Here is a 57,499-nt window from a genome sequence, read left to right on the forward strand (position 1 = left end):
CGCGCGGCCCGGCGTCGCCGTCCACCACATCCGCCGCCGGGGCGGCCGTCCGCTCCCCGTCGCTCACATCCGCCGGCGCGGCCGTCCGCTCCCCGTCCCTCACGTCCGCCGGCGCGGCCGTCCGCTCCCCGTCCCTCACGTCCGCCGGCGCGGCCGTCCGCTCGCGCCGCGCCGCAGTGGACGCGGCCAGGAACGCCGACACCAGCAGGACGCTCAGGCTCCAGCCGAGCGTCCCGCCGCGCCACACCAGATCCTCGGTGCCCAGCAGGGCGTGGCCGACGGCGTTGCCGGCCAGACCGAGCGCCAGCCCGGCAACCGGTCGCGCTGCCGACGCGGCGACAGCGGCGAGCCAGACCAGGCCGGCGAGCAGTCCGGCGCAGGCCAGCCAGAGTTGGGCCGGGCCGCCCGGTTGCGCGGTGAGCGCCAGCCGGGCCGCCGCCAGCACACCCGCGGCGACGAGTCCGACCGGGCCGGCGCCGACGCGGCGTACGAGCGTGGGCGCGGCGAGGGCCAGCAGGAACCAGCCGAGCGCGAACGCGCCGAGCAGCTCGGCGGGCGTCTCGGCGGCCCGCCCGAACAGGGTGATGACCGACGGCAGCCAGACTCGCAGCACGTCCAGCAGAACCGCGATACCGAGCGCGAGCGTGAGGGTGGAGAGGTGACGGTGCCGCACGGGCGCCTCTTCTCGTGACCGACGGGGGTTTTCGGCACGGCGATTCTGCGGCGCGCGACGGCGGGTGGTCAACGCGTACCCGTGCGAAAGGGCGCCCACCGCGAACGGTGGGCGCCCTTTGCCGGGTCGTCCGGTCAGCGCCGGGTGGCGGCCTTCTTGGCCGGCGCCTTCTTCGCGGGGGCCTTCTTCGCCGCCGTCGTCTTCTTGGCCGTGGCGGACTTCGCCGCGGTCGTCTTCTTGGCGGCGGTGGTCTTCTTCGCCGCGGTGGTCTTCTTCGCCGCGGTGGACTTCGCCGCCGTGGTCTTCTTCGCCGCCGTGGTCTTGGTCGCGGCGGCCTTCTTCGCCGGCGCGGCCTTCTTGGTCGCGGTGGTCTTGGTGGCCTTCGCCGCCGTGGTCTTCTTCGCGGCGCCGGTGGTCTTCGCCGCCGTCGCCTTGGCGGCCCCGGTGGTCTTCTTCGCGGCGGCGGTGTCCTTCGGCACCTTGCCGCTGGCCACCATCTCCTTGAAGCCCGCGCCGGCCCGGAACGTCGGGACGGAGGTCTTCTTGACCTTCACCGCCTCGCCGGTTCGCGGATTGCGCGCTGTTCGGGCTCCCCGGACGCGCTTCTCGAACGCTCCGAAACCGGTGATCGCCACCTTCTCGCCCTTGGTGACCGCCGCCTGGACCTCAGCGAGAACCGCGTCGAGCGCGGCCGTCGCCGTCTTCCGGTCCCCCAGGCGAACGGCGAGCGCCTCGATGAGCTCGGCCTTGTTCACGACTTCCTCCCGATTGTGCAACTGACTCGACGCGAGCCATTCTGCGCGCACGGTATGCCCTGTGCTGCCTGGACACAAACATTCGGTGGAAAAAAGCCCTTGTGTCGCAACGGATTCGCCCCCACCGGATACACCGGTGGGGGCGAGAAGCCGTCTGCGGTCAGGCTACCGACGGCAGGAACGACGGCCGGGACGCCTCGAAGGCACTGATCTCGGCCTGGTGCCGGAGGGTGAGTCCAATGTCATCCAAGCCCTCCATCAACCGCCAGCGGCTGTGGTCGTCCAGCGGGAAGGCCCAGGTGGCGTCCCCGGCGCGGACCTGGCGGGCGGCGAGGTCGACAGTGATCGGAGTGCTCGGCTCCGATTCCACGAGGCCCCACAGTTCCTCGACGGCTTTCAATTCCAGCTCTACCGGAAGGAGTCCTTCCTTGAGCGCGTTGCCCCGGAAGATGTCGCCGAAGCGAGGCGAGATGACGGCCCGGAAGCCCCAGTCCCGCAGCGCCCAGACGGCATGCTCCCGGGAGGATCCGGTGCCGAACTCGGGACCGGCGATCAGAATCGACGCGCCCGAATGAGCCGGATCGTTGAGCACGAATGCCGGGTCCTCCCGCCACGCGCTGAACAGCCCGTCGGCGAAACCGGTCCGGGTCACCCGCTTGAGGTACACCGCCGGGATGATCTGGTCGGTGTCCACGTTGGATCGGCGCAGCGGCACGGCCGTGCCGGTGTGGGTGGTGAACTTGTCCATCTCTCGGCTGCCCTTCTACAGGTCGGCGGGAGCGGCCAGGCGGCCGACCACCGCGGTGGCGGCGGCGACCGGCGGGGACACCAGGTGCGTACGCCCGCCCCGGCCCTGCCGTCCCTCGAAGTTGCGGTTGGAGGTCGAGGCGGAGCGCTGGCCCGGCTTCAGGGTGTCCGGGTTCATGCCCAGGCACATCGAGCATCCGGCGAAGCGCCACTCGGCGCCGGCGTCGGTGAAGACCTTGTCCAGCCCCTCGATCTCGGCCGCCTCCCGGACCGCGGCGGAGCCGGGGACCACGAGCATGCGTACGCCCTCGGCGACCCGCCGCCCGCGCAGCACCTCGGCGGCGGCCCGCAGGTCCTCCAGGCGGCCGTTGGTGCAGGAGCCGACGAACACCACGTCCACCGCGAGGTCGCGCAGCGGCGTGCCCGGGGTGAGGTCCATGTACTCCAGGGCCCGCCGGGCGGCTACCTGCTCCGGCTCCGTGACGAAGTCCTCCGGGCTCGGCACGGCGGCGCCCAGCGGCACGCCCTGCCCGGGGTTGGTGCCCCAGGTGACGAACGGCGTGATCCGGCTCGCGTCCAGCGTGACCTCGGTGTCGAAGGTCGCGCCCTCGTCGGTGGGCAGCGTCCGCCAGTACTCCAGCGCCGCGTCCCAGTCGTCGCCCTGGGGAGCGTTGGGCCGCCCCTTCAGGTACGCGAACGTGGTCTCGTCCGGCGCGATCATGCCGGCCTTGGCGCCCCACTCGATGGACATGTTCGCGATCGTCATCCGCCCCTCCATCGAGAGGTCGCGGATCGCCTCGCCCCGGTACTCGACGATGTGTCCGCGCCCGCCGCCGGTGCCGACCTGCGCGATCAGCGCGAGCACCAGGTCCTTGGCGGTGACGCCGGGCGCCAGCTCGCCGACGACGTTCACGGCCATGGTCTTCGGGCGGGCCTGGGGCAGCGTCTGCGTGGCCAGGACGTGTTCGACCTCACTGGTGCCGATGCCGAACGCCAGCGCCCCGAACGCGCCGTGGGTGGCGGTGTGCGAGTCGCCGCAGACGATCGTCATGCCGGGCTGGGTGAGGCCCAGCTGCGGGCCGATGACGTGCACGATGCCCTGGTTCTCGTCGCCCAGCGGGTGCAGGCGGATGCCGAACTCGGCGCAGTTGCGGCGCAGCGTCTCGATCTGGGTGCGGGAGGTGGGGTCCGCGATCGTGAGCAGGTCGCCGCGCCGGGAGCGGAACGCCGGGTCGTCGTACCCGGTCGGGGTGTTGTGGTCCTCGGTCGCGATCGTCAGGTCGGTACGGCGGACCCCGCGCCCGGCCAGACGCAGCCCGTCGAACGCCTGCGGGCTGGTCACCTCGTGCAGCAGGTGCAGGTCGATGAAGAGCAGGTCCGGCTCGCCGTCGGCGGAGCGGACCACGTGTGCGTCCCAGACCTTCTCGGCCAGGGTCCTCGGTTGAGTGACTCCCACCATCTGGACATCCTAAATTCTGGGAGGTAAATTTCGGCTTGTGGGACACAGTATGAGCGGTGTCGGCGTTCTCGACAAGGCGGTGGTCATCCTGGCCGCCTGCGTCGACGGCGCCAGCCTGGCCGAACTCGTTGAACGCACCAAGCTGCCCCGGGCCACCGCGCACCGGCTGGCACAGGCGCTGGAGATCCACCGGATGCTCGTCCGGGACACCCAGGGGCGCTGGCGCCCGGGTCCACGCCTGGGCGAGTTGGCGAACGCGGCCCCGGACGTGCTGCTGACCGCCGCCGAGCCGCTGCTCGCCGCGCTACGGGACGCCACCGGCGAAAGCGCCCAGCTCTACCTGCGCCGCGCCGACGAGCGGATCTGCGTGGCCGCCGCCGAGCGCGCCAGCGGCCTGCGGGACACCGTCCCGGTCGGCTCGGTGCTGCCGATGACAGCCGGTTCGGCGGCGCAGATCCTGCTGGCCTGGGAGCCCCCGGAGGCGGTCATGCCGCTGCTCCCCCGCTCCAAGTTCACCGGCCGCACGCTGGCCGAGGTGCGGCGGCGTGGCTGGGCCCAGAGCGTCGCCGAGCGGGAGGCGGGTGTGGCGAGCGTCTCAGCGCCGATCCGCGACCGCACCGGCCGGGTGATCGCCGCGATCAGCATCTCCGGCCCGATCGAGCGCCTCGGCCGCCGCCCCGGCGAACGCCACGCCATGGCCGTCGTCCGGGCCGGCCAGCGCCTCTCCGGCCTCTAACCCCGGCTGCCCGGCTGCCCGGCTGCCCGGCTGCGAGATCTTGGTACGAAACGGCCCCTGGAGGGGCTGTTCAGTCCCTGGAGGGGCCGTTTCGTACCAAGATCTTCGCTTGCCCGGAACGGCGACACGCCCACCCCTCCCCCCGCCCCTGATCAAGGAGTTTGCGGCGTATCGGGGCGGCAAGGGTGACCCAAACTCCTTGATCACCGGGGGGAGGGCCGGGGCGGGGCCGGGGCGGGCGGGGGTGGGAATGCGGAACGGCCCGCCTCGCTCGACGCGAGACGGGCCGTTCGATGACGTAGCCCCGACCGGATTCGAACCGGCGCTACCGCCTTGAGAGGGCGGCGTCCTGGGCCGCTAGACGACGGGGCCAGGCACTTTTCGTGCTTCACCGCCCTGCCGGGCGGCGTGGCAGTAGTCTAGCGGCATCCGTCCGGCGTCACGCGGAGGGGGTCACCCCCTTGCGCACGGGGGCCGGACAGCAGAAAGCCCGCCCCGGACAACGGGACGGGCTGTCGGTGCTGTAGCCCCGACCGGATTCGAACCGGCGCTACCGCCTTGAGAGGGCGGCGTCCTGGGCCGCTAGACGACGGGGCCAGAACCTTCATTGCACTCCGCCAGCGGTGAGCTGCCGGAATCCAGCGTCCGAGGGTTCTTGCGAACCCTCGGTTGCGCTGGGGTACCAGGACTCGAACCTAGACTAACTGAACCAGAATCAGTCGGGCTGCCAATTACCCCATACCCCATTGGCCCCTTGCGGCGCCGGGAATGAACTTTACCCTCCCGGTGCCGACAGGCCAAATCCAACCCCTCGAACCCCATCTGACCAGCGGAAACGAGGCATCGGACCGAATCAGGCGACCGGGACGACAGGGTTGCTGAGCTCCCCGATCCCCTGGATCCGCACGGTGACCGTATCCCCCTCGGTGAGCGGGCTAACCCCCGCCGGCGTGCCGGTCAGGACCACGTCGCCGGGCAGCAGCGTCATCACGTGCGAGATGTACGACACCAGCCCCGGTACGTCGAACACCATGTTGTTGGTCCGGCCGATCTGGCGTACCTCCATCTCCTCCGGGTTGCGGCCCACCTCACAGCGGATCTCCAGATCGCTGACGTCGAGCCCGGTGGTGATCCACGGCCCGATCGGGCAGAACGAGTCGAAGCCCTTGGCGCGGGTCCACTGCCCGTCGGAACGCTGGAGGTCCCGCGCGGTGACGTCGTTGGCGCAGGTGTAGCCGAAGATGGCCCGTTCGGCGGCGGCCCGGTCGGCCCGGCGGGCGCCCGGGGCGCCGATCACCACGGCGAGTTCCGCCTCGTGCTCGACCTGCTTGGAGAAGATCGGCAGACGGATGGCGTCGCGTGGGCCGATCACCGAGGTGGACGGCTTGAGGAAGAGCAGCGGCTCCTTCGGCACCTCGCTGCCGTGTTCGGCGGCGTGTTCGGCGTAGTTGCGGCCGACACACACCACCTTGCTGGGCAGGATCGGCGACAGCAGCCTGACGTCGGAGAGCGCCCAGCGGGCGCCGGAGAACTGGATCTGTCCGAACGGGTGGCCCTCGATCTCGGCGATGGTCAGGCCCTGCGGCCCGGCCTCCGGCTCGCCCTCGACGACCCCGAACGACATTCCCTTGGCATGAGCGAAACGAGCGATACGCACCCGGCCAATCTATCCCCGCCCGGCCGCAGCCCGGCGGACACCGGCAGGCGGCGTGCCCGGCCGCCGCGCGGCCCACCCGCACCGGCAGCCGCCGGCCTCCACACGGCGACGTCGCGGCAGGGTACGCGCGATCGCGCCGGACGGGGCGGGAATGGCAGCTTCGTACCCGCCCGGCGGTCCCCGGCCCATAGCTTCGGGTCCGGAGGTTCGTTGGTATGCCTGCATCGAGACGACACCACAGGGCCCTGGCAGTGTTCGTGAACTGCCTCGGCGTCATCGCCGCCGTACCGGCGCTGTCCCCGGCGACGCCCCGCGCGGCCGCCGCCCCCGCCCATCCGGCCCCGCCCGCGGCGGTCATCCCCGGTGCCGCGGCCACCCCGATCCCGACCGGCGTGCCGGCGGTGCCCCCGGCGGTGCCGACCACCGGCCCGGCGCAGGTCCGGCCGACGATGCCCCCGGTAAGCGTGGCGGTGGGCGCGTCGGGTACCCCGGCGCCGGGGTACCGGATCGAGGTCCGCAACGCCGGCACGGCACCCGTCGACACGATGGTCCGGCAGGAGTTGCCGAACGGGTCGCGGGCCACCGCTGTGACCGGCGGTGGCCGGGCCAGCCGGCCCGCCGGGGCGAGCGCCGGTGAGGTGACCTGGCGGCTGCGGCTGCCGGCCAAGAGCACCACCACGGTGCACACCGCGCTGTCGGTTCCCGGCCAGGGCCGGTCGGTGACCGCGCCCACCTGCGTCTACGGCACGGACGGCACCCGCCCGTTCGACTGCGCCACGGCGACCTGGGTGGGGGCCGCGACGGCTCCGGCGGCCCAGATCACCGCCGCCCCGGCCTGGCGGCGGCCGCCCGTGCTGCTCGCCGCGTTCACCGCGCTGCTGGTGGTCACCGCCGGCGTGCTGTGGTGGGCCGTGCGGCGCCGCCGGCGCGCGGCGGCGGGAAGCGCCGCGCCCGGCGTCATGGTCCGCGGCGGGACGACACCTGCCGGGGGTACGCCCGGAGGCGGCGCGACACCCACCGGCGCCCCCGGAGGCGGTGCCCGCCACACCGGCGTCGTGCCCGGCCTCGGCATACCCGGCGAAAGCGGGCCGGGCCAGGCCGGATCGGCCCAAGGCGGACCGGGTCAAGGCATGCCGGGTCAGGGCGGACCGACCCAAGGCGGACCGACCCAAGGCATGCCGGGTCAGGGCATGCCGGGTCAGGGCATGCCGGGTCAGGGCGGACCGGGTCAGGGCGGACCGGGTCAGGGCATGCCGGCCCGAGGCGGTCCGGGTCGAGGGCCGGTCGAGCGGGGCACCGTCTATCCGCGGACGTCCGTACCGTCGCCCGCGAGCCGCCGTCGGAGGCCGCCGGTCTGGCTCGTGGTCGGCGTGGCCGCGGCCGTGCTCGCGGGTGTGGTCGGCGCGGCGGCCTGGTCGGCCACGCAGCGGGTGGCCGCGATGGACACCACCAAGCAGCCGACGAGCGGCGCGTGGGTGGGCACCAGCGTCACCGGCGCGCTGGGCCAGCCACTGCGCGAGAACGCGTTCGAGTTCACCGTCTACCGGCTGAGCTGCGGCGCCGACGTGCTGCCTCCGGCGCCCGGTGGCGGCCGGCCGTGCCTGGCCACGATCGGGGTGCGCAACCTCACGTCCGAGGACCAGACGTGGCACGGGCAGTTGCAGCGCGCGTACCTGCCGAGCGGGAACTGGGTGGCCGCCGACGAGGACGCGACCCGGGTGGCGAACCTGGGCCGGGACGTCTTCACCCAGCCGGTGGCAGCCGGGCGGCGGGTGCTGCTGCCGCTGGTGTTCACCATGCGTGGGGACGAGCCGCCGAAGCGGCTGGAGCTGCGCAGCGGCGTCTTCTCCGCGGGCGTGCGGGTGGACGTGACGTGATCCGGGCACGGGCGGCGGTCGTACCCTGGGGTGTGTGACCGCCGCCCTCGCCCCCGCACTCGACCGGGCCGACTGGCAGGCCCGCCGGCAGGCCCACGAGGCGCGGGTGGACGCCTGGCTGACGCCGCACCTGGCCCGCCGTCGCACCGGGGTGAAGCACCCGGTGGAGGACTTCCTGTTCACCTACTACTCGCACCGCCCGGCGCAGTTGCGCCGCTGGCACCCGGGTGCGGGCGTGGTGCTGCGCGACGCCGAACCGGCCGCCTTCGGCCCGGACTACACAGCGGGCGCCGCCGGGCTCACCCTGGACACCGACCGGGTACGCGCGCGCCGCGCCGAGTCGATCGCCTGGATCCGTACGCTGCTCGCGGCGACCGCCGCACGCCCGGCGCACTTCGGCTGTTTCGGCATGCACGAGTGGGCGATGGTCTACCGGCAGACTCAGGAGCAGGTGCGGCACAACGCCTGGCCGCTCCGGCTGAGCCCGGCGGCGACGGCGGCTGTGGTCTCCGAGCGCGGCGTGCGGTGCAGCCACTTCGACGCGTTCCGCTTCTTCACCGCGCCGGCCCGGCCGCTGAACGTGCTCCAGCCGACCCGGGAGGGTCAGCACGCGCTGGAGCAGCCGGGCTGTCTGCACGCCAACATGGATCTCTACAAGTGGGCCTACAAGCTGTCGCCGCTGGTCCCGTCGGAGCTGGTGGCTGACTGTTTCGCGCTGGCCCGGGAGATCCGGGCGCTGGACATGCGGGCCAGCCCGTACGACTTGGCCGATCTGGGCTACCCGCCGGTGCGGGTGGAGACGCCGGAGGGCCGGGCCGAGTACGCCGCCGCCCAGCGCGAATTCGCCGAGCGGGCCGCCGGGTTGCGGGCCCGGCTGCTGGCCGCGCTGGACCGCGCGACGCCGGCCGACCACCGCTGAGCGCGGGGCCGGCCGGCGCGGCCGGTCAGTTCGCGGCGCAGGTCACCGTCGGCGCCGGGTTCGGGGCGGCACCGTCGGCCAGGAACCCGAACGTGGTCTGGGCGGCCGGGGCCAGGGCGCCGTTCCAGCTCGCGTTCCGGGCGGTCACAGTGGTTCCGGTCTGCGTCACGTCGGCGCTCCACGCCTGGCTGATCCGCTGGCCGCCGGCGAGCGGGAAGCGCACGGTCCAGCCGGCGATCGGCGCGGTGCCGTCGTTGCGCACGGTCACCTCCCCCTGGAATCCGCCCGGCCACTGGCCGGCGAGGCGCCAGGTGGCGGTGCAGCCGCCGGGCGTCGACGTCGGGCCCACGGTGGGCGACGGGCTGAGGCTGAGGCTGACGGTCGGCAACGGCGTGGGGCTCGTTGTCGGGCCGGGCGTGGTGCGGCCGAGCGCGGCGACCAGCGCGGGGTACCACCTGTCGGACATCTTCTGGTCCCCGGCCGCGTTGGGGTGCACTCCGTCGTAGGTGTCGGTGGCGGTGCTGAACCCGGTCCACTGGTCGACGACCACGATCGGTGAGGCGGCTGTGGTCTTCCCGGCCGCCCAGCCGTCGATCAGCGCGTTGAGCGCCACGGTCCGCTGGCCGCACTCGGGGCAGCTCGCCGGGTTCATCGGGATAATCTTCGCGACCAGCACTGTCGTGGCCGGGTTGGCGGCGCGCATCTGGTCCACCAGTTTCGAGTACGCGGCCAGGATCGTGGCGGGCGCGATGTTGCTCCACACGTCGTTGGTGCCGAAGTGCATCAGCACGACGTCCGGGCGGGTGGCGGCCAGCCAGCCGGGCAGCAGGTTCTGGTTCGCCACGTTCGTCGCGAGGTAGCCGCCGTGGCCCTCGTTGTCGCCGTCGTAGGGCACGCCGCAGCCCTGCGGCCCGAGTGTGCCGACGAAGTCGACGTCGGTGTGGCCGGTGGACTGGAGGCGGTTCCAGAGCAGCGCCCGCCAGCAGCCGGGCGACCCGGTGATGGAGTCGCCGAGCGGCATGACGCGGATCGGGGTGGCGGCCGCGGCGGCCGGGGGCGGGGTGGCGGTGAGGGCGAGGCCGAGGGCGAGGACCGGTAGCAGCGCGGCGAGCGCGGTCAGCGCGGCGCGCAGGGGGTTTCGGGACATGCGGAAGGGACTCCTGTCACTGTGACGTGGTGGTCGGTGACGGCCCTGAAGCTCCCATACGCATTGAAGCGCTTCGACGCCTTCGGCTCAACCCTCCGGGTTGCCCCGGTGCTCGTTCCACTCCGGGGCGAGAATCGACATGACCGTGGCGTCCACCCAGTCGTCGCCGTCGCGCAGCACCTGCCGCAGCGTCCCCTCGGCGACGAAACCCACCTTCTCGTAGGCACGCCGGGCGCGCGGGTTGAACGCGAACACCTCCAGGCCGATGCGGTGCAGGCCGAGCTGTTCGAAGCCGTACCCGACGACGAGCCGGACCGCCTCGGTGCCGAGGCCGCGGTCGCGGCCGCCGGGCCCGATCAGCGTGCGGAAGTTGCAGCTGGCGTTGGCCCGGTCCCACTCGTTGAGCACCACCTCTCCGACGCAGGTGCCGCTCACCCGGTCCACCACCGCGAGGTCGAGCCGGTCGCCCTGGCTGTTGCGGGTGCCGTACCAGGCGCGCAGCCGGGACGGCTCGAACGTCTCGCCGGCCGGGCTGCCGGTCAGCCGGGCCACCTCCGGGTCGGCCAGGATCTCGGCGAGCGCCGGCAGGTCGTCGTCGTGGAACGGGCGCAGCACCACGCGCTCGCCGGTGAGCGTGGGCTTGACGGAGAAGTCGATCACGGAGCGGAATTCTCCGGGCGGCGTGCGCGACGGCTCAACCGGATTTCGGTCAGTCGCCGTCCACCCGGCGGTCGCGTTTGCGCTGGGACTGACGTTTCTTCTCGGCCAGGCGGCGTTCCTTGGCGCCGCGCGACGGGCGGGTCGGCCGGCGCGCCTTCGGCGGCGGGGCGACCGCGTCGCGCAGCAGCGCGGCCATCCGCTCGCGGGCCGCCTCCCGGTTGGCCAGTTGCGCGCGGTGTTCGCTGGCTGTCACCGTCAGCACACCGCCGACCAGGCGGCCGGCCAGCCGGGCCAGCGCCCGTTCCCGCAGCGCCTCCGGCACGCTCGGCGAGCCGCCCAGGTCGAAGCTCAGCTCCACCCGCGAGTCGGTGGTGTTGACTCCCTGCCCGCCGGGCCCGGATGACCGGGAGAACCGTTCCCGCAGTTCGGCTGCGGGCAGCACGAGCCGGTCGGTCACCCGCAGTCCGTCGTCCACGCCCCGAGGCTAGCGCCCGGCGCGGTGACTCGGGGTGGGGGTGGCGCTCGGCGTGGGACCGGCCCGCTCCTCGCCGCCGCCGGCCGCCGCGTACGCGGCCGCGCCGAAGAGCAGCAGGGCGATCACGGCGAGCTTGACTGCCACGCCCCGGATCGCCAGCCAGGCGTTGCGCCGGGCGGTGGGGACGGTGGTCCGGGCCGTCCGGTAGTCCGTCCAGCCACGCTTCGCACGCGCGTAGGACGCGCCGACTCCGGCGCCGATGATCAGGCCCACCAGGAGGAGGGCCGCGATGACAGCTTGCTCCACCTCCGCCAGTATCCATACTCAGCGTAATATTTCTATGCTCGGATGATTTCGCGCCGGATATCCGACACTTCGTACCGATCTTGCACTGCTTGTGCAGGTCAGCGCCCTGCGCGGGGCGGCGGGCCGCCCGCGCGGGCGGCTCAGCCACCCCGGCCGATGATGGTGTCGGCGGTCTGCTGGACCTGGTCGATCGGGATGGCGAAACCGATGCCGATCGAGCCGCTGCCGTCGATGGTCGCGATCGCCGTGTTCACGCCGACCACCTCACCGCGCGCGTTCACCAGCGGCCCACCGGAGTTGCCCGGGTTGATCGAGGCGTCGGTCTGCACCGCCGTGTGCCGGCCGTTGCCGATCCGCACCTGCCGGTCCAGGGCACTGACGATGCCCGCGGTGACGGTCCCGGCCAGCCCGAGCGGCGACCCGACCGCCAGCACCGGCTCCCCGACCCTCGTCGAGTTCGCCTTCGCGAGCGGCAACGGCGGCAGCCCGGCCGACGCGGGCACCTTCAGCACCGCGAGGTCGCTGCCCGGCTCCCGGCCCACCACCTCGGCCGGGAAGCGCCGCCCGTCCGAGGTCTCCACAGTCACCGCGCCGGCGCCGCCCCGGGCCAGGATGTGGTCGTTGGTGACGATGTGCTGCTCGTTGTCGATGGCGAACCCGGAGCCGGACGCGGACGCGCCGGAGCGGCCCCCCACCATCACCGAGACCACCCCGGGCACCGTCTTGCCGGCGGCGGTGACCAGTTCGGCCGGCACCGGCGCGGCGGACGCCGCCGCCGGTCCCGGCGCGCCCCGGTCGGCCGCCCAGGTGCCGGCCGCCGCGCCGGAGACGGTGGAGAGCGCCACCACCGCCGCCACGCTCAGCAACCGGTGCCGGAGGCTCCGCCGCCCGGCCTCCGGCCCGCCCCCGGGTACGTCCCGGTAGCCGCGCCCGTCCGGGTCCAGCTCCGGCGAGACGAACCACGGGCCGCGTGGCTCGCCGAGTCCGGTCTGCACTGCCATGCCTGGCTCCTCACGTGTCGTGCGGTAGTGGTGTGCGGGTCAGGGCAGCCGGGAGAACCACCGCAGCGAGCCGGCCGCGGCGCCCATCGCCAGGACCAGTCCGAGGCCGATGAAGCGGGCCGAGACGTCCTGCCGCTCGGTGCGGTAGCCCACCGAGGTGCCGATGTCCTCGTAGACGTCCTTCAGCTCGGCGCTGGTGGACGCCTCGTGGAAGCCGCCGCCTGTCGCCTCGGCGACCGCCCGCAGCGTCTGGCCGTCCACCGGCACCTGGATCGCCCGGCCTCCCCTGTCGACCGAGCCACCGGGCGTGCCGAAGGAGATGGTGTGCACCGGCACCTTCGCGGCGACCGCCTGGTCGGCGGCCTCCATCGGGTCCATGCCGGAGGTGTTCGCGCCGTCGGAGAGGATGATGATCCGGGCCGGCGGCGGGTCCTTGGCGGCGGTGGCGTCCAGGCTCTTGACCGCGCCGAGCGAGGTGCTGATCGCCTCGCCGATGGCGGTGCCCTGCACGCCGGTGATGCCCTCGGCCAGCCGCCCGATGCCGTCGTGCAGCGCCTCCCGGTCGGTGCTCGGCGGCACCAGCACCGCCGCGCTGCCGGCGAACGCGACGAGGCCGACGTTGAACTCGTCGGGCAGCCCGTCGACGAACCGCCGGCCCGCCTCCTTGGCCGCCGTCAACCGGTCCGGGTCCACGTCACCGGCGAGCATCGAGGTGGAGACGTCCACCGCGACCATCACCGTGGCCCGCTCCCGGGGCACCCGCACCTCCGCCTCGGGCCGGGCGAACCCGACCACGAGCAGCGCCAGCATGGCGAGGAACAGGCCCGCCGGGACGTGCCGCCGCCAGGCCGGGCGGCGCGGTGCGACCCGGTCGAGCAGGCGCAGGTTGGTGAAGCGCACCGCGTACCGGCTCTGCCGCCGTTGCAGCACCAGGTAGCCGGCGACCAGGGCGACGACGGCGAGCAACAGCCAGAGGCGGGCGGGTGACTGCCAGGTCATGCGACACCTCCGCGGGCCGCGGCCGGCACGGTGGCCAGCCGGCGCTGCTCGTGCACGTACCGGACGACGTCCGCGCACCAGTCCCGGTCGGTGCGCAGCGCCAGGTGGGTGGCGCCGGCCCGGCGCAGCGTGCGGCGTACCTGGTCGCGCTGCTCGGCGGCGGCGTGCGCGTACCGCTCGCGCAGGGCCGGGTCGCCGGTCCACACCTCGCGGTGCCGGCCGCTCTCCGGGTCGACCAGCGTGACCAGGCCGACGTCCGGCAGCTCCAGCTCACGCGGGTCGGTCACCTCGACCGCGAGCACCTGGTGCCGGACCGCGAGGCGGCGCAGCGCCGCGGCCCAGGGCGGCGGCGCGGCGTCCGGGTCGTCGGGCAGCTCGTCGAGGAAGTCGGAGACGATCACCACGAGCCCGCGCCGGGTGGCCACGCGCTGGAGGCCGTCCAGCCCGTCGACCAGGCCCGGCGCCGCGTCCGTCCGGCCCGCGCCGACCGCGCCGACGCCGTCGGAGTCCGGCAACTCGCCGGTACGCGGGGCGCCGAGCAGCGCGCGGAGCAGCCCGAGCAGATGGGTACGCCCGCTGCGGGCCGGGAACCGGCGCAGCCCGTCCGGGGTGAGCACCTGGGCGCCGAGCCGGTTGCCGACTCCGGCGGTGAGGAAGCCGATCGCCGCCACGGCGGCCACCGCGAGTTCCCGTTTGTCCAGCGTGGACGTCCCGTACTCCATGCTGGGGCTGGCGTCGACGAGCAGCCAGGTGGTCAGTTCCCGGTCCGCGTCGACCTCCCGTACGTGCGGAACCGTGGTCCGGGCGGTGACCGCCCAGTCCATCCGGCGTACCTCGTCCTCACCGGGCCGGTACTCGCGGCTGCCGGCCGCCTCGCTGCCGGGACCGGGCAGCAGGCCGCGATAACGGCCGTGCAGCAGGCCGTCGAGCCGCCGGGTCACAGTCAGCTCCAACCGGCGCAGCCGCTGGTCCGGGGCGAGATCGGCGAGCCCGGGTTCGGCCGCGCCGGTCATGCCGCCGCCAGGTCGGACACCGTCTCCGTGGGCCCGTTCACCAGCCGGGGCGGCGGCACCGCCTCGATCACCCGGCGCACCACGTCCTCGCCGGAGATCCCGTCGGCGATGGCGTCGAAGGAGAGCACGAGCCGGTGCGCCAGTACGTCCACAGCCAGTTCCCTGATGTCCTCGGGGAGCACGTAGTCCCGGCCGTGGATGAGCGCCTGGGCGCGGGCGGCGGCGACCAGGCCGAGCGTGGCCCGGGGGCTGGCCCCGTACGCCAGCAGGGGCACGACGTCGGCCAGGCCGAAGCGCTGCGGGTCGCGGGTGGCGAGGATGAGGCGGACCACGTACTCGGCGAGCGCGTGGTGGACGAAGACGTCGGTGGCGCGGCGCTGGAGGTCGCGCAGCCGGACCGGATCGAGCACGGTACGCGCGGTGGGTCGCGCGGTGCTCATCCGGTAGAGGATGGCCAGCTCGTCGGCGTCGCTCGGGTAGTCGACCACGACCTTCATCAGGAAGCGGTCGCGCTGTGCCTCGGGGAGCTGGTAGACGCCCTCGGACTCGATCGGGTTCTGGGTGGCCAGGACCAGGAACGGGTCCGGCACCGGCCAGCTCCGGCCGGCGATGGAGACCTGCCGCTCGGCCATCGCCTCGAGCAGCGCCGACTGCACCTTGGCCGGGGCCCTGTTGATCTCGTCGGCGAGCACCAGGTTCGCCATGATCGGCCCCAGCTCCACGTCGAACTGTTCGGTGGAGGCGCGGTAGATGCGCGTGCCGACGATGTCGGAGGGAACCAGGTCGGGGGTGAACTGGATGCGGGAGAACGTGCCACCGACCACTGTGGCGAGCGTCTGCGCCGCCAGCGTCTTCGCCACCCCCGGTACGCCCTCCAGCAGGCAGTGCCCGTCGGCGATCAGGGCGGTGAGCAGGCGGTCGACGAGCCGATCCTGCCCGACGATCACGCGTTTGACCTCGGCGAGGGTCTGTTCCAGCTCGACGCCGCTCGCGTCGGCATCGACCGGGCTGGGCACGCTGGCGCGGGTGTCCGAGATGTCCGTCACGGTGCTTGCTTCCCGTGCCGGACCGGCGACAAACGTCGGATTATCGGCCCCTGGGCGGTGGTCGCCGGGCCGGACCGGCAGCATCTCCCCAGCCGGGGCGCAACGGCACGAACCGGCGCGGCACCGGCCGGACCGGCACGGAACACACCGGCCCCCGCCGGAGCGGAGGCCGGTGCGGGGTGGGGCCTGTCAGTTGGCGATGACCAGGTGGAACGGCCGGTCCGCGGCACCGCCGGTGGAGTTGCGCGTCTGCACGAAGACCGCGTTCGGGGTCAGCGTGCGGGGCGCGACCGACACCTCACCGGCCGGCGGCACGTTCGCCGTGTCGTTGGTGCCGATGGTCGCCACGTACGCCTTGGCGGACACGTTGTAGTCCAGCAGCACCTGGTACTGCCCGGGGGACACCCCGGTGCCCGGGGCGAACCGGAACGCGGACACCACGTTGCCGGAGTGCTGCAGCAGCGTCCCGTTGGCCGCGACGACGGCCCAGGCGACCTGCCCGGCGGCGGGCGGGGCCAGGGTGGCCCGCATGGCGGTGCGGGCGGCCTGCCGCTCGACGGCGGTCACCGGCGGCTGCGCCGTGGCGTGCCGGACGCCGGGCTGCGGCTTCGCCTCCGGCTGGGCGGCCGCGGCGATCCCGCCACCGGCCAGGCTGAGCGACAGCGCGGCGAGCGCCACCACCGTCGCCTTTCGCTTGAAGAATGTGGCCATGAGTTCTCCCTTGGTAGGCCGTGGTGATACGGCGACTGCGCGCGTCGAATTGCGGATCATCGGGATTCCGCCGGGAGCGCACCGCTCGTGAGCTGGCCTTACTACAGAGAGTCGCGACATCTCAATCAGGTGGAACCTAGCACCGGAAAATGCGGGGGGTCAATAGCGTCATTGCGTGTCCGAGCCACGGGAAAGATGCTCAAAATTGCGAGGAACAATTCGCGAAATTGTTTCGGAGGGCGTCGCGCCGGCGTCGCCCCGGGTAGTCTGACCGCCATGATCACCATGTCGGGGCCGCCCCGGGGCGGACGCCCGGCCACTGCCGCGTGCTGGCTCGCTGTCGCGCCGGTCGCCGCGTGGGCGCTGATCCGCCTGACCGGGCTGGAACGCGGTCCGCTGGTCCAGGCGATCGCCTTCACGCCGTACGTGGCCGCCACGGCCCCGGTGGTGGCGCTGGCGGCGCTCGCCCTGCGGCGACGTGCCCCGGCGGCGGTAGCGGTGCTGGCCGCGCTGGCGCTGATCGGCGCGGTGGCGCCCCGCGCGATACCCGGCGACCGGCCCGCCGCAGACGGGCCGACGGTACGCCTGCTCACCGCCAACCTGCGCCTCGGCTCGGCCGATCCGGCCGCGCTGGTGGACCTGGTCCGCAGGCGGCGGGTGGACGTGCTCACGGTGCAGGAACTCACCCCGCCGCTGGCCGCCGAGCTGGACCGGCTCGGCCTGGCCACGCTGCTGCCGCACCGGTCGTCGAACCCGGAGGTCGGCTCGACCGGCTCGGGCGTCTACGCCCGCCACCCGCTGCGCGACGGCGGTCACCGCCGCAACCAGGGCTTCTTCTTCACCCAGGCGTACGCGACAGTGGCGGTGCCCGGTGCGCCGCCGCTTCGCGTGGAGTCCGCGCACCCGGCCGCGCCGTACGCCCTCGACGTGGTCCCGGACTGGTGGACCGACCAGCGCGCCCAGCCACCGGCCACCCCCGACGGCGGGCTGAGCGTGCTGGCCGGGGACTTCAACGCCACGCTCGACCACGCGGCGCTGCGGGACCTGATCACCACCGGCTACACCGACGCGGCGGACGCGGCCGGAGCCGGGTTCGGCGGCACCTGGGGCCCGTACGACGGCGACCCGATCCCGCCGATCACCATCGACCACGTACTGGTGGACCGGCGCGTCGCGGTGGTCGCCGCCGGCACCTTTCCGGTGCCGGGCAGTGACCACCGCGCGCTGCTGGCCGAGCTGCGCCTGCCGGCCGGCTGAGTCAGGCGGCCGTACCGCCCGCCACCCGGGACCGGTCCAGGCCGTAGGTGAGCGCGTCGACGAGCGCGTGCCAGCTCGCCTCCACCACGTTCGGGTGCACGCCGACTGTGGTCCAGTCCCGGCCGACGCCGGCGGTCTCCACGAGCACCCGGGTGACCGCGCCGGTGCCGTGGGTGCCCTCCAGGATGCGCACCTTGTAGTCGGCCAGCTCGAACTCGCGCAGCTCCGGGTAGTGCCGGGCCAGGCCGACGCGCAGCGCCTCGTCCAGCGCGTTCACCGGGCCGTTGCCCTCGGCGGTGGCGATCACCCGCTCGCCGCGTACCCGGATCTTCACCGTCGCCTCGGAGACCACCGCGCCGTCCTCGCGGTGCTCGACGATCACCCGGTACGACTCCAGCGCGAACGGCCGGGCCGGCGCGGCATCGGGCAGCTCGGAGCGGACCAGCAGCTCGAACGAGGCGTCGGCGGCCTCGAACGACCAGCCGTCGGCCTCCAGCTCCTTGACCCGCCGGGTGACCTGGGACAGGGCGTCCGGATGGCCGGCCAGGTCCAGACCGAGCTCGCGGCTCTTGAGCTCGATGCTGGCCCGGCCGGCCATCTCGGTCACCAGGATCCGCATGTCGTTGCCCACCACAGCGGGTTCCACGTGGTTGTAGAGCAACGGGTCGACCTTGATCGCGCTCGCGTGCAGCCCCGCCTTGTGAGCGAAGGCGGCGGCCCCGACGTAGGCCTGGTGGGTGTCGGGGGCGATGTTGGCGATCTCGGCGATGGCGTGCGAGACCCGCACCATCTGTTCCAGGCAGCCCTCCGGTAGGACGGGCATGCCCAGCTTGAGCTGGAGGTTGGCGACGATCGCGAAGATGTCGGCGTTGCCGGGGCGCTCGCCGTACCCGTTGGCGGTGCCCTGCACGTGCCGGACGCCCGCCTCGACTGCGGCGATCGTGTTGGCGACCGCGCAGGCGGTGTCGTTCTGCGCGTGCATGCCGAGCAGTTCCGGCGCGATCCCGGTCCGCGCCACCAGTCCCTCGATCACGGCGGTGACCTGCGACGGCAGCATGCCGCCGTTGGTGTCGCAGAGCACGAACCGCTCGGCGCCGGCGGCCAGCGCGGTCTCCGCCACCGCTGTGGTGTAGCCGGGATCGAACCGGAACCCGTCGAAGCAGTGCTCCCCGTCGACGAAGACGCGCCGCCCCTGCGCCACCAGGTGCGACACGGTGTCGCGGATCATGGCGAGGTTCTCCTCGGCGGTGGTGCGCAGGGCGCGCTCCACGTGCCGCAGGTCCGCCTTGGCGACCAGGGCGACGGCCGGGGTCTGCGCGTCGAGCAGGCCGCGCACCTGCGGGTCGTCCTCGACGGCGAGGCCGGCCTTGCGGGTGGCGCCGAAGGCGACCAGGATCGCGTGCCGCAGCGTCAGTTCGGTGCGGGCGCGGCGGAAAAACTCGGTGTCCTTCGGCACCGCGCCCGGCCAGCCGCCCTCGATGAAGCCGACTCCGAGGTCGTCCAGCAGGCGGGCGACCGCCAGCTTGTCGACCACCGAGTACGTGAGCCCTTCGCGCTGCGCGCCGTCACGCAGCGTCGTGTCGTACACCTGGAACGTCATCGGAGTCCTCTTCTCGTGCCCTGGGGAGCAAACAAAAAGACCCCCCGCGGGATGCGGGAGGTCTGCGCGCTCGGCGAGGGAGAGCCGGCGCGCTAGCTGCTAATGATCAGGACGAAGCTGGTCACGACACGTACTCTGCCACCCCACCCCGGTTTTTGGGAGGCCTAACCCATATTTCGGGACGACGACCCGGCCGGTGATCACCTTCACACACGGCGACGCCCGCCACGAGCACGAACCGGGCTCCGGAAGAATCTTGAACTGATCCAGTTACTGGCCCGGCGGTATCGCCGGGCCACGCTCAAGGAGGACCCGTGCTCACTGTCGGTGACCACTTCCCCGAGTACGAACTCACCGCCTGCGTGTCGCTCGACGCCGACAAGGCGTTCGAGACGATCAACCACAAGTCCCACGAGGGCCAGTGGCGAGTCGTGTTCTTCTGGCCGAAGGACTTCACCTTCGTCTGCCCGACCGAGATCGCCGAGTTCGGCCGCCTCAACGGCGAGTTCGCCGACCGCGACGCCCAGGTGCTCGGCGTCTCCGTCGACAACGAGTTCGTCCACTACGCCTGGCGCAAGGACCACCCGGACCTGCGCGAGCTGCCCTTCCCGATGCTCAGCGACATCAAGCGTGAGCTGACCTCCGCCTGCGGCGTGCTCGGCGCCGACGGTGTCGCCCAGCGGGCCACCTTCATCGTGGACCCGAACAACGAGATCCAGTTCGTCATGGTGACCGCCGGTTCGGTCGGCCGCAACGTCTCCGAGGTGCTGCGGGTGCTCGACGCGCTCCAGACCGACGAGCTGTGCCCGTGCAACTGGAACAAGGGTGGCGCGACGCTCGACGCCAACGCGCTCCTCGCCGGCGCCGGGGCCTGACCATGGGTCTGGACGCGATCAAGGCGGGCCTGCCGGAGTACGCCAAGGACATCCGGCTCAACCTCGGCTCCACCATCACCACCTCGACGCTGAAGCCGGAGCAGGCCTGGGGCACCGCCCTGGCCTGCGCGGTGGCGGCCCGCAACCCGGTGGTGCTGCGGGAGATCGCCGCCGAGGCGGCCGGTCACCTCACGCCCGAGGCGGTCACGGCGGCCAAGGGCGCGGCCGCGGTGATGGCGATGAACAACGTCTACTACCGGGCCAAGCACCTGATCGGCGACGAGCAGTACGCGTCGCTGCCGGCCCGGCTGCGGATGCAGATCATCGCCCGGCCCGACGTGGAGAAGACCGACTTCGAGCTGTGGTGCCTCGCCGTCTCGGCGATCACCGGCTGCGGCGTCTGCCTGGAGTCGCACGAGAAGACGCTGCGCGCCGCCGGGTTCAGCCGTGAGCAGGTGCACGAGGGGCTGCGGATCGCCGCCGTCGTACACGCCGCCGCGGTGACCCTGGACGCGGAGGCCGCCCTGGCCTGACCCACCGGCCCGCGCGGCCCGACCGGTCACCGCGCGGCTGACGGCCCGAGGGGCCGGCGTCACCACCGTGGCGCCGGCCCCTCGGCGTCGGCGGGTCGGCCGCCGGCGGGTTGGCGCCCGGACAGGGTGGGTAACCGTCCCGACTGACGACGGCGCCGCGACGGCCGCGGCCCTGGGGACGGGAGGCGGCACATGGACGGACTGGACCCACGCAGCACGCACGGCGGCACCGAGCCGATCCTCGACGACGGCCGGGGCGCGGTCGCCGGGGGCGCTCCGGCGGGCGCCTTCGACCCGTGGCGCTACCGCGACGAGGCGGGCGTCGCGAGCGCCGACCTGACCGGCTACAAGGTCGAGGCCACCGACGGCGCCATCGGCAAGATCGACCGGGCGAGCCACGAGGTGGACGACAGCTACCTGGTCGTGGACACCGGGCCGTGGATCTTCGGCAAGAAGGTGATGCTCCCGGCCGGCACCGTGAACCACGTCGACCACGACGCCCGCACCGTGCACGTCGACCGGGAGAAGGACCAAATCAAGGCCGCCCCGGAGTACGACGAGTCCAGCCACGCCGATCCGGGCTACCGGGACCGGCTCGGCGGCTACTACGGCGAGAGCCACTCGGCGCTGCCGCCGGACGTACCGCCGCGCATCTGACAGCTCGGCGACGGCCGGCGGGGACGTGCTGACGCCCGCCGGCCGTTACCGTGTCGGATGTGGACGCCCCGCAGAGCCCCTTCCCCACCCTGTTCAACTTCCGCGACGTCGGTGGGTACGCCGCTCGCGACGGGCGCACCGTGCGTCGCGGCCGCCTCTACCGCTCCGACTCGCTGCACCGCATCGACGAGACCGACCGGAGCGCGTTCACCGCGCTCGGCATCCGCACGGTGATCGACCTGCGCCGGCCGTCAGAGGTGGAACGCGACGGCCGGGTGCCCGCCTACGACGGGCTGGCCTACCGGCACATCCACCCCGAGCACGCCGACTGGGGCGCGAAGCGGTTCGGTGACTCCGGCGTCAGCCTGGCCCGCTACCTGGCCGACCGGTACGCCGACCTGGCACGCACCGGCACGGCGGGGCTCGCCGAGGCGGTCGGGCTGATCGCCGACAGCGCCAACGCGCCGGTGGTGGTGCACTGCGTCGCCGGGAAGGACCGCACCGGCATCGTCTGCGCGCTCACGCTCTCCGTGCTCGGGGTGCCCGACGAGGACGTGGTGGCCGACTACGCGCTCAGCACCGCCGCGTCGCGGCGCTTCACCGAATGGGTCCGCGCCACACTGCCGGACGCGGAGGAACCACCGCCGCCGTTCCTGGAGTCACCGGCCGAGACGATGGAGCTGTTCCTCGCCGAGTTGCGCACCGGCTACGGCTCCGTCGAGGGCTACCTGGCCCACGCCGGCGTCACCGAGACGCAGGTGGAGTCCCTCCGCACCCACCTCCTGGGCTGACCGCCGCGCCGCCCCGACCCTGCCCAGCGGTGATCAAGGAGTTGGTGTCCTCGTCCGCGCCGGAACCGGACGCAAACTCCTTGATCACCGCGGGAGGACAGTCAGAGGACGCGGGTGACCCAGCCGTGCCGGTCCTCGGCGCGGCCGCGCTGGATGTCCACCAGCTTCTGCCGCAACGCCGTGGTGGCCCGGCCCGGCTCGCCGCCGCCGATGAGGAACTCGCCGTCCGGGAAGCGCACGCCGCCGATCGGGGTGATCACGGCGGCGGTGCCGCAGGCGAACACCTCACGCAGCCGCCCGCTCGCGGCGTCCGCCTGCCAGTCGTCGAAGCTGACCGGTGCCTCCCGCACCTCGTGCCCGGCCTCGGCGGCCAGGGTGAGGATCGCGTCGCGGGTGATGCCCGGCAGGATCGTGCCGCCCAGCGGCGGGGTGACGATGCTGCCGTCGTCGTAGACGAAGAAGACGTTCATGCCGCCCAGCTCGTCGACGTACCGCCGCTGCACCGCGTCCAGGAACACCACCTGGTCGCAGCCCGCCTCGATCGCCTCGGCCTGCGCCGCCAGCGAGGCGGCGTAGTTGCCGCCGCACTTGGCCGCGCCGGTGCCGCCGGGCGCGGCCCGGGTGTAGTCCGGCGAGACCCACACCGTCACCGGCTTCACGCCGCCGGCGAAGTACGCGCCGGCCGGCGAGGCGATCACGCAGTAGAGGTATTCGTTCGCCGGGCGGACGCCGAGGAACACCTCGCTGGCGAACATGAACGGACGCAGGTAGAGGCTGGCGTCCTCGTGCTCCGGGATCCACGCCTGGTCGATCTCGACCAGGCGGCGCAGCGAATCCACGAACGCCGCCTCCGGCAGCTCCGGCATGGCCAGCCGGCGGGCCGACGCGACGAACCGGGCCGCGTTGGCCTCCGGGCGGAACATCGTCACCGCGTCACCGGTGCGGTACGCCTTCAGCCCTTCGAAGATCTCCTGCGCGTAGTGCAGCACCGCCGCGGCCGGGTCCATCGGGATCGGCGCGCGCGCCTCCAGGCGGGCGTCGTACCAGCCCTTGCCCTCGGCGTAGCGGATCGTGACCATGTGATCGGTGAAGACCCGGCCGAAGCCCGGGTTCGCCAGCAGGGCGGCCCGGTCGGCGGCGGATACCGGCGCGGGATTCGGACGGATCTCAAAATCGAGCATGTCACCACCGCTCATCGCGCTGACCTCCCTGCGGGTTCCCGGCGTGCGGGATCGCACGCCGACGTCACTGGTGCCAGAAACTTACCCCGAACGGTCGTTCAGCGGATAGCGCCGCCCCGGCGGACGCGACGCGCCGGACGGTCGGGGTGGGCCCGGTGACGGGTCTGGCGGCCCGGTACCGGGCCGCCAGGAGGGTCGGCCCGGTCAGGCTACGGCGTACGCGGCGAGCCGGTCGCCGACCTCCTCGGTGCGCAGCGATGCCCCCGGCGTACGCCCCGCCAGCTCGGTGCCGACCGCGGCGGTGACCCGGGCGGCGGCGTCGGCGTGGCCGAGCTGGTCCAGCAGCAGCGCGGCGGACAGCACCGCGGCGACCGGGTCGGCGACGCCCTGGCCGGCGATGTCCGGCGCCGAGCCGTGCACCGGCTCGAACATCGACGGGTAGCGCCCCTCGGGGTTGATGCAGCCGCTGGCCGCCAGCCCGATGCCACCGGTCACGGCGGCGGCGATGTCGGTGAGGATGTCGCCGAAGAGGTTGTCGGTGACCACCACGTCGTACCGGGACGGGTTGGTCACCAGGAACATCGCGGCGGCGTCGATGTGCTGGTATTCCGTGGTCACATCCGGGTGCTCGGCGGCCACCGCGGCGAAGGCGCGCGCCCAGAGCGACCCGGCGTGGGTGAGCACGTTCGTCTTGTGCACGAGCGTGACCTTGCGGCGCTCCCGGCGGCCGGCGCGGGCGAACGCGTCGCGGATCACCCGCTCGACGCCGTGCCGGGTGTTCAGGCTCTCCTCGGTGGCCACCTCGGCCGGGGTGTCCCGGTGCAGCGCGCCGCCGGCGCCCGCGTACAGCCCCTCGGTGCCCTCGCGGACCACCACGAGGTCGACCTCGCCGGGCTTGACCGCGGCGAGCGGACCGGCCACGCCGGGCCAGAGCCGGGACGGGCGCAGGTTGACGTACTGGTCGAAGGCGAACCGCAGTTTGAGCAGCAGACCGCGCTCCAGCACGCCCGGCGGCACGGTCGGGTCGCCCACCGCGCCGAGCAGGATGGCGTCGTGACCGGCCAGCTCGTCGAGGACGGAGTCGGGCAGCACCTCGCCGGTGCGGTGATAGCGCGCCGCGCCCAGGTCGTACTCGGTGGCCTCGATCCCGGGCACCACCGCGTCGAGGACCTTGCGGGCCTGCGCGACCACCTCGGGTCCGATGCCGTCGCCGGCCACCACCGCGATGTGTGCCACCTGACGCTCCTCGTCTCGTCGTTACGCGCCACGGTAGCCGTCGTCCCGGCTCCCGGTACGAATCGTCCACCATTCGGGAATCCTCAATCACAGGATGCTCCCAGCCGGCACTCATGGTGTGGTCATCTCCACTGCTTAGGGTCGGGTTCACCGGGTCGACGAAGCCCGGGACCGGCCACCGCCGTGACACGGCGGCGACCACGAGGGGGCAGGTGTCATGCGGATCGAGCACCGGCGGGCCCACTGGGCGGACCAACAGCCACGCACCCGCTGGGTCGACCAGTCCGCCTTCCGCCCGGTCCGCCCCGACCTGCACCTGGGCGCCAGCAGCCACCGCGTCGAGCGGCCCGGTGCCGGCGCGTCCGGCCGGATCAGCGTCCGGCACACGGTCAGCACCTCGACCGCCGACTACACGTTGCTGCTCAACGCGCCCGAGTGGCTGGGGCACCGGGTGGTCGGCGAGGCGCTGCGCGACGCCGTCGCCGAGCTGCGCGCCATCGACCTGACCTACGGCCCGAACCGGCCGGAGAGCCTGGTCTCCCGGCTGCGCCGCGACGAGATCAGCCCCGACTCGTACCCCCCGCTGGCCGACCTGGTCGACCTCTGCGCCGCCATGCGCGCCGCGACCGACGGCTGGTTCGACGCCTGGGCCGTGCCCGGCGGCTTCGACCCGGGCGGCCTGCTCGGCGGCTGGGCGGTGGAGCGGGCCGCGGCGCGGTTGCGCACCGCCGGCATCGACGACTACGCCGTGCTCAGCGGCGCCGACCTGACGGTACGCGGGCGCGCGGCGCACGGCGGGCCGTGGCGCGTCGCGGTGCACCACCCCACCGACACCAGGCGTACGCCGGTCGTGCTGGAGATGACGTCGGGCGCGGTGGGCACCTCCGGTGTCACCGGGCGGCGGGGGCACGTCGTCGACCCGCACACCGGCGAGCCGACCGATCGCCTGTCGGCCGCCACCGTGATCGGTCCGGACCTGGCCGTCGCCGACGCCTACGCCACCGCCCTGTACGCCGCCGGACCGGCCGGGCTGGCCTGGTTCCGCCACGACTGCGAATACCGGCCGCTGTTCGCGCACCACCGGCGCTGATCTGCTGCCTGCCCGCACGACACCGGCCGGGAGCGCGATCGGCCCCCACGGTCTCGGCAACGACCGTGAGGGCCGGTCAGCGACGAGTGCGCGTGGCTCGCGCAATCGAGGGGTGCGGGCCGAGGGGCCGGGTGCCCGGCCGCGCCACCCGAAGACGGGCCGGGAATCGACTCAGCGGTAACCGCACCGGTACGCTAGCGAATCGACGCAACTCGACGCAAGAGTCTCCACAGCGGACGCCGGGTGAACGAAGTCGCGGATCAGCGGTGAACGCACGGTGGGGCAGAGGTGACGGGCGCGGGCCCGGGATGGCACGCTGTCCGCCGTGAGTTTCGATCTGAGCGTGTGGGCCCTGTCGAACGGGGCGACACCGGAGCAGGTGCGGGCGGCGGCGCAGCAGTGCCGCGAGGGCTGGCACGGCAGGCAGCAACCCGACCCGAGGCTTGTCGCGTTCTACCGGGAGATCACGGCGAGCTACCCCGACGGTCCGGCCCGGCCGGGCACGCCGTGGGAGGCGCCGCTGCACACGGCCGCCGACCACATCGAGATGAACCTGAACCCGGCCTGCCCCGATCAGGTCCTGCTGGACATCGAGCGGCTGGCCGGCGAGCACGACCTGATGCTCTTCGACGCCCAGGACGGTTCGGTCTACCCGCCACCGGCCCGCGTCCGTTCCTGACCCACGGGGACGACGAAGGGCCCGGCCGATCCGGCCGGGCCCCGATCTGTCCTGTCCGGACTACACGTCGCGCAGGTCGGCCGCGCTGGCCGCGACCGCCCCGATCGAGTCGGCGGCGGAGGTGAGCAGGTCGGCGCCGAGCGCCTGGTCGACGGTGAGCGTCATCAGCGTTTCGCCACCGGCCTCGCGGCGGGCCACCTGCATGGCGGCGATGTTGACGCCGGCCTCGCCGAGCAGCGTGCCGACGGTGCCGACCACGCCGGGCCGGTCGGCGTAGCGCAGGAAGACCAGGATGCCCTCCGCGCCGATCTCCACGTCGAAACCGTCCACCTCGGTCAGCTTGAACACGTCGCGGGTCCCGGTGTGCGCCACAGTGCCGGAGACGCGGACGGTACGCCCGTCCGGCAGCGCCCCGCGCACGGTCACCAGGTTCGGGTGGTCCACGGTCTCGCCCGGCGTGGCGAGCGTGACCTCGACGCCCCGCTCGGCGGCCAGGTGCGGCGCGTTGACGTAGGTGACCTGCTCCTCCACCACGGAGCTGAACAGCCCCTTGGTCGCGGCGAGCTTGAGCACCGACACGTCGTGGGCGGCGATCTCACCGCGCACCTCGACGGTGACGCTGGCGGCCACCCCGCCGGCCAGGGCGGTGAACGCCCGGCCCAGCCGCTCGGCCAGCGGCAGCAGCGGACGGACATCCTCGGCGACCACGCCGCCGGCCTGCACGTTCACCGCGTCCGGGACGAACTCGCCCTGCAGCGCCAGCTTGACGCTCTTTGCCACCGCGAGACCGGCCTTGTCCTGCGCCTCGTTCGTGGAGGCGCCCAGGTGCGGGGTGGCCACCACGTTGTCGAAGGCGAACAGCGGCGAGGAGGTGCACGGCTCCTTGGCGTACACGTCGACGCCGGCACCGGCGACCCGGCCCTCGGCGATCGCGTCGGCGAGCGCCTGCTCGTCGACCAGACCGCCCCGGGCGGCGTTGACGATCCGGACGCCCGGCTTGACGATCGCCAGCTCCTTCTCGCCGATCAGGCCCACCGTCTCCGGCGTCTTGGGCAGGTGGATCGAGATGAAGTCGCTCTCCCGCAGCAGCTCCTCCAGCCCGACCAGGCGGACGCCGAGCTGTGCGGCGCGGGCCGGCTGGATGTACGGGTCGTACGCGATCAGCCGGGTGCCGAACGCGGCGATGCGCTGCGCGAACAGCACGCCGATGCGGCCGAGGCCGACCACGCCCACGGTCTTGCCCTGGATCTCGACGCCGGTGTACTTGGACCGCTTCCACTCGCCCGCCTTGAGCGCGGCGCTGGCGCTGGCGGTGTTGCGGGCCACTGCCAGCAGCAGCGCGACCGCCTGCTCGGCGGCGGAGACGATGTTCGAGGTGGGCGCGTTGACGACCATGACGCCCCGCGCGGTGGCGGCCGGCACCTCGACGTTGTCCAGGCCGACGCCGGCCCGCGCGACCACCTTCAGCCGCGGCGCGGCGGCGATCGCCTCGGCGTCGATCTGGGTGGCGCTGCGTACGATCACCGCGTCCGCCTCGGAGAGGGCGGAGAGCAGGGCGGGGCGGTCGGTGCCGTCCACGTGGCGCACGTCGAAGTCGTACGCGAGCACCTCGATGGCGGCGGGGGCGAGTTCTTCGGCGATCAGTACGACAGGATTCATCGGTCCTCGTAGACGCTCGGTAATGGTTCGGCCTGGGACGCCGGGGCGCCGCACTGCGCCCTGCGCCGATCCGTGCCACGGCCGTCGGGTGCGCTCGGGCACCACACCAAGGATGGTAGGTGGCCGCCCGCCCGGCGTGTCCCGGACTGCGGGGTGAGGGCCCTCACACAGGCCCGTCGCACGCCTGTCATCCCCCGTTCACCGGGGACGGCACGGCACGAGGTGTTACTCACCGTGTCCCAGCACGTGAACGGATGCGGCCCGCGGTCCGACGCCGGGGAGAGCGTCGGGCCACGGGCCGCACGGGGGAGAAACTCAGGCGGTCTCGGTGATCGGCCGGTCGACCCAGCTCATCATGCCGCGCAGCTTCTGCCCGGTCTCCTCGATCGGGTGCGCCGCGCCCTCGGCCCGCCACTTGGCGAAGTTCGGCCGGCCGGCCTCGTCCTCGGCCACCCACTCGCGGGCGAACTCGCCGGACTGGATCTCCCCGAGGATCTTGCGCATCTCGTCCTTGACCCGCGAGTCGATGACGCGCGGGCCCCGGGACAGGTCGCCGTACTCGGCGGTGTCGGAGATGCTGTAGCGCATCCGGGCGATGCCGCCCTCGTACATCAGGTCGACGATCAGCTTCAGCTCGTGCAGGCACTCGAAGTAGGCCACCTCGGGCGCGTAGCCGGCCTCGGTGAGCACCTCGAACCCGGTCTGCACCAGCGCCGCCGCGCCACCGCACAGCACCGCCTGCTCGCCGAACAGGTCGGTCTCGGTCTCCTCGGTGAACGTGGTCCGGATCGCGCCGGCCCGGGTGCCGCCGATCGCCTTGGCGTACGCCAGGGCCAGACCGAAGGCGTTGCCGCTGGCGTCCTGCTCGACCGCGACCAGGCACGGCACGCCCTTGCCGTCGACGTACTGGCGGCGGACCAGGTGACCGGGGCCCTTCGGGGCGACCATCGCCACGTCCACGTCGGCCGGGGGCGTGATCAGGCCGTACCGGATGTTGAAGCCGTGCCCGAAGAACAGCGCTTTGCCGGCGGCCAGGTTCGGCGCGATGGCCTCGGCGTACAGGCCACGCTGGGCGGTGTCCGGCGCCAGGATCATGATCACGTCGGCCTCGGCCGCCGCCTCGGCGGGCGTGAGCACCCGCAGGCCCTGCTCCTCGGCCTTCGGCCGGCTCTTCGACCCGGCGGGCAGGCCGATCACCACGTCGACGCCGGAGTCGCGCAGCGACAGCGCGTGCGCGTGGCCCTGGCTGCCGTACCCGATCACGGCGACCTTGCGGCCCTGGATCAGGCCCAGGTCGGCGTCGTCGTCGTAGAACACCTCAACGCTCATTGACTTCCCTTTCGTACGGCGGTGCCCGTCGGCCCGTCGAAAAACTTGTGGGTACGGATCAGGCGGCGCGCAGGGACGGTCCGGCGGTGATGGCCCGCGAACCCCGCCCGATCGCCACGGTGCCGGACTGGACCATCTCCTTGATGCCGAACGGCTCCAGGTCGCGCAGCAGCGCGTCGAGCTTGTCCGGTGTGCCGGTGGCCTCGATGGTCAGCGTGTCCGGCGCGACGTCGACCACCCGCGCGCGGAACAGGCCGACCGTCTCCAGCACCTGGGCGCGGGCCGCGCGGTCCGCGCGGACCTTGACCAGCAGCAGCTCGCGCGCCACCGACACCTGCGGGTCCAGTTCCACGATCTTGAGTACGTTGACCAGCTTGTTGAGCTGCTTGGTCACCTGCTCCAGCGGCGAGGACTCGGCGTTGACCACGATGGTGATGCGGGAGACGTCCGGGTTCTCGGTCTCGCCCACGGCGAGGCTGTCGATGTTGAACCCGCGCCGGGAGAACAGCCCGGAGACCCGGGCCAGGACACCCGGCTTGTTCTCCACCAGCACGGACAGCGTGTGCATAGTCATTGCTGAGCCTTCCTCGTCATGCCCTCATGGCCCTCGCTGCGCTCGGTGCATTCGGTCATGACTACAACTCGTCCTCGTCGAACGCGGGGCGCACACCCCTGGCGAACATGATCTCGTCGTTGCTGGTGCCGGCGGCGACCATCGGCCACACCATCGCGTCCTTGCCGACCACGAAGTCGATGACCACCGGCGCGTCGTTGATCGCCATGGCCGCCTCGATGGTCTTGTCCACGTCGGCGGCGTTCTCGCAGCGCAGCCCGACGCAGCCGAGCGCCTCGGCGAGCTTGACGAAGTCCGGGATGCGGTGCTTGTGCGTGCCCAGCTCGGTGTTGGAGTAGCGCTCCCCGTAGAACAGGGTCTGCCACTGCCGCACCATGCCCAGGTTGCCGTTGTTGATCACGGCGACCTTGATCGGGATGCCCTCCAGCGCGCAGGTGGCCAGCTCCTGGTTGGTCATCTGGAAGCAGCCGTCACCGTCGACCGCCCACACTGTGGTTTCCGGCTTGCCGACCTTCGCGCCCATCGCGGCCGGGACGGCGTAGCCCATGGTGCCCAGGCCGCCGGAGTTGAGCCAGGTGTGCGGCTTCTCGTACGAGATGAACTGGCTGGCCCACATCTGGTGCTGGCCGACGCCCGCCACGTAGATCGCGTCCGGGCCGGCGATCTCGCCCAGCCGCTTGATCACGTGCTGCGGGGAGAGGGTGCCGTCGGCCGGCTCCTCGAAGCCCAGCGGGTACCGCTCGCGCAGGTCGTCGAGCTGGGCCCACCAGTCGGTCAGGTCCACCGACGGGTGGGCGGCCTGCTCGGCGGTGACCGCCGCGATCAGCTCGTCGATCACGTGCCGCGCGTCACCCACGATCGGGACGTCGGCGTGCCGGTTCTTGCCGATCTCGGCCGGGTCGATGTCGGCGTGCACCACCGTCGCGTCCGGCGCGAACGAGTCCAGCCTGCCGGTCACCCGGTCGTCGAAGCGGGCGCCCAGCGCCACGATCAGGTCGGCCTTCTGCAGGCCGTACACCGCGGCGACGGTGCCGTGCATGCCGGGCATGCCCAGGTGCTGGCGGTGCGAGTCGGGGAACGCGCCCAGCGCCATCAGGGTGGTGACCACCGGGATGCCGGTCTGCTCGGCCAGCTTGCGCAGCCCTTCGGTGGCGTCGGCCTTGAGCACACCGCCGCCGACGTAGAGGACCGGACGGCGGGCGCCGGTCATGAGCCGGGCCGCCTCGCGGATCTGCTTGCCGTGCGGGTGCAGCGTGGGCCGGTAGCCGGGCAGGTCGAGCGTGGGCGGCCAGGAGAAGGTCGCCGGCGCCTGGAGCACGTCCTTGGGGATGTCGACGAGCACCGGGCCGGGGCGGCCGGTAGCGGCCAGGTGGAACGCCTCGGCCAGCACCCGGGGGATCTCGTCAGCGGTCTGCACCAGGAAGTTGTGCTTGGTGACCGGCAGCGTGATGCCCTGGATGTCCGCCTCCTGGAAGGCGTCGGTGCCGATCGACGGCCGGGCCACCTGCCCGGTGATCGCCACCATCGGCACCGAGTCCATGTACGCGTCGGCGATCGGGGTGACCAGGTTCGTCGCGCCCGGTCCGGAGGTGGCGATGCACACACCGACCCGGCCGGTGGCCTGCGCGTACCCGGTGGCGGCGTGCCCGGCACCCTGCTCGTGGCGGACCAGGATGTGCCGGACCGTGGAGTCGTAGAGCGGGTCGTAGGCGGGCAGGATCGCGCCACCCGGAATGCCGAAGACCACGTCGACGCCGAGCGCCTCGAGCGACCGCACGAGCGAACCGGCGCCCGAGACCTGCGCGGTGGCGGTCTCCCGTACGGGCGTCTCGGCGTGCGCGGCCGCCGGAACGGCACGGCCGGGGCGGGCGGCGGGGTCGGAGTCACCGGCCGCGCCGGTGCCGGAGCGGGCCCGGCGGGCGGAGTGGGCGAGGGTCTCTGGCGTGGGTCTCGTCATGGCGGTTCAAAGCCTTCGGAAGTGAGTGGGTGACGCGCTTCTCAGGATGGGACGCGGAGGTCCCTCGGTGGTCCGACGGCAACAAAAAAGCCCTCGTGCAGGTTGCACGGGGCCAGCGCACTCTCGGTGGGAGAGTGCGCTCAGGTAAGTACTCGCGGCGACCGGTTCGACGACATGCGGCTAAGCCTGACGCATCTCACGCGATGAGTCAACTGATCCCACATTCTGGTTCACGGACGTGGGCGTGTCGCCCGCCGGCACCCCCTCCGCGCCCGGTGCCACCTGCGAAGATCCCCCCATCGGGGGACGCGGGGCGGGCGGGTTGTCGCGCAGCCGGGGCAACAGCGGAGACGGGGTGCGCGCCGGTGGGGCGGGCGGCGCCGGCGGCATCGCCGTGTGCCGGTTGCCGGGCGCCGTCGCCGCCTCCAGCATCGCCTCCAGGTGCTCGGCCGGTACGCCCCAGCCGAACAGCGCGCCCTGACCGAACCGGCAGCCGGCGGCCACCACCGCGGCCAGCTCGGCCGGGTTGGTGACGCCCTCGGCGATCACCTCCAGCCCGAGCTGGTGGCCCAGGCGCATGACGATGTCGACCATCGGGGCGAACGCCGGGCCGTCCCGGCCGACCGGCCGGACCGGCTCGTGCTCGGCGACCAGACTGTGATCGATCTTGAGGATGTCGATCGGCAGCCGCCGGAGCTGGCCGAGCGACGAGTAACCGGCGCCGAAGTCGTCCAGCGCGATCCGCACGCCGGTCAGCCGCAGCGCGGTGAGCCGCCGGATCAGCTCGTCCACGTCGGTGGCGACGGCGTGCTCGGTCACCTCCAGCACCAGCCGTTGCGGCGGTACGTGGTGCGCGCGCAGCGCGTCGGCGACCTGGACCACGTACTCCGGGGCGTGCAGCTCGCGCGGTGAGACGTTCACCGACACCCAGACGTCGTGCCCGTCGGCCAGCCAGCGGGAGAGCTGGTAGCAGGCCTGGTGCAGCACCCACGCGCCGAGCTTGGCGATCATCCCGCACTCCTCGGCGAGCGGGATGAACTCGTCCGGCCGCACGTTGCCCAGCTCGGGGTGCCGCCAGCGCAGCAGCGCCTCCGCGCCGACCGGCCGCACCGACGGCAGCGAGGCCACCGGCTGGAAGACCAGCCGCAGCTCGTCGCGCTCGATCGCGCCGCGCAGCTCGTGCTCCATCCGGGTACGCCGGCTCAGCAACTGGTCGTACGTGGCGTCGTAGCGCTCGATCCGGTTCTTGCCCCGCTGCTTGGCGTAGCGCAGCGCCAGGTCGGCGTTGCGCAGCAGCAGCTCGACGTCCTGCTCCCCCTGGCCGGCGGCCACCCCGATGCTCACCGAGAGGAAGACCGGCCCGTCCCGGTGCTCGTACGGGCGGCCGAGCACCCCGAGCAGGCGGTCGGCGACCGGGCCCGGATCGGCCGGCCCGGGCATCAGCACCGCGAACTCGTCGCCGCCGAGCCGGGCGGCCAGGTCACCCGGGCGCAGGTTGCCCCGCAGCCGCCGCCCCACCTCGATCAGCACCGCGTCGCCCACGTCGTGCCCGCGCATGTCGTTGACGTTCTTGAAGCCGTCGAGGTCGAGCCCGAGCAGCACGCACGGGCGGCCCGACTCGGCGCAGCGGTGCAGGGCACGCAGCAGCCCGCGGCGGTTCGCCAGCCCGGTGAGCGGGTCGGTGTGCGCCAGCTCGCGGAAGTGCGCCTCCCGCTCGGCCAGCCGGATGGCGTAGCCGCGTACGTCGCCGAGAGCGAGATACTGCCGGGTCACCAGGGCGAAGCCCTCGACGGTGCCGGCCACGATGGCGTACCCGTCGAATCCGCCGCCCTGCACCAGGTGGTACATCGCGGAGGCGGCCATGGCGAACATCGGCACGAAGGCGTACTCGCCGTCGCGGCGGATGAAGTCGACGTCGAGCTGCGTCAGGTCGGCGCGGCGCCCGGCGACGGCGGTGGCCAGCAGGCCGGCGGCGGTCAGCACGGCGCCGGTGAGCACCGTGCCCGGGCCGGCCTGGCAGAGCCCGGCGGCCACGGCCAGCCCACCGGCCGCCACCGCTGTCGCCCCGGCGGCGAGCAGCGTCAGCCACCCGCGCGGCGGCGCGACCCGCAGCACGACGATCACGGTGAGCCCGATGGTGAGCGCCGCGCTCACAGTGGCCAGCACGATCGGCAGGCAGGCGACCGGGGTGGCGTCACCGAGCAGCCGGGTCGGCTCGCTGACCGCCACCCAGCCGACGAACCAGAGCGCGCTGCCCATGATCAGGCCGTCGAGCAGCAGCCGGGCGGTGGCGGCCCGGGTCGCGGTGGCGCCGGGCAGCCGCAGCACGGCGGCACCGAGACCGAGCGCGGCGAGCGTCGTGCCGACGGCGACGAGGACCGCCCACGCGGTCCGCTGGCCCTGCCGGTGCGCCCAGTGGTCACCGGCGGCCAGCAGGCCGCCGAGGCCGATCAGCAGGCTGAGCAGGGCCGCCCCGGCGGCGCACGCCAGCAGCAGGTGGGCCGGTCCGCGAGGGCCGGTGCGGCGCCGCGCGGACACGGCGAGCAGCACCGTGGCGGCGGTCGCGGCGACCCCGCTCAGCGCCGCGACGGTGACCATCCCCGGGGACGACTGCACGGGTCAACTCTGCCGGATGAGCGCCTCCCGTGGGGCACCGGGTGTGCAACTGTTGGGACACAGGGCGCGCGCCGCCGGATCGCCGCGCGGATGGTGTCAGACTTGTCCTCATGCCTGAGCTGCGGTCGAGGACCTCCACCCACGGTCGGACGATGGCCGGCGCCCGGGCCCTCTGGCGGGCCACCGGGATGACCGACGACGACTTCGGCAAGCCGATCGTCGCCATCGCGAACAGTTTCACCCAGTTCGTACCCGGTCACGTCCACCTCAAGGACCTCGGCGGCCTGGTCGCCGACGCGGTGGCCGAGGCCGGCGGCGTCGGCCGGGAGTTCAACACCATCGCCGTGGACGACGGCATCGCCATGGGCCACGGCGGCATGCTCTACTCGCTGCCCAGCCGGGAGCTGATCGCCGACGCGGTGGAGTACATGGTCAACGCGCACTGCGCGGACGCCCTGGTCTGCATCTCCAACTGCGACAAGATCACCCCGGGCATGCTGCTGGCCGCGCTGCGCCTCAACATCCCGACCGTCTTCGTCTCCGGCGGCCCGATGGAGGCCGGCAAGACGGTGGCGATCGAGGGCGTCGTCCACTCCAAGATCGACCTGATCGACGCCATGATCGCCTCCTCGAACGAGGCGGTCACCGACGACCAGCTCGGCGAGATCGAGCGCTCCGCGTGCCCGACCTGCGGCTCCTGCTCCGGCATGTTCACCGCCAACTCGATGAACTGCCTCACCGAGGCGATCGGCCTGGCGCTGCCCGGCAACGGCTCGACGCTGGCCACCCACGCCGCGCGGCGGTCGCTGTTCGTCGAGGCCGGGCGCACGATCGTGGAGATCGCCAAGCAGTGGTACGAGAACGACGACGCCTCGGTGCTGCCGCGCTCGATCGCCGGCCGGGAGGCGTTCGAGAACGCGATCGCCCTCGACGTGGCCATGGGCGGCTCGACGAACACCGTGCTGCACCTGCTCGCCGCCGCCCGCGAGGCGGAGCTGGACTTCGGCGTGGCCGACATCGACGCGATCTCCCGCCGGGTGCCGTGCCTGGCCAAGGTCGCCCCGAACTCGCCGAACTACCACATGGAGGACGTGCACCGGGCCGGCGGCATCCCGGCCATCCTCGGCGAACTGGACCGCGCCGGGCTGCTGCACCGCGACGTGCGGTCGGTGCACTCCCCCAGCCTCGACAAGTGGCTGGCCGACTGGGACGTGCGCGGCGGCGCGGCCCGGCCGGAGGCGATCGAGCTGTTCCACGCCGCCCCGGGCGGCGTGCGCACCACCGAGCCGTTCTCCACCACCAACCGCTGGTCGTCGCTGGACACCGACGCGGCCGGCGGCTGCATCCGCGACGGGGAGCACGCCTACAGCGCGGACGGCGGCCTGGCCATCCTGCACGGCAACCTCGCACCGGCCGGCTGTGTGGTGAAGACCGCCGGTGTGCCCGAGGAGTGCCTGACGTTCCGCGGCCCGGCCAAGGTCTACGAGTCGCAGGACGACGCGGTCACCGCGATCCTCGCCAAGGAGATCGTCGCCGGGGACGTGGTGGTGATCCGGTACGAGGGCCCGAAGGGCGGCCCCGGCATGCAGGAGATGCTCTACCCCACCTCGTTCCTCAAGGGCCGTGGTCTGGGCCGGTCCTGCGCGCTGCTGACCGACGGCCGGTTCTCCGGCGGCACCTCCGGCCTGTCCATCGGGCACGTCTCCCCGGAGGCGGCCTCCGGTGGGCTGATCGCGCTGGTGCGCGACGGCGACGAGATCGTCATCGACATCCCGGGCCGGTCGATCGAGCTGAACGTGCCCGCCGACGAGCTGGAGGCACGCCGGGTGGCCGAGGAGAAGCGGGACCGCCCGTACACCCCGCTCGACAGGCAGCGCCCGGTGTCGGCGGCGCTGCGCGCGTACGCGTCGATGGCGACCTCGGCCAGCGACGGCGCCTACCGCCGCGTCCCCGAGTGACGTAAGGAAGGGCCCCCTATTAACGCCTCCGGTAGAGGAGGGGGCCCTTCTTAACGCCCGCGCGCCGGTAACGTCCGGCGGCGTGGAGACGACGGTGAGCTACGCGCGACTGGTCCGGCCGGCGATCGACCGGGTGTACGTGGGCGCCCGCTGGGCAGCCCGTGCCCGGATGGAGGCGTTCTACGCCGAGCGGGGCTGCACACTCGGCGCGGAGAACAGCTTCTTCTCCGGAGTGCTGGCCCGCCCGATGCCCGCCGAGGCGCTGACCGACGGCCTGATCTACACCTCCGGCAGCATGGACGAGGAGCTGGAGCGGGGCGTCGTCGTCCGGGACGACGAGGGCGCGTGGCACCTCACCGACCTGGGCCGGGAGCTGACGCTGTTCGCGCAGCGGGCCACCGGCGAGGCCGCCGAGGAACTGTGGGCCATGCTGCCCGGGGTGCTGCCCGGCCTGGGCATCGTGCCCCGGCTCGCCGAGCTGGTCGGCCGGGTGCTGGCGCACGCGCAGGCCACCGGCGGGCCGGTGTTCCGGGCGATGTCCCCGCCGTACGAGCCGGAGGACGCCTCCCCGGCGCTGCTGCTCGTCACCCGGCTGGGCTCGTTGCGGCACCACCGCGCGGACGCGCACCGGGCCGCGTGGCGGGCCGCCGGGCTGACCGCCGACGAGATCCGGGCGATGACGGACGGGCCGCAACGCGCGGCGATCGAGGCGGACACCGACCGCCGCGACGAGCCCGCGTACGCGATCCTCACCGAGGCCGAGCGGTGGGAGCTGCTGGCCGGCCTCGCCGCCCTGCCGAACTAGCGCCGGCCGGTGGAACGTCATGGGTGTCACACGCGCCCGCAGACACCCATGACGTTCCACCGACGCGCACACCGCTGACGGCGGCGGGCGCGTCAAGGACGGGGCGGATCTTCCTGGGCCGGGGCGGTGCCGTCGATGGGCAGGCCGAACTCGGCAGGCGAGTTCTCGTCGGTGCCGTCCAGGTCCGCGTGCGGCTCGTCCGGGGTGACGTCGTCGGGGTCGGCGCCTCCGGCGTGCAGTTCGGACAGCTCAACCGGGTCAGTCATGCCGTCCTGGTACCCGCGCGACGCCGTCCGAACCCGCCCGGGCGTCAGCGCGGCAGGTGCCGCTCCAGGCCGTCGAAGAGCAGGTCGAGGGTGAACTCGAACTCGGTCTGGCTGTCGCACCAGCCCAGCGTCGGATCCGCCGCGTCGTGCGTCTCGGCGGCGACCATGGCGGCCAGGTGCGGCAACTGCTCGGCCAGCGCCGTCATCTCGGCCTCCGCCGTGTCGGCCTCCCCGCCCGCGTCCGGCCGGAACACCTCCTGCGCGAAGCCGAGCGCCATACTGCCGAACGCGTGCAGCGCCCGGTGGGCGATCCGGTACGAGAAACCGCCGTCGACGAGCGTGGCGAGGATGGCGTCGTAGTAGGCGTACACGCCGGCGGGGACTGTGGGGCGGGAGCTGAGCAGCGCGGGGGCCCACGGGTGCCGCAGCATGACCGCGCGCGCGGCGAGGAAGCGCAGCCGCAGCCGGGTACGCCAGTCGCCGCCGGGCGCGTCCGCCTCGGCCCGTTCGGCGGCTGAGGTGATCTCGGCGGCGACCGCGTCCACGAGGCCGTCGAGCAGTCCGGCCTTGCCGGGTAGGTGGTGGTAGAGCGACATCGCCTCGACGCCGAGTTCGGCGGCGAGCCGGCGCATGGTGAGCGCCGCCATCCCCTCGGCGTCGACCAGGGCGATCGCGCTGGCCAAGGCCCGCTCACGGCTGAGCGGTTCCCGAGGTTTCCGCGCTCCCATCCGGCTCTCCATCTCCCTTGACCTTACAACGTATGGTTGGCCTTACGACGTAAGGCAACAAGTCACGGACCGTCGATCACCCCCAAGGAGCCGCCATGCCACAGCTGATCCGTACCGCCCGGGTGACCGGGCTGTTCTACCTCGGGCTCGCCGTCACCGGCGCGCTGGGGTTCCTCACCGTCCGGCCGATGCTCTTCGACGCCGACGACGCGGGCGCGACACTGGCCAACCTGGTGGCCCACGAGTCGCTGGCCCGTGCCGGCATCGCCCTCGAACTGCTGGTCGTCCTCACCCAGGCGCTCACCGCCGTCTGGTTTTACCGCCTGTTCCGTACTGTCGACAGCACCGCCGCGGGCAGCATCGCCGCCTTCGGGCTGGTGAACGCCGTCGCGATCCTCGGCAGTGCCGCCGTGCTCGGGACGGCCCTGCGGGTCGCGACCGGCGGGCCGGGCGACGCCGACACCGTCCAGCTGCTCTACCTGGTCAGCGGGAACCTGTGGGAGGTAGGCGGCCTCTTCTTCGGCCTCTGGCTGGTGCCGATGGGCTGGTGCGTGCTCCGGTCGGGCTGGCTGCCCCGGCCGCTGGGCTGGATCCTCGTCGCCGGTGGCGTCGGCTACGTGCTCATGACGTTCGTCGCGTACCTCGCCCCCGGCGCCGGCATCGCCGGCGACCTGCTGGTGGTGCCCGCCACCGTGGGCGAGGTCTGGATCCTCGGCTACCTGATCGCCTTCGGCGTGCGGAAGCAGGCCGGGGCAGGCGCAGGCGCGCGGAAGCAGGCAGGCGCAGGCGCGCAGGCGCGGGCGGAGGCGGGCGCCGGCGCGACCGCAGCCTAGGCCGGGCTCGCGGCGAGGGCGACACCCCGGGCGTACCGGATGGCGGCCGGGGTGTCCGCGAACACCAGGCCCTCGCGGCGCAGCTCGTTGGCGACGCCGAGCGTGCTGAGCACCTGGTCGTGGCCCGGGGTGATGCCGGAGAGCAGCACGGTGATCCCCCGGGCGCGCAGCCGGGCGACGGCGTCGCCGAGCACCTGGGCGCCCGTGGCGTCGATGGTGGAGACGCGGGACATCCGCAGGATCACCACCCGCACGTCGGCCACCTCGGCCAGCTCCAGCAGGAAGGTGTGCGCGGCGGCGAAGAAGAGCGGCCCGTCCAGCCGGTACGCGACGATGTGCTCGGCGAGCAGCGCGTGCTCCTCGTCGCTGTGCTCGCCGGTGTCCAGCGGCACCTGTTCCAGCTTGGCGCTGCGGGCCACCGCGCGCAGCGCCAGCACGACCGCGACGGCGAGACCGACGACCACAGCCGTCACCAGGTCCCAGATGACAGTGACGGCGAACGTCAGCACCAGCACCACCGCGTCGGCCCGGGTGGCCCGCATCAGCGCCAGCAGGGAGGCCGCCTCCACCATCCGGATGGTGGTGGCGAGCAGCACCCCGGCCAGCGCGGCCAGCGGGATGCGGCCCACGAGCGGGGCGGCGGCGAGCACGATCGCGGCGAGGGCGACCGCGTGGGTGAGCGCGGCGAGCTTCGAGGACGCCCCAGCGCGCACGTTGACAGCGGTACGGGCGATGGCGGCGGTCGCCGGGATGCCGCCGAAGACCGGGGAGGCGAGGTTGGCCAGGCCCTGGCCGAACAGTTCCCGGTCCGGGTCGTGCCGCTCGCCGACGGTCATGCCGTCCGCCACCGTCGCGGAGAGCAGGCTCTCCAGGGCGGCGAGCGCGGCCACTGCCAGGGCGCTCGGCAGCAGCACGCCCAGCGCGCCGAGGTCGACGAAGTCCAGCGACGGCGCGGGCAGCCCCTGTGGCAGCTCGCCGATCCGGGCCAGGTCGATCGGGGCCAGTTCGGCGAGGATCGTCGCGGCGGCCACCCCGACCAGGGAGAACGGCACGGCGGGCCGCCACCGGCCGCCGAGCAGCATCAGCGCGGCCACGCCGAGCGCCACGACGATCGCGGCGGGCCGGGGCTGCGCGGCGAACCGGGCGACCGCGTCGGCGGCCACCGCCCACACCTTCTCGCCGTGTGCCCCGGCGACGCCGAGGGCGGCGGGCACCTGTTGCAGCGCGATCACCACGGCGATGCCGGCGGTGAAGCCCTCGATCACCGGGGCGGGCAGGTAGCGGACGTACCGGCCGAGGCGGGCCAGCGCGAGCGCGATCAGGATCAGCCCGGCCAGCGCGCCGACCATCAGCACGCCACCGGCGCCGAACTGCTGCACCACCGGCACGAGCACGACTGTCATCGCCCCGGTGGGGCCGGAGACCTGAAGGTTGGAGCCGCCGAAGACGGCCGCGACCGCTCCGGCGACGACCGCGGTGACCAGGCCGGCCTGCGCGCCGAGCCCGGAGGTGACGCCGAAGGCGAGCGCCAGGGGCAGCGCCACCACGGCGACGGTGAGCCCGGCGAGCAGGTCGCGCCGGGGTGAGCGGCGCACGGCGGCCCAGTCGGCCCGGCCGGGCAGCAGCCCACGGAACAGCTGGCCCGCCTGCCGGAGGACGTCTCTCGCGCGGAGGACCGCCGCCGCGCTCACCGGTCCGTCCCGGAGGCCCGCAGCTCGTCGAGCAGGGCGTCCCGGTCGGTGAGGACCGCGCCGAGGATGCGCCGCCCGGCGGCGAGCAGGTCGGCCACGTCGGGGGTGCTGAGCGCGTACATCACCAGCGGACCGTCCCGGTACGAGGTGACCATGCCGGCCCGGCGCAGCACGGCGAGCTGCTGCGAGAGGTTCGACGCCTCCACGTCGATGGCGGCGAGCAGGTCGCGTACCGGCAACGGCCCGTCCTGGAGCAGTTCGAGCACCCGGATGCGGACCGGGTGCCCGAGGGTCCGGAACAACTCCGCCTTGGCCTGGTACAGCGGCACCGACATGACACACCTCCGACGACTCTGAAGACTTTAACACTTGCAGAAATCTTCAAATCGATGGAGATGGGGGGATGGCCGTCTCAGGCCAGGTCGTTGACGCAGCGCAGCACCGGGCGACGGGTGAGCGCGTCGGCGTCCAGCGGGCCGGGCGCGTGCACGACGAACGTCGCGCTCTCCCCCGGCAGCAGCGTCACCAGGGCCCGGTCCACCCGCGCGGCCGGGTCCAGGCGATCAGGGAACAGCGTCAGGTCGCGCAGCACCGTCCGCGCGGTCACCCGCACCCGCCATCCGCCGTCGACCGGCTCGACGCTCGCGTCCCACTCCGCCCTCGGCCACCGCACGTCGCGGTCCTCGGCGAAGAACCACAGCGCCCGCTCCGCGCCGTCCCCGGCGTCCGCGACGAGCAGTTCGGCCCGGCCGTCGTCCGGCCGTGCCACCTCCGCCGGCAGCGCCAGCACCACCGATGAGTACGCCGGGACGTCGAGGTCGACCGAGGTCTTCGCCCTCGGCTCCCCGGTGAGGGTCAGCCGGGTGACGGTGGCCGGCCCGGTCCACGCGTCGGCTGTCTCGTTCACCGCCACCAGCGCCGGCCCGCCGTCGCGCGGCTGCACCGTCAGCAGCCGGTCGGCGTAGGCGCGGCGCAGCGCGTACCACAGGGGTTTGCGGCGGCCGTCGCCGTCGATCGCCGACCAGGAGGTGACCGGCCAGCAGTCGTTCAGCTGCCACACGACGGTGCCGGCGCAGACCGGCCGGTGCGAGCGGAAGTGCTCGACGCCGAGCTGGATGGCGCGGGCCTGGTTGAGCTGGGTGAGGTAGTGCCAGTCGTCGAAGTCGGCTGGCGGTGGCAGGTGCGCGTCGAGCCCGCGCCGGAGCTTGCGGTCCCCGTCTGCCGCCTTCTGGTGATGAGCCATGCCGGGCGAGTCGGGCGCGAGCGGATCGTCCGAGAGGGCCCGGCGCAGCGTCGCGTACGCGGGCGGCGCCTGGTAGCCGAACTCGGCCACGAACCGGGGCACGTAGTCCCGGTAGCGGGTGTAGTCGTCGGTGTTCCACACGTCCCAGATGTGCGTGGTGCCGTGCGCCGGGTCGTTGGGGTGGAGCTCCTCGCTGCCGGACCACGGGCTACCCGGCCAGTAGGGGACGGTCGGGTCCAGCTCGCCGACGATCGCCGGGAGCAGGTCCAGGTAGTAGCCGCGTCCCCAGGTGCGCCCGGCAAGGGGCTCCTGCCAGTCCCAGTCGTGCCAGCCCCAGATGTTCTCGTTGTTGCCGGTCCACAGCACCAGCGACGGGTGCCCGGCCAGCCGGGTCACCTGTTCGCGCGCCTCCGCCTCGACCTCGGTGCGGAACGGTTCCTCCTCCGGGTACGCCGCGCAGGCGAACAGGAAGTCCTGCTGCACCAGCAGACCGAGGGCGTCGGCGAGGTCGTAGAAGTCGTCCGACTCGTACCGGCCGCCGCCCCAGACACGCAGCAGGTTGACGTTCGCGCCGGCCGCCTGCGCGAACCGCCGCGCCAGGCGGTCGCGGGTGACCCGGTTGGGGAACGCGTCGTCGGGGATCCAGTTGACGCCCCTGACGAACATCGGGACGTCGTTGACGTGCAGGGCGAACGGGGTGCCGTGGGCGTCGGGCGTGGTGTCCAGCCGTACCGAGCGGAACCCGATCCGCCGGGACGCGGTGTCCAGCTCCCGGCCGTCGGCGCCGAGCAGGCTCACGTCGAGGTCGTAGCGCGGCTGGTCGCCGTACCCGATGGGCCACCACAGCGCGGGGTCCGCGACGGTGAGCGTCACGACGGCGGTCCGCTCCCCCGCCGGTACGGCGACCTCGGCGGTGACCCCGGCGACGGCGGCGCGGACGGTCAGCGGCTCGTCCGACGTCCGCTCGACCTCGGCGCACAGCTCGACCCGGCCGACTCCGTCGGCCACCGTCACGAGCGGCCGCACCGACGCGAGCCGGGCGGTGGACCAGGCGTGCAGGCCGATGTCGCGCCAGATGCCGGCGGTGACGAGGGTCGGTCCCCAGTCCCAGCCGAAGTTGCAGGCGGTCTTGCGGATGAAGTGGAACGGCTCCGGGTACGCGTTCGGCCGGTCGCCGAGCCGGTCCCGGTGCGCCTCGGCGTACCGGTACGGGGAGTCGAAACGTACGGCCAGGGTGTTGCCGTCCGGACGCAGCAGCTCGCGGACGTCGAAGCGGTACGAGCGGTGCTGGTTCTCGGTGCGGCCGACCTCGACGCCGTTGAGCGTCACTGTGGCGACCGTGTCCAGACCGGCGCAGACCAGGTCGACCCGGTCCTCGTCACCGGGCTGCCAGGCGAACGTGGTCTCGTAGGCCCAGTCGGTGCGGCCGATCCAGGCGAGGCGGTTCTCGTTGTCGTCCAGGTACGGGTCGGGGATGAGCCCGGCCGCCAGCAGGTCGGTGTGCACACAGCCGGGCACCGTGGCCGGCACCGCTGCCCCGGCGATCTCCGGCGGCACCGCCGGGCCGCGCTCGGCCCGCAGCGTCCACCCCTCGTGCAGCAACGTTCGACGGCTCACGACTTCACCGCGCCTTCCATGATTCCGCGGACGATCTGACGTCCACCGACGAACAGCATGACCAGCAGGGGGACGGTGGCGATGAACGCGCCCGCGAGCACCCGCCGGTAGATCACGTAGTTGCCGCTGGCCAGGTCGGAGACCGCCACCATCGACGTCGGGTAGTCGGTGCCGCTCAGCGTGATCAGCGGCCACTGGAAGTCGTTCCAGGTGGCCACGAACGTGAGCAGGCCGAGCACCGCCAGCGCCGGGCGGATCGCGGGCAGCACTATCGTCGCGTACACCCGCATGGTCGTGGCACCGTCGACCCGGGCCGACTCGATCAGCTCGTCCGGGACGGTGTTCACGATGAACTGCCGCATGTAGAACACGCCGAACGCGGTGACCAGGCCGGGCGCGATGACCGCGAGCAGCGTGCCGTTCCAGCCGAGTTTGCCCATCACGATGTAGAGCGCGACGATGCCGAGCTGGTTGGGCACTGTGAGCGTGAGCACCACGAACAGCATCAACGCACGGCTGCCCCGGAAACGCAGCTTGGCGAAGGCGAAGCCGGCCAGCGAGCAGAAGAACAGCACCGAGGCGGTCACCGCCGCCGAGACGATCACGCTGTTGACGAGCGACGCGGCGAAGTAGACGTCCTGGAGGGAGAAGACCTCGTCGACGTTCGTGAGGAACCGGTCGCCGGGGATCACCGCCGGTGGCAGCTTCGCCAGCGCCTCGTCGTCACTCGTGGCGATGACGAACATCCAGTAGAGCGGGAACGCGGCGAACAGCATGCTCACCGCGAGCAGCAGGTAGGTCCAGAGCCCGGCCGGGGTGTCCTGTGGCGCGCGGGCCACCACGCGTCGCGTCGTCACCGGCGGCCTCCGGAGAGTCGGTTCGTCAGCAGGTAGTTGAGACCGGCGACGACCAGGATGATCAGGAACAACGCCCAGGACATCGCGGCGGCGTAGCCGAGGTTGAGGTCCTTCCAGCCGACCTTGTAGATGAGCTGCGCGATGGTCTGCCACTCGCCGTCCGGCCCGCCGGTCGCGGCCTGGGCGTTCGGGTCGAACAGCATCGGCTCGGTGAACAACTGCAACCCGCCGATGGTGGAGAGGATGACGGTGAACAGGACCACCGGCTGGATCATCGGCACGGTGATGCGCCAGAGCTGCTTCCACTGCCCGGCGCCGTCGATCGCCGCCGCCTCGTAGACGTCGCGCGGGATGGACTGCATGGCGGCCAGGTAGAGCAGCGCGTTGTAGCCGATCCACTTCCAGTTGACCATGGTGGCGATGGCGATCCAGGCGTGCAGCTTGTCCGCCCGCCAGTCGATCGGGTCGTCCGGGCCGCCGACGCCGAGCAGGCCGAGCGCCCAGTTCGCCATGCCGAAGTCGCGGGAGAAGAAGACGCTGAACACCATCGTCGAGGCCACGATCGGTGTCACGTACGGCAGGAGCACGCCCACCCGCCACCAGGTCTGCGCCCGCAGCTTGCGGTTGAGCAGCGACGCGACGAGCAGCGCGAGCAGCAGTTGCGGGACCGTGGAGAGCAGGAAGATGCCGAACGTGTTGACCAGGGCGTTCCAGAAGTCCTCGTCGGCGAACAGGCGGCTGAAGTTCTCGGTGCCGGCCCAGTACGGCAGCGTCGGGTCGTCCAGCCGGTAGTTGCGCAGCGACACGACCGCGTTGAACAGCAGCGGGAACAGCCCGAACACGACGAAGAGCAGGAAGAACGGCGCGATCATCAGGTACGGCATGTAGCGCATGTCGAAGCGGTACAGCCGGTCCCGCCAGCTCATCCGCCGGTCGCCGGCGCCGGTACGGCCGGGCTTGCGCGCGGGTGGGCGGCCGGGCGGCGCGGGCGCGGCACGGGTGCTGGACATCTGTTCACTCCAGGGCCGGGAGATCGGACGGCGACGGGGCGGACCGGGCCGCCCCGCCACCGCTGACACGTCAGGACTTGGCGGCCTTCTCGGCCTCCTTGACCGCCTCGGACCAGGCGGCGTCGGACTTGAGCGACTTGTTCTCCACCCGCCGGATCACGTTCTCCACAGCCACCCGGGTCGGGCCGTTCTTGCGGCCCAGGTACTGCGGGGTGAGGCCCTGCGCCATCTTCGGGAAGATCTGGCCCACCGGGGCGTCGTTGAAGAACGGGTTCGTGAAGTCGGCGATGGCCGGATCGGTGTAGAGCGCCGGCTGCGACGGCAGGTTCCCCACCTTCTTGAAAATCTCGATCTGCTGCTCCGGCGCGACCAGCCAGGTCAGCAGCTTGTACGCCTCGTCGACGTTCTTGCCCTGCTTCGGCAGGGTCAGGAAGGAGCCACCCCAGTTGCCGCCGCCACCGGGTACCGCGGCGATGTCCCACTTGCCCTGGGTGCCGGGCGCGGTGTCCTTGATGTGGCCGAGCATCCACGCCGGGCAGGCGAGCACCGCGAACGCGCCGCTGGTGAAGCCCTTGTCCCAGTCGGCCTGGAAGCTGACCAGGTTGGCCGACAGCCCGGCGCCCACGGCCTTGACCGTGTAGTCGAACGCGACCTTCGGGCCCTGCTCCATCCGGAGCTGGTCCTGCTCGTCGTAGAAGCCGACCGGCTGCTGGCCGAGGATCGGGTTGAACAGGTTGGTGCCGGCGTCGATGAACTTCTTCTTCGTCGTGGCTGTGTACTGCTGGCCGACCTCGATGAACCTGTCCCAGGTGGGCCAGAGCGCTGACACCTTGTCGCGTTCGGTGGGCAGGCCGGCGGCCTTGAACAGGTCGGTGCGGTAGCACATGGCCAGGCCGCCGACGTCGGTGCCGAGGCCGATCTGCGTCTTGCCGTCGGCCGACAGCGACTGCCTCCACTTCCAGGGCAGGTACTTGCTCTCGTAGGAGCCGGCACCCTTGTCGAGCAGGTTGACGAACTTGTCCGACTGGCTCCGGAACTGGACCATGAAGCCCTCGTCGATCGCCGCGATGTCCGGCGCGCCGTTGCCCGCCACGAGCTTCTTCTGCAGGTCCTCGTGCTGGGCGTTGTACTCGCCCGAGTTGAGCTGGATCTTGACGTTCGGGTGCTCGGCCTCGTACTTGGCCTTCAGGTCCTGGAGCCCGAAGTCGCCCCAGAAGTTGATTTTCAGCGTCACCTGACCACCGGCCGAGTCCGAGCCGCCGGTGGTGCTCCTGCCGCTGCAGGCGGCGACCATGACCAGGCTGACGGCACCGACGGCGGCCACCCGCGCCAGGTGCGTCCAGGACCGTCTCATCTCATCCTCCGCGCCAAATGGGAACGCTCCCGACATCGAGGAACGTTGACTGAACCGGATAAGTGACGCCACCGTACGGTCCTCATTCATGACTGTCAACGGGCGGTTACCGATGTTCTCGTCCGGCAATCTCACCGCCGCTCACCACGGTGGTTCGGCCGTTCACGGCAGGGCGGCCGGCGATCGGCCCTCTAGGCTGAACCGCGCAAGCGGCGAGCGCCGGAGGCCGCCCGCCGCCACCACCGGTGGCACCCCGGCCCGGCGCGGCGTGCAGTAGCGTCACCAGACGCCGGTGATCCGGCGACCGCAAGTGCCCGCGAGGGCCGGACACAGTGGAGGAACGCTTCGGTGAAGCGGCCGACCATCGCCGACGTCGCCCGGCGTGCCGGGGTCTCCAAGGGCGCGGTGTCGTACGCGCTCAACGGCCAGCCCGGGGTCTCCGAGGCGACCCGGCAGCGGATCCTCGCCATCGCCGCCGAGATCGGGTTCCGTCCCAGCAGCGCCGCCCGCGCGCTGTCCGGCGCCACCGCCAAGGCGGTCGGGCTGGCGCTGTGCCGCCCCGCCCGGATACTCGGCATCGAGCCGTTCTTCATGGAACTCATCAGCGGCGTCGAGGCCGAACTGTCGGCCCGCTCGTACGCGCTCACGCTCCAGGTGGTCAGCGACCAGGACGCCGAGATCGCCGTCTACCGGCGGTGGTGGGCCGAGCGCCGGGTGGACGGCGTGCTCGTCTGCGACCTGCGCACCGACGACCGGCGGGTGCCGGCGCTGGAGGAACTGCAACTGCCGGCGGTGGTGATCGGCGGGCCCGGGCACACCGGCGGCCTGGCGAGCGTCTGGGCCGACGACGCTGCGGCCCTCGTCGAGACCGTGGAGTACCTGGTCGCGCTCGGCCACCGGCGCGTCGCCCGGGTCGGCGGGCTGCCCTCGCTGCTGCACACCGAGATCCGCACCGAGGCGTTCACGGCCGTGTGCCGCCGGCTCGGGCTGGACGAGGCGGCCACCGTCTCGTCCGACTACACCGGGGAGGAGGGCGCGCGGGCCACCCGGCGGCTGCTCAGCTCCCCCGGCCGGCCGACCGCGGTGATCTACGACAACGACGTGATGGCGATCGCCGGGCTCTCCGTGGCGCAGGAGATGGGCCTGAGCGTGCCCGGCGACCTGTCCATCGTGGCCTGGGACGACTCGCCGCTCTGCCGGCTGGTGCACCCGCCGCTCACCGCGCTGGGCCGGGACATCCCGGCGTACGGCGCGCACGCCGCCCGCCGGCTCCTCGCGGTCATCGCGGGCGAGCCGGCCGCCGCCGTGCAGGACGAGACGGCGCACCTCACGCCGCGCGGCAGCACCGCCCCACCGCGTACGAGCGCTCGCTGAACCGGTTCAGCTCAGCGCGTGGTGGACGGGTACTCCTCGAACCACGCCTCGACCCGCTCGGCGGTCGCCGGGCGGGCCAGCGCGAACCCTTGGCCGTACCGGCAGCCCGCCCGGCGCGCACCTGCCACCTGCCCCTCCGACTCCAGCTCCTCGACCACCAGCTCCACCCCGAGCCGGTCGGCCAGGTTCGCCACCACGTCGATCAGCGGGCGCTGCCCGTCCCCGCCCGCGCCGACCAGGTGCGGGCCCACCTTGATCAGGTCGATCGGCAACCGGCGCAGCTGCGCGAGCGAGGCGTGCTCGGCCCGGAAGTCGTCGAGCGCGATCCGCACGCCGATCGACCGCAGACCGGCCAGCCGGGGCACCACAGTGGACAGCTCGGCGCCCACCACCGGCTCGGACACCTCCACCACCAGCCGGTCCGGCACCACGTCGTAAGCGGCCAGCGCGGTGGCGGTACGCGCCACGAAGTCCGGCGCGGCCAGCTCCCGCGGCGTCACGTTCACCGCCATCCACAGCTCGCGACCGCCGTCCGACCACGCCGCGAGCTGGCGGCAAGCTCGATCCAGCACCCACCGCCCGATCTCACCGGTCAGGTCGAGATCGGCCGCCACCGGCAGCAGCTCGGCCGGCAGCACCGTGCCCAGCGCCGGGCTGCGCCAGCGCAGAAACGCCTCGGTGCCCACCGGCATCCGGTCCGCGAGCGCCACCACCGGCTGGTAGACCAGGTCCAGCTCACCGCGCGCCACCGCACCGGGCAGTTCCCGCTCCAGGTCCAGGCGGCGGACCAGTTGCTCCTCCAGGTAGGCGTCGTACCACTCGACCCGGTCCCGGCCGAGCTGCGCCGCCCGGCGGCGGGCCAGGTCCGCCTGGCGCAGCACGTCCTCCGGATCGCCGCCGCTGGTCTCGGCCAGCCCGACGCTCACCCCCAGCCGGACGACCCCGCCGGGCCGGGGGTACGGCTCGGCCAGCGCCGCCAGCAGCCGCAGACCGAGCGCGTACGCGAGCACCGGACCGAGGTCGGTGAGGACCGCGTGCTCGGTGTCGCCGAGCCGGGCGACCAGATCGTGCGTCTCGGAGCCCGCCCGCAGGCGACGCGCCGCCTCGATGAGCACCGGCCCGTCCGGCACGGCGCCGCCCGTACCGTGCAGGTCGACGACGAGCAGCGCGCCGCCGCTGCGGTGCGCCATCACCCGGACCAGATCGGCGCGCGTCAGCAGCACGGGCCCGGCCGTCCCGGCGGCCGGTCCGAGCCGGCGCCGCAACCACGCCTCGCGGGCGGCGAGCCGCTGCACCCGGCGGCGCTGGTCGGCGGCGGCGAGCAGTTCACCCACCATGATCGGCGGTATGACGGCCAGCCCCAGTGCCATCGCGCCGGTGCTGAACTCCCCGGCCGCGCCCAGGTGGATCCCGGCGGCGAGCCCGGCGATCCCGGCCGGCGCCGTGAGGCGCGGCCACGCGGCAGACGCCACGTCCCGATCCGGCCGTTCCCCGCCCGAGGTGCGCCGGACACCGGCGACTGTGAGCAGCGCCCCGGCCACCAGCGGCGCCGCGACGACCGGCAACGCCCGGTCCGGCGCGTCGTACGCCAGCAGCACCACAAGTAGCGTCAACCCGCCGATTGTCAGCGCGGCCCCGGCGTGGCAGCGCGCGGCACCCGGCCGGCGGCGGCGTTCGGCGACCGCCACCACAGTGAGCACGGCGAGCACCACCGCGCCGCCCGTCGCAGCGGTCGCGGCGACGGCCGGGACCGGGCCGCCCGGCAACAGCATCCAGCCCGCGAAGACCAGGCTGACGCCGAGCGCGAGCACGTCGACGGTACGGCGCACCAGCTCCGGACCGGACAGCCGCGACCGGCCGGGCAGGCGCAGCAGGGCCGCCACGTGCAGCGGACCGGTGAGGGACAGCCCGGCCAGTGCGATCGGCAACCGGTGCGCGGGGGCGCTCAGCGGCAGCACCGCCACGGTGAGCCCGGCGGCCAGGACGGCGGCGTCCAGGAACGCGGCGACCCGGCGCGACAGCGCGGCCCGGCGAGCCCGCCGCCCGGTCACGGGCCGATCCGTCGGCGCATGCTGGTCGTTCGACGCGGGCAGGTTGTTCGACGCGGGGCGGCCGGTCGGCGCAGGCAAGCCGTTCGGCGCGGGGCGGCCGGTCGGCGCAGGCAAGCCGTTCGGCGCGGAACGGCCGGTCACTGCGGGACCGTCGGCAGGTGCGGGATGGTCGGCCGGCGCGGCGGCTCCGGCCAGCCAGGCGAGCCGGACGCAGGCGAGCGCGAAGCCTCCGGCGACGGCGAGCGCGGCGGCGGCCGGGCCGGGCAGGGCACCGGCGACGCCCGCCAGGAGGAAGGCCGCGCCGATGAGCGACACGGCGACATCGTGCAGGGCTGATCGCCGACGGGGGGCGACGGGAGGGGGGACGGGCACGGCGGTCGCCTTCGTGAGGGGGCACGGGGGCGGTGCGGTTGCGGTACGCGGTACGACGTGCGGGCTGGCGGGGCGCATCGGCGGGGACCACTGCGGCCACGCCCAGAAACGATCCCGGAAGCGCCCAGCAACGTCACCCAGCCAGTGACATCCGTCACACCGCCCCTCCGCAGTGCCGGCTCACGATCGCCTGCAAGCCGCTCACTCCCGCCGATCCCCCCCCGCCCACCAGACCTTGGAAGCAAACGGCCCCCCAAGAGGCCCAACGCTTCCAAGATCTCCGACCCGCGCAGATCTTGGTATCGGACCGCCCCGGGAGGGGCGGAGCCGTACCAAGATCGTCGGTGGGCACCGGCTACGCGGTGCGGCGAGCGGTTCGGACGGGGTGGCTCGCACGGCGGGGGACTCGGACGGAGGGTGGCTCGGACGGAGGGTGGCTCGGACGGGGGGTGGCTCGGACGGGGGTGGGGACGCCCGCGGGGTGGGGTGGGCTGGGCGGGTGGGATCATCGGGGGGTGAGCCGCGCCGATACCGTACGTTTCCGTCACAACCAGGCCATCCTGGTCGCCGCGATCGTCGCCACCATCGGCGCGCTTCCAGTGGCCAGTGCCCGCTGGTGGCTGCTCTGGGTGTTGCTCGTGCCGCTCGCCGTCGTGGTCTGGGCGTGGCGCGCCGGCACCGACGCCGACGCCCGGGAGCTGCGACTGCGGGCGCTCGCCGGGCAGCGCCGGGTGCCGTGGAACCGGGTCGCCGAACTCGCAGGTGATCGCAAGGGACGGGCCGTCGCCCGCCTCGACGACGGCGAGGTGGTGGTGCTGCCGGCGGTACGCGCCACCGAACTGCCCCGGCTGATCGCCGTCACCGGGCAGGAGCTACCGGACGCCGAAGCCGATCGGTGAGCAGGGATCAGTAGCCGTCGACCACCCGGTTCGTCAGCTCCGCCCCGGCCACGTACCGGCGCAGTTGCTCCCCCACCAGCCGGTACGCGCGCGGCAGCAGTCCGCGTACGGAGCCGCCGACGTGCGGGGTGAGCAGCACGTTCGGCAGCTCCCACAGGGGATGGTCGGCGGGCAGCGGTTCCGGGTCGGTGACGTCCATCGCCGCGCGCAGGCGACCCGAGGCCAGCTCGGCGACCAGCGCCGACGTGCGGGCCACCGGACCGCGGGCGGCGTTGACGAGCAGCGCGCCGTCCGGCATCGCGGCGAGGAAACGCTCGTCGACCATGCCCCGGGTCTGCTCGGTCAGCGGCACCAGCAGCACCACCACGTCCGCCTCGGGCAGCAGCGCCGGCAGCTCGTCGACGCCGTGCACGCCCTGGCCGGGGCGCGGCGTACGGGCCACCAGCGTGAAGCTCACCTCGAACGGGGCGAGCCGATCGCGTACCGCGGTGCCGATCGAGCCCGCGCCGACGATCAGCACCCGCTTGCCGGCCAGCTCGTCGGTGGGCGCCACCTCGTCGTACGCCCACTCGCGCCGCGCCTGCGCGCGGGCCAGCGGCGCGAACCCGCGTAGCGAGGCGAGGATCGCGGCGACCACCCATTCGGCGGTGGGCGAGTCGTGCACGCCCCGGGCATCGCAGAGCGTCACGCCGTCGGGCATCCGTCCCGCCCAGGCGTCCGCGCCGGCGGAGAGCAGTTGCACCACCTCGACGTCGGGCAGCTCGGCCAGGAGCGCGCCGGCGTCCGGGCCGGACAGGAACGGCGGAACCCAGAACCGCATCCCGGCCGGGGAGGACGGAAGCCGCCGGGGGTCGTCCAGCACCTCCACGGTGACGCCGGGCGGCAGCTCGCCGAGCAGTCTGCGGCCCTCGGGGTGCGGGATCCATGCCTTCACGACCGCCGACGATATCGGCCCCGGGCCGGCCGGCGCGGCGTGACCCGTGACGAACACCGCGCCGGGAATGGAGTGGCGGCCCAGCGGGGTATAACCGAGAGCGGGATGCCGCTCGGGTGTTCCGCTTGCCGAGGGCGGTGGCGATGAGCGAGGACGGCCGGGGACGGGTGTCCGTGCCGATTCCGGCGCTCGCCGATCCCGACCGATTGCGCTCACTCGACGAGACCCGGCTCGACGCCGTACCGGACGAGGCGTTCGACAGGTTCGCCCGGCTGGTCGGCGACCTGCTGGACGTGCCCGTCGCGCTCGTCTCCCTGGTGGACGCCGACCGTCAGTTCTTCCCCGGCGCGACCGGGCTGCCGGAGCCGTGGGCGGCCCGCCGGGAGACGCCGCTGACCCACTCGTTCTGCCAGCACGTCGTCGACGTCGAGATGCCGCTGGTGCTGCCCGACGCCCGCCTCTCCCCCCAGGTACGCCTCAACCTGGCCGTCGAGGACCTGGGCGTGGTGGCGTACGCGGGCATGCCCCTGACCGACCTGGACGGGCGGGTGCTCGGCTCGCTCTGCGCGATCGACAGCAAGCCCCGGGCCTGGACCGGGGAACAGTTGCGTACGCTCGCCGACCTGGCCGCCGCGTGCTCCTCCGAGCTGCGGCTGCGCATCGCGGTCCGGGGTGCCGAGGAGGCGCGCCGCCGCGCCGAGGAGGCGCACGACCGGCTCGCCATGCTGGCCGGGATGAGCGAGATGCTCGGCGGCACGCTCGACGTGGCCACCGCCGTCGACCGGCTCGGGCGCGCGATGGTGCCGCTGCTCGCCGACTGGTGCCTGATCACGCTCGTCGACCCGGCCGGCCGGCCACGCACGGTCACCGGCCTGCACCGGGACGCCGAGCGCGCGGCCGACATGGCCCGTTTCGCCGGGCTGCTGACCACCGGGCTCAGCGCGGAGTCGCAGATCCGGTCGGTGCTGCGTACCGGGCGGCCGGCGGTGCGGGCCACGGCCGACCTGGACGACGTGGCGCGCGGCACCACACGCCCGGAGCTGGTGCCGCTCGCCGACCGGCTCGGCATCGGTTCCCACCTGACCGTGCCGATCACCGCCGTCGGGGACCGGGTGATCGGGGCGGTCACGCTGGTCAACCGGCCCGGACGGCGCGGTTTCGACGCCAGCGACCTGCGCACCGCGCAGGACATCGGGGTACGCGCCGGACAGGCGGTCGGCAACAGCCGCCTCTACGGGGAGCAGCGCCACGTCGCCGAGGTGCTCCAGCACAGCATGCTGCCGAGCCTGCCGGCCGTGCCCGGGATGGAACTGGCCGCCCGCTACCTGCCGGCCGCCGACCGGGTCGAGGTGGGCGGCGACTGGTACGACGCCTTCGTCCAGCCCGACGGCGAGGTGGTCGCCGCGATCGGTGACGTCGCCGGGCACGACATCGAGGCGGCGGCCACCATGGGCCAGCTGCGCAACCTGGTGCGGGGCAACGCGTACGGGCGGGACGATCCGGTGGAGGACCTGGTGACCCACCTCGACCGGGCCATGGGCGGGCTGCGGGTGCCCACCGTCGCCACCGCCGTGCTGGCCCGGGTCCGCCCGGCCGCCGGCGGGCTGGTGGTCTCCTGGTGCAACGCGGGACACCCGCCGCCGCTGCTGGTCCGCGCCGACGGTTCGGTAGCGGTGGCGGACGGTCGCGGGCCGCTGCTCGGCCTGGCCCGCCCGCCCCGGCGCACCGGCCGGACGCTGACCCTGGCTCCCGGCGACACGCTGCTGCTGCACACCGACGGGCTGATCGAGCGCCGGGACCAGCCGATCGACGAGGGGCAGGCCGAGCTGCTCGCCCATCTCGGCACCGCCGGGCCGGGCGTTTCGCTGGACCTGCTCTGCGACCGGCTGCTCGCCGCCGCACACCAGCGGGAGGACGACGTCGCCCTGCTCGCGCTGCGGGCCGGCTGAACAGCACTCCCCCGAACGGGCCGGGTACGGGCCGCCGTCCGCGCGACGCGCCCGGTTCGCCGGTCCACACGGCTAGGCTGGGGCGGGTGAGCCCGCGTCTTGCGTACCCCCGTGTCAGCCGCCTCCGGACGGCGCTGGCGGCGTCCTGCGCGGCGCTGCTCCTGGGCGCCGCCGGCTGTGCCCTCGGCGAGCCCGAGCCGGATCCGGCCGGCGCCCCGCCCAACCTGCCCACACCGTCGAGCACCGCGAGTCCCGGCGGGGCCGGCCAGCAGGCGGTCGCCACGGTGCTGGCCAAGGGGCTGGAGGTGCCGTGGGGCATCGCGTTCCTGCCCGACGGCGGCGCGCTGGTGACCGAGCGGGACAAGGGGCGGATCCTCCAGGTCGGCCCGGAGTCCGGCCCGGAGGGCCTGGCGGTGCGGCCGGTGCAGACCGTGCCGGACGTCGCCGCCGGCGGCGAGGGCGGCCTGCTCGGCATCGCGGTCTCCCCGGCGTACGAGCGGGACCGCACGGTCTTCGTCTACTACACCGCCGAGAACGACAACCGGATCGCGAAGATGCAGCTCGGGCAGGCGCCGAAGCCGATCCTGACCGGCATCCCGAAGTCCGGCACGCACAACGGCGGCGGGCTGGGCTTCGGCCCGGACGGCCACCTCTACGCGAGCACCGGGGACGCCGGGCGCACCGAGAACGCCCAGGACGCCAAGAGCCTCGGCGGCAAGATCCTCCGGATCACCCCGGACGGCAAGCCGGCGCCGGGCAACCCCACCGCCGGGTCGCCGGTCTGGTCGACCGGCCACCGCAACGTCCAGGGCTTCGCCTGGACGCCGGACAAGAAGATGTACGCGGTGGAGTTCGGCCAGAACACCTGGGACGAGATCAATCAGATCAACAAGGGCGGCAACTACGGATGGCCCCGGGTCGAGGGGCGTGGCGACGACAAGCGCTACGTGAACCCGATCACGCAGTGGCCCACCGGTGACGCGTCCTGCTCCGGCCTGGCGGCGGCGGACCGCGTGCTCGTCGCCGCCTGCCTGCGCGGCCAGCGGCTCTGGCTGGTGGAGCTGGCCGGCAACGGCACCGTCCTCGGTCAGCCACGCGACCTGCTCACCGGCCGGTACGGTCGGCTACGGGCCGTCGCGGCGGCGCCGGACGGCTCGCTGTGGGTGAGCACCTCGAACCGGGACGGCAGGGGCACCCCCACCGCCGAGGACGACCGCATCCTGCGACTCGTGTTCGCCGACGGGGGCGCCGGCCGGAGCTGATCCGGGCCGGGCGGGTTTGTCAAGATCGCGCAAGGGGCAGGTCAGGATCTCAGCATGGACGGCCACGAGAACGAACAGCACCGCACCGGGGACGAGATGTCTCCGGAGCGCGGGCGTGCCCGCCGCGTGACGGCGTGGCGGCCCGGTAACCGGCTGCGCCGGCTGGGTGTCGTGCTGGCTCTGCTCGCTGTCACACTCGGCGGCATCGTGATCGGCACGTACGCGGGCGGCCACGTCGGCACCGACATCGGCCCGTTCCGCGCCGAGCTGAAGCTCAGCCCGTCACTGAGCGGCGGCACCACCGTCGACATCCCTCCCCTGGGCGCGCTGCTGCTGGACAGCCACGACGGCCCGGCGTACCTCACCGTCGAGGTGGGCTCGCTGGACCAGGGGCGCACCGAGGCGCTCCTCGACGACCCGGCCAGCATCAGCCGGGCCAGCCAGTCGGCGGTGCAGGACGTCCGCGACGGCGTGATGCGGCTCGGGCTGCGTACGCTCGCCTCGGTGGTGCTGGCCACGCTGATCCTGGCGGCGCTCGTCTTCCGGGACGTCCGGCGTACCGCGTGGGCCGGCGGTATGGCGCTCGTCATCACGGCGGGCAGCCTCGGGGCGGCGGCGAGCACCCTGCGCCCGCAGGCCATCGAGGAGCCCCGGTACGAGGGCCTACTCGTCAACGCGCCCGCGATCGTCGGTGACGCTCGGCGGATCGCGAACGACTACACCAAGTACGCCGAGCAGCTCCAGCGGCTGGTCGGCAACGTCAGCAAGCTCTACACGACCGTCTCGGCGCTGCCGGTGGTGCAGCCGTCGCCCGGCACCACCCGGGTGCTGCACGTGTCGGACATCCACCTCAACCCGACCGGCTGGCAGTTGATCCGTACCGTGGTCGAACAGTTCGGCATCGACGTGGTGGTCGACACCGGCGACATGACCGACTGGGGCAGCGAGCCGGAGGCGTCGTTCGTCGGCTCGATCGGCCTGCTCAAGAAGCCGTACGTGTTCATCCGCGGCAACCACGACTCGCCGCGTACCGCCGCCGCGGTGGCGCAGCAGCCGAACGCGATCGTGTTGAACAACTCCGTCACCACAGTCGGCGGGCTGACCATCGCCGGCCTCGGCGACCCCCGCTTCACCCCGGACAAGGAGACCTCACCGGCCGGGAGCGGGCTCACCTCGGCCGTGGCCGACCAGGTGATCGGCGCCGGCGAACAGCTCGCCGCCACGATCGAGAAGTCGCCGCGCAAGGTCGACATCGCGCTCATCCACGATCCCGCCTCGGCCGGCCCGCTCTCCGGCACCTGCCCGCTCGTGCTCTCCGGGCACACCCACTCCCGGCAGGTGTCGAAGCTGCCGCAGGTGGAGGGCAAGCAGCCGACCACGCTGATGGTGCAGGGCTCGACCGGCGGGGCCGGGCTGCGCGGCCTGGAGGGCGAGAAGCCGACTCCGCTGACCATGACGGTGCTCTACTTCGACCAGCAGAAGCTGCTCCAGGCGTACGACGACATCACAGTCGGCGGCACCGGGCAGTCGCAGGTCAACCTGGAGCGGCACGTCATCCGCGACCCGGCAAAGGGTGACCAGGTGCCGGTCACCCCGACCCCCACCCGCGGCCCCTCCGAGTCGCCGTCGCCGGGTACGACCACCCTGAGCCCCACCCCCACGAGCTGACCGTCCCGGATCCTCGCCTTCCTCGCGGCCACGCCGGGCGCCCTGCCGCGTGACACCCGGTCACTGCGCGTCATGAAGCCGTCCGGCACCGGGATGCCCCACCGCCGCCTTTGCTCTGCACCCATCGGCGCGGCAGGCACCGAGAGTCACCGCGCGGATGGGTGCAGAGCAGCGAGCGATCCATTCCGCCCCAGCTCAGGGTGGTGCTGCGGATTTGGCTGCAGAGCAAAGGCGGCACGAGGCCATACCTCCGACCGCAGAGGCAGTCACTTTCCGCAACCGAAATCGCTTATGACCTTCCGTTACGGCAGCGGGCTGTCGTGCCACCCGGACCGGCCGGCAGCGACCCGCCGTCGTCGCGAGCCGGCGCAGCCGCGCAGCCGACAGACTGGGCGCGAGCCGGCGCGCTGGCG

At 73.3% G+C, this 57,499-nt stretch carries 49 protein-coding genes, 3 tRNA genes and 1 pseudogene; 18 read left to right on the plus strand and 35 right to left on the minus strand.

All coding sequences use genetic code 11. The features are described 5' to 3' along the window. The 4 genes and pseudogenes from AB0D28_RS21115 to leuC all read right to left on the minus strand — a co-directional run. Window positions 1-673: pseudogene (locus AB0D28_RS21115) on the minus strand (endonuclease); the annotation flags it as partial. A gap of 134 nt (window positions 674-807) precedes the next feature. Then, window positions 808-1,428 (minus strand): HU family DNA-binding protein, encoded by a 621-nt coding sequence (locus AB0D28_RS21120; protein WP_357388141.1) that lies wholly within the window; start codon window positions 1,426-1,428, stop codon window positions 808-810. Between the two features lie 160 nt (window positions 1,429-1,588). Then, a complete protein-coding gene (gene leuD / locus AB0D28_RS21125) occupies window positions 1,589-2,176 on the minus strand; it encodes a 3-isopropylmalate dehydratase small subunit (RefSeq protein WP_357388143.1) in 588 nt (195 codons plus the stop codon). A gap of 15 nt (window positions 2,177-2,191) precedes the next feature. After that, entirely contained in the window at window positions 2,192-3,634 is a 1,443-nt protein-coding gene (leuC, locus tag AB0D28_RS21130; protein WP_357388145.1) for a 3-isopropylmalate dehydratase large subunit, read from the minus strand. A gap of 49 nt (window positions 3,635-3,683) precedes the next feature. On the opposite strand from leuC, the gene AB0D28_RS21135 reads away from it, so the two are divergent. After that, the gene (locus tag AB0D28_RS21135) at window positions 3,684-4,370 is read left to right on the plus strand and encodes an IclR family transcriptional regulator (protein ID WP_013284529.1); all 687 of its coding nucleotides are present in this window, start codon (window positions 3,684-3,686) and stop codon (window positions 4,368-4,370) included. Between the two features lie 299 nt (window positions 4,371-4,669). Here AB0D28_RS21135 and AB0D28_RS21140 read toward each other — a convergent pair. From AB0D28_RS21140 to AB0D28_RS21155, 4 genes are all read right to left on the minus strand, one after another. Next, a tRNA-Glu gene (locus AB0D28_RS21140) sits at window positions 4,670-4,742 on the minus strand. Between the two features lie 152 nt (window positions 4,743-4,894). Beyond that, a tRNA-Glu gene (locus AB0D28_RS21145) sits at window positions 4,895-4,967 on the minus strand. Window positions 4,968-5,044: 77 nt separating this feature from the next. Further along, a tRNA-Gln gene (locus AB0D28_RS21150) sits at window positions 5,045-5,116 on the minus strand. A 107-nt stretch (window positions 5,117-5,223) separates the two neighbouring features. Continuing rightward, the gene (locus AB0D28_RS21155; protein WP_357388147.1) at window positions 5,224-6,027 is read right to left on the minus strand and encodes a fumarylacetoacetate hydrolase family protein; all 804 of its coding nucleotides are present in this window, start codon (window positions 6,025-6,027) and stop codon (window positions 5,224-5,226) included. Between the two features lie 215 nt (window positions 6,028-6,242). Between AB0D28_RS21155 and AB0D28_RS21160 the strand changes: the two genes are divergently transcribed. Together AB0D28_RS21160 and AB0D28_RS21165 are read left to right on the plus strand one after the other, a co-directional pair. Further along, a complete protein-coding gene (locus AB0D28_RS21160; RefSeq protein WP_357388149.1) occupies window positions 6,243-7,904 on the plus strand; it encodes a hypothetical protein in 1,662 nt (553 codons plus the stop codon). A 34-nt stretch (window positions 7,905-7,938) separates the two neighbouring features. After that, window positions 7,939-8,823, plus strand: a complete 885-nt coding sequence (locus tag AB0D28_RS21165; protein ID WP_357388152.1) for a 3-methyladenine DNA glycosylase — start codon at window positions 7,939-7,941, stop codon at window positions 8,821-8,823. Window positions 8,824-8,848: 25 nt separating this feature from the next. Here the strand turns inward: AB0D28_RS21165 and AB0D28_RS21170 are convergent, their stop codons facing one another. The 9 genes from AB0D28_RS21170 to AB0D28_RS21210 all read right to left on the minus strand — a co-directional run bounded on the left by AB0D28_RS21170 (window position 8,849) and on the right by AB0D28_RS21210 (window position 16,181). Next, entirely contained in the window at window positions 8,849-9,970 is a 1,122-nt protein-coding gene (locus tag AB0D28_RS21170) for a cellulose binding domain-containing protein (RefSeq protein ID WP_357388154.1), read from the minus strand. A gap of 87 nt (window positions 9,971-10,057) precedes the next feature. Then, entirely contained in the window at window positions 10,058-10,630 is a 573-nt protein-coding gene (locus tag AB0D28_RS21175; RefSeq protein ID WP_357388156.1) for a GNAT family protein, read from the minus strand. A 49-nt stretch (window positions 10,631-10,679) separates the two neighbouring features. After that, the gene (gene arfB / locus AB0D28_RS21180) at window positions 10,680-11,105 is read right to left on the minus strand and encodes an alternative ribosome rescue aminoacyl-tRNA hydrolase ArfB (RefSeq protein WP_357388158.1); all 426 of its coding nucleotides are present in this window, start codon (window positions 11,103-11,105) and stop codon (window positions 10,680-10,682) included. A gap of 9 nt (window positions 11,106-11,114) precedes the next feature. After that, entirely contained in the window at window positions 11,115-11,411 is a 297-nt protein-coding gene (locus tag AB0D28_RS21185) for a hypothetical protein (RefSeq protein WP_357388160.1), read from the minus strand. Window positions 11,412-11,551: 140 nt separating this feature from the next. Further along, window positions 11,552-12,412: a trypsin-like peptidase domain-containing protein gene (locus AB0D28_RS21190; protein WP_357388162.1), complete on the minus strand. Its 861-nt coding sequence runs from the start codon at window positions 12,410-12,412 to the stop codon at window positions 11,552-11,554. Window positions 12,413-12,451: 39 nt separating this feature from the next. Then, entirely contained in the window at window positions 12,452-13,411 is a 960-nt protein-coding gene (locus tag AB0D28_RS21195; RefSeq protein WP_357388164.1) for a VWA domain-containing protein, read from the minus strand. Beyond that, a complete protein-coding gene (locus AB0D28_RS21200) occupies window positions 13,408-14,424 on the minus strand; it encodes a DUF58 domain-containing protein (protein ID WP_357388166.1) in 1,017 nt (338 codons plus the stop codon). Before AB0D28_RS21200 ends, AB0D28_RS21195 begins: the two co-directional genes overlap by 4 nt. Then, the gene (locus AB0D28_RS21205) at window positions 14,421-15,470 is read right to left on the minus strand and encodes a MoxR family ATPase (RefSeq protein ID WP_357388168.1); all 1,050 of its coding nucleotides are present in this window, start codon (window positions 15,468-15,470) and stop codon (window positions 14,421-14,423) included. The genes AB0D28_RS21200 and AB0D28_RS21205 overlap by 4 nt, the downstream gene beginning before the upstream one ends. A 189-nt stretch (window positions 15,471-15,659) precedes the next feature. Then, complete coding sequence (locus AB0D28_RS21210) at window positions 15,660-16,181, minus strand: hypothetical protein (protein ID WP_357388170.1); 522 nt, start codon at window positions 16,179-16,181, stop codon at window positions 15,660-15,662. 276 nt (window positions 16,182-16,457) lie between these two features. On the opposite strand from AB0D28_RS21210, the gene AB0D28_RS21215 reads away from it, so the two are divergent. Further along, window positions 16,458-17,438 carry an endonuclease/exonuclease/phosphatase family protein gene (locus AB0D28_RS21215; RefSeq protein WP_357388172.1) on the plus strand — a complete coding sequence of 327 codons (981 nt, stop codon included), beginning with the start codon at window positions 16,458-16,460 and terminating at the stop codon, window positions 17,436-17,438. A 1-nt stretch (window position 17,439) separates the two neighbouring features. Here AB0D28_RS21215 and cimA read toward each other — a convergent pair whose 3' ends face one another. After that, window positions 17,440-19,038: a citramalate synthase gene (cimA, locus tag AB0D28_RS21220; protein ID WP_357388174.1), complete on the minus strand. Its 1,599-nt coding sequence runs from the start codon at window positions 19,036-19,038 to the stop codon at window positions 17,440-17,442. A 314-nt stretch (window positions 19,039-19,352) separates the two neighbouring features. Here cimA and AB0D28_RS21225 point away from each other — a divergent pair, with 314 nt between their 5' ends. The 4 genes from AB0D28_RS21225 to AB0D28_RS21240 all read left to right on the plus strand — a co-directional run bounded on the left by AB0D28_RS21225 (window position 19,353) and on the right by AB0D28_RS21240 (window position 21,894). Then, window positions 19,353-19,913, plus strand: a complete 561-nt coding sequence (locus tag AB0D28_RS21225) for a peroxiredoxin (protein WP_030500869.1) — start codon at window positions 19,353-19,355, stop codon at window positions 19,911-19,913. A 2-nt stretch (window positions 19,914-19,915) separates the two neighbouring features. After that, the gene (locus AB0D28_RS21230; protein ID WP_357388176.1) at window positions 19,916-20,446 is read left to right on the plus strand and encodes a carboxymuconolactone decarboxylase family protein; all 531 of its coding nucleotides are present in this window, start codon (window positions 19,916-19,918) and stop codon (window positions 20,444-20,446) included. A gap of 192 nt (window positions 20,447-20,638) precedes the next feature. Beyond that, window positions 20,639-21,103 carry a PRC-barrel domain containing protein gene (locus AB0D28_RS21235; protein WP_357388178.1) on the plus strand — a complete coding sequence of 155 codons (465 nt, stop codon included), beginning with the start codon at window positions 20,639-20,641 and terminating at the stop codon, window positions 21,101-21,103. A 50-nt stretch (window positions 21,104-21,153) separates the two neighbouring features. Next, window positions 21,154-21,894: a tyrosine-protein phosphatase gene (locus AB0D28_RS21240; RefSeq protein ID WP_357388180.1), complete on the plus strand. Its 741-nt coding sequence runs from the start codon at window positions 21,154-21,156 to the stop codon at window positions 21,892-21,894. Window positions 21,895-21,995: 101 nt separating this feature from the next. Here the strand turns inward: AB0D28_RS21240 and AB0D28_RS21245 are convergent, their stop codons facing one another. Continuing rightward, a complete protein-coding gene (locus AB0D28_RS21245) occupies window positions 21,996-23,090 on the minus strand; it encodes a branched-chain amino acid aminotransferase (protein WP_357388182.1) in 1,095 nt (364 codons plus the stop codon). 189 nt (window positions 23,091-23,279) lie between these two features. Next, the gene (locus AB0D28_RS21250; protein WP_357388184.1) at window positions 23,280-24,311 is read right to left on the minus strand and encodes a 3-isopropylmalate dehydrogenase; all 1,032 of its coding nucleotides are present in this window, start codon (window positions 24,309-24,311) and stop codon (window positions 23,280-23,282) included. A 217-nt stretch (window positions 24,312-24,528) separates the two neighbouring features. Between AB0D28_RS21250 and AB0D28_RS21255 the strand changes: the two genes are divergently transcribed. Both AB0D28_RS21255 and AB0D28_RS21260 read left to right on the plus strand, forming a co-directional pair. Next, the gene (locus AB0D28_RS21255; RefSeq protein ID WP_357388186.1) at window positions 24,529-25,401 is read left to right on the plus strand and encodes an FAD:protein FMN transferase; all 873 of its coding nucleotides are present in this window, start codon (window positions 24,529-24,531) and stop codon (window positions 25,399-25,401) included. Window positions 25,402-25,726: 325 nt separating this feature from the next. Then, window positions 25,727-26,080 carry a hypothetical protein gene (locus tag AB0D28_RS21260; protein WP_357388188.1) on the plus strand — a complete coding sequence of 118 codons (354 nt, stop codon included), beginning with the start codon at window positions 25,727-25,729 and terminating at the stop codon, window positions 26,078-26,080. 60 nt (window positions 26,081-26,140) lie between these two features. Here the strand turns inward: AB0D28_RS21260 and serA are convergent, their stop codons facing one another. The 5 genes from serA to AB0D28_RS21285 form a co-directional block, all read right to left on the minus strand. Beyond that, a complete protein-coding gene (gene serA, locus AB0D28_RS21265; protein WP_357388190.1) occupies window positions 26,141-27,739 on the minus strand; it encodes a phosphoglycerate dehydrogenase in 1,599 nt (532 codons plus the stop codon). 315 nt (window positions 27,740-28,054) lie between these two features. Then, complete coding sequence (gene ilvC / locus AB0D28_RS21270; protein WP_357388192.1) at window positions 28,055-29,068, minus strand: ketol-acid reductoisomerase; 1,014 nt, start codon at window positions 29,066-29,068, stop codon at window positions 28,055-28,057. Between the two features lie 58 nt (window positions 29,069-29,126). After that, entirely contained in the window at window positions 29,127-29,642 is a 516-nt protein-coding gene (ilvN, locus tag AB0D28_RS21275; RefSeq protein ID WP_357388194.1) for an acetolactate synthase small subunit, read from the minus strand. Between the two features lie 61 nt (window positions 29,643-29,703). Further along, window positions 29,704-31,599, minus strand: coding sequence for an acetolactate synthase large subunit (locus AB0D28_RS21280; RefSeq protein ID WP_357388196.1), 1,896 nt, complete (start codon window positions 31,597-31,599; stop codon window positions 29,704-29,706). Between the two features lie 180 nt (window positions 31,600-31,779). Beyond that, window positions 31,780-34,215 carry a bifunctional diguanylate cyclase/phosphodiesterase gene (locus AB0D28_RS21285; protein WP_357388198.1) on the minus strand — a complete coding sequence of 812 codons (2,436 nt, stop codon included), beginning with the start codon at window positions 34,213-34,215 and terminating at the stop codon, window positions 31,780-31,782. A 110-nt stretch (window positions 34,216-34,325) separates the two neighbouring features. Between AB0D28_RS21285 and ilvD the strand changes: the two genes are divergently transcribed. Both ilvD and AB0D28_RS21295 read left to right on the plus strand, forming a co-directional pair. After that, window positions 34,326-36,173 (plus strand): dihydroxy-acid dehydratase, encoded by a 1,848-nt coding sequence (gene ilvD, locus AB0D28_RS21290; protein ID WP_357388200.1) that lies wholly within the window; start codon window positions 34,326-34,328, stop codon window positions 36,171-36,173. 82 nt (window positions 36,174-36,255) lie between these two features. Then, on the plus strand, window positions 36,256-36,978 hold the full coding sequence (locus tag AB0D28_RS21295; protein ID WP_357388202.1) for a hypothetical protein: 723 nt from the start codon (window positions 36,256-36,258) through the stop codon (window positions 36,976-36,978). A 92-nt stretch (window positions 36,979-37,070) separates the two neighbouring features. Here AB0D28_RS21295 and AB0D28_RS21300 read toward each other — a convergent pair whose 3' ends face one another. Both AB0D28_RS21300 and AB0D28_RS21305 read right to left on the minus strand, forming a co-directional pair. After that, entirely contained in the window at window positions 37,071-37,244 is a 174-nt protein-coding gene (locus AB0D28_RS21300; RefSeq protein ID WP_357388203.1) for a hypothetical protein, read from the minus strand. Between the two features lie 44 nt (window positions 37,245-37,288). Beyond that, window positions 37,289-37,984 carry a TetR/AcrR family transcriptional regulator C-terminal domain-containing protein gene (locus AB0D28_RS21305; protein ID WP_357388205.1) on the minus strand — a complete coding sequence of 232 codons (696 nt, stop codon included), beginning with the start codon at window positions 37,982-37,984 and terminating at the stop codon, window positions 37,289-37,291. A gap of 83 nt (window positions 37,985-38,067) precedes the next feature. Here AB0D28_RS21305 and AB0D28_RS21310 point away from each other — a divergent pair, with 83 nt between their 5' ends. After that, window positions 38,068-38,805, plus strand: coding sequence for a DUF4386 domain-containing protein (locus AB0D28_RS21310; RefSeq protein WP_357388207.1), 738 nt, complete (start codon window positions 38,068-38,070; stop codon window positions 38,803-38,805). Here AB0D28_RS21310 and AB0D28_RS21315 read toward each other — a convergent pair. The 6 genes from AB0D28_RS21315 to AB0D28_RS21340 form a co-directional block, all read right to left on the minus strand. After that, window positions 38,802-40,496: a SulP family inorganic anion transporter gene (locus AB0D28_RS21315; protein ID WP_357388209.1), complete on the minus strand. Its 1,695-nt coding sequence runs from the start codon at window positions 40,494-40,496 to the stop codon at window positions 38,802-38,804. The genes AB0D28_RS21310 and AB0D28_RS21315 overlap by 4 nt on opposite strands. Next, window positions 40,493-40,831 carry a metalloregulator ArsR/SmtB family transcription factor gene (locus tag AB0D28_RS21320; protein WP_091419334.1) on the minus strand — a complete coding sequence of 113 codons (339 nt, stop codon included), beginning with the start codon at window positions 40,829-40,831 and terminating at the stop codon, window positions 40,493-40,495. Before AB0D28_RS21320 ends, AB0D28_RS21315 begins: the two co-directional genes overlap by 4 nt. A gap of 77 nt (window positions 40,832-40,908) precedes the next feature. After that, window positions 40,909-43,356: a glycoside hydrolase family 2 protein gene (locus AB0D28_RS21325; RefSeq protein WP_357388211.1), complete on the minus strand. Its 2,448-nt coding sequence runs from the start codon at window positions 43,354-43,356 to the stop codon at window positions 40,909-40,911. Then, the gene (locus tag AB0D28_RS21330; RefSeq protein ID WP_357388213.1) at window positions 43,353-44,213 is read right to left on the minus strand and encodes a carbohydrate ABC transporter permease; all 861 of its coding nucleotides are present in this window, start codon (window positions 44,211-44,213) and stop codon (window positions 43,353-43,355) included. The genes AB0D28_RS21325 and AB0D28_RS21330 overlap by 4 nt, the downstream gene beginning before the upstream one ends. After that, on the minus strand, window positions 44,210-45,223 hold the full coding sequence (locus tag AB0D28_RS21335) for a sugar ABC transporter permease (RefSeq protein WP_357388215.1): 1,014 nt from the start codon (window positions 45,221-45,223) through the stop codon (window positions 44,210-44,212). Before AB0D28_RS21335 ends, AB0D28_RS21330 begins: the two co-directional genes overlap by 4 nt. 70 nt (window positions 45,224-45,293) lie before the next feature. Then, entirely contained in the window at window positions 45,294-46,577 is a 1,284-nt protein-coding gene (locus tag AB0D28_RS21340; RefSeq protein WP_357388217.1) for an extracellular solute-binding protein, read from the minus strand. Between the two features lie 348 nt (window positions 46,578-46,925). Here AB0D28_RS21340 and AB0D28_RS21345 point away from each other — a divergent pair, with 348 nt between their 5' ends. Then, entirely contained in the window at window positions 46,926-47,951 is a 1,026-nt protein-coding gene (locus tag AB0D28_RS21345) for a LacI family DNA-binding transcriptional regulator (protein WP_357388219.1), read from the plus strand. Window positions 47,952-47,962: 11 nt separating this feature from the next. Here the strand turns inward: AB0D28_RS21345 and AB0D28_RS21350 are convergent, their stop codons facing one another. Continuing rightward, window positions 47,963-50,317 carry an EAL domain-containing protein gene (locus AB0D28_RS21350; RefSeq protein ID WP_357388221.1) on the minus strand — a complete coding sequence of 785 codons (2,355 nt, stop codon included), beginning with the start codon at window positions 50,315-50,317 and terminating at the stop codon, window positions 47,963-47,965. A 572-nt stretch (window positions 50,318-50,889) separates the two neighbouring features. On the opposite strand from AB0D28_RS21350, the gene AB0D28_RS21355 reads away from it, so the two are divergent. Continuing rightward, entirely contained in the window at window positions 50,890-51,273 is a 384-nt protein-coding gene (locus AB0D28_RS21355) for a PH domain-containing protein (RefSeq protein WP_357388223.1), read from the plus strand. 7 nt (window positions 51,274-51,280) lie between these two features. On the opposite strand, the gene AB0D28_RS21360 is transcribed toward AB0D28_RS21355, so the two are convergent. Next, window positions 51,281-52,207, minus strand: a complete 927-nt coding sequence (locus AB0D28_RS21360) for a 2-hydroxyacid dehydrogenase (protein ID WP_357388225.1) — start codon at window positions 52,205-52,207, stop codon at window positions 51,281-51,283. 143 nt (window positions 52,208-52,350) lie between these two features. On the opposite strand from AB0D28_RS21360, the gene AB0D28_RS21365 reads away from it, so the two are divergent. The 3 genes from AB0D28_RS21365 (at window position 52,351) to AB0D28_RS21375 (ending at window position 57,086) form a co-directional block, all read left to right on the plus strand. Next, window positions 52,351-54,156, plus strand: coding sequence for a SpoIIE family protein phosphatase (locus tag AB0D28_RS21365; RefSeq protein ID WP_357388227.1), 1,806 nt, complete (start codon window positions 52,351-52,353; stop codon window positions 54,154-54,156). An 86-nt stretch (window positions 54,157-54,242) separates the two neighbouring features. Then, entirely contained in the window at window positions 54,243-55,418 is a 1,176-nt protein-coding gene (locus tag AB0D28_RS21370; RefSeq protein ID WP_357388229.1) for a PQQ-dependent sugar dehydrogenase, read from the plus strand. A gap of 96 nt (window positions 55,419-55,514) precedes the next feature. After that, on the plus strand, window positions 55,515-57,086 hold the full coding sequence (locus AB0D28_RS21375; protein WP_357388284.1) for a metallophosphoesterase: 1,572 nt from the start codon (window positions 55,515-55,517) through the stop codon (window positions 57,084-57,086). The last annotated feature ends 413 nt before the right edge of the window (window positions 57,087-57,499 follow it).

It is taken from the genome of Micromonospora sp. NPDC048169, assembly GCF_040652815.1.
Taxonomy (GTDB): Bacteria; Actinomycetota; Actinomycetes; order Mycobacteriales; family Micromonosporaceae; genus Micromonospora.

Bases quoted from the DNA above. Each gene is read 5' to 3' on its own strand.
- leuD (WP_357388143.1), bottom strand. From the start codon at position 2,176: ATGGACAAGTTCACCACCCACACCGGCACGGCCGTGCCGCTGCGCCGA.
- leuC (WP_357388145.1), bottom strand. From the start codon at position 3,634: ATGGTGGGAGTCACTCAACCGAGGACCCTGGCCGAGAAGGTCTGGGAC.
- AB0D28_RS21135 (WP_013284529.1), top strand. From the start codon at position 3,684: ATGAGCGGTGTCGGCGTTCTCGACAAGGCGGTGGTCATCCTGGCCGCC.
- AB0D28_RS21160 (WP_357388149.1), top strand. From the start codon at position 6,243: ATGCCTGCATCGAGACGACACCACAGGGCCCTGGCAGTGTTCGTGAAC.
- AB0D28_RS21170 (WP_357388154.1), bottom strand. From the start codon at position 9,970: ATGTCCCGAAACCCCCTGCGCGCCGCGCTGACCGCGCTCGCCGCGCTG.
- AB0D28_RS21190 (WP_357388162.1), bottom strand. From the start codon at position 12,412: ATGGCAGTGCAGACCGGACTCGGCGAGCCACGCGGCCCGTGGTTCGTC.
- AB0D28_RS21195 (WP_357388164.1), bottom strand. From the start codon at position 13,411: ATGACCTGGCAGTCACCCGCCCGCCTCTGGCTGTTGCTCGCCGTCGTC.
- AB0D28_RS21200 (WP_357388166.1), bottom strand. From the start codon at position 14,424: ATGACCGGCGCGGCCGAACCCGGGCTCGCCGATCTCGCCCCGGACCAG.
- AB0D28_RS21210 (WP_357388170.1), bottom strand. From the start codon at position 16,181: ATGGCCACATTCTTCAAGCGAAAGGCGACGGTGGTGGCGCTCGCCGCG.
- AB0D28_RS21215 (WP_357388172.1), top strand. From the start codon at position 16,458: ATGATCACCATGTCGGGGCCGCCCCGGGGCGGACGCCCGGCCACTGCC.
- cimA (WP_357388174.1), bottom strand. From the start codon at position 19,038: ATGACGTTCCAGGTGTACGACACGACGCTGCGTGACGGCGCGCAGCGC.
- AB0D28_RS21230 (WP_357388176.1), top strand. From the start codon at position 19,916: ATGGGTCTGGACGCGATCAAGGCGGGCCTGCCGGAGTACGCCAAGGAC.
- AB0D28_RS21235 (WP_357388178.1), top strand. From the start codon at position 20,639: ATGGACGGACTGGACCCACGCAGCACGCACGGCGGCACCGAGCCGATC.
- AB0D28_RS21245 (WP_357388182.1), bottom strand. From the start codon at position 23,090: ATGAGCGGTGGTGACATGCTCGATTTTGAGATCCGTCCGAATCCCGCG.
- AB0D28_RS21255 (WP_357388186.1), top strand. From the start codon at position 24,529: ATGCGGATCGAGCACCGGCGGGCCCACTGGGCGGACCAACAGCCACGC.
- serA (WP_357388190.1), bottom strand. From the start codon at position 27,739: ATGAATCCTGTCGTACTGATCGCCGAAGAACTCGCCCCCGCCGCCATC.
- ilvC (WP_357388192.1), bottom strand. From the start codon at position 29,068: ATGAGCGTTGAGGTGTTCTACGACGACGACGCCGACCTGGGCCTGATC.
- ilvN (WP_357388194.1), bottom strand. From the start codon at position 29,642: ATGACTATGCACACGCTGTCCGTGCTGGTGGAGAACAAGCCGGGTGTC.
- AB0D28_RS21280 (WP_357388196.1), bottom strand. From the start codon at position 31,599: ATGACGAGACCCACGCCAGAGACCCTCGCCCACTCCGCCCGCCGGGCC.
- ilvD (WP_357388200.1), top strand. From the start codon at position 34,326: ATGCCTGAGCTGCGGTCGAGGACCTCCACCCACGGTCGGACGATGGCC.
- AB0D28_RS21300 (WP_357388203.1), bottom strand. From the start codon at position 37,244: ATGACTGACCCGGTTGAGCTGTCCGAACTGCACGCCGGAGGCGCCGAC.
- AB0D28_RS21305 (WP_357388205.1), bottom strand. From the start codon at position 37,984: ATGGAGAGCCGGATGGGAGCGCGGAAACCTCGGGAACCGCTCAGCCGT.
- AB0D28_RS21310 (WP_357388207.1), top strand. From the start codon at position 38,068: ATGCCACAGCTGATCCGTACCGCCCGGGTGACCGGGCTGTTCTACCTC.
- AB0D28_RS21320 (WP_091419334.1), bottom strand. From the start codon at position 40,831: ATGTCGGTGCCGCTGTACCAGGCCAAGGCGGAGTTGTTCCGGACCCTC.
- AB0D28_RS21335 (WP_357388215.1), bottom strand. From the start codon at position 45,223: ATGTCCAGCACCCGTGCCGCGCCCGCGCCGCCCGGCCGCCCACCCGCG.
- AB0D28_RS21340 (WP_357388217.1), bottom strand. From the start codon at position 46,577: ATGAGACGGTCCTGGACGCACCTGGCGCGGGTGGCCGCCGTCGGTGCC.
- AB0D28_RS21365 (WP_357388227.1), top strand. From the start codon at position 52,351: ATGAGCGAGGACGGCCGGGGACGGGTGTCCGTGCCGATTCCGGCGCTC.
- AB0D28_RS21375 (WP_357388284.1), top strand. From the start codon at position 55,515: ATGTCTCCGGAGCGCGGGCGTGCCCGCCGCGTGACGGCGTGGCGGCCC.